The sequence below is a fragment of the Actinopolyspora mortivallis genome, from assembly GCF_003001495.1.
In the GTDB taxonomy this organism is placed as follows: domain Bacteria; phylum Actinomycetota; class Actinomycetes; order Mycobacteriales; family Pseudonocardiaceae; genus Actinopolyspora; species Actinopolyspora mortivallis_A.
The window spans coordinates 57,073-113,476 of sequence record NZ_PVSR01000007.1 but is presented as its reverse complement, the minus strand read 5'-3'; the positions used below and the strand labels follow the sequence as shown (position 1 = coordinate 113,476).

Here is a 56,404-nt window from a genome sequence, read left to right as displayed (position 1 = left end):
CGGCGTGGATGGTGAAGTGGAAGTTCTCCCTGCGCAGGTACTCGAAGGCCTCCAGCGACTGGGTCGGGGGGTGTCCGGCCTCCGGCCCGGCGATGTCGAAACCGACCACCCCCGAGTCGCGGTGGCGTACGGCCAGCCGGGCGATCTCGGAGGAGCGGGACTCCTGGCGCATCGCGCACAGCAACAGGCCGATCCGGATGCGACGTCCCGCTTCGGCGGCCCGCGCCGTTCCCTGTTTGAAACCCTCCAGCAGCGCCTCGACGACCTCGTCGAGTTCCATGCCGGCCTGGGTGCTCAGTTCGGGCGCGTAGCGTACCTCGGCGTAGACCACACCGTCGGCCGCCAGGTCCTCGGCGCACTCGGAGGCGGCCCGGATCAGGGCCTCCGGTGTCTGCAGCACGCCCACCGTGTGGGCGAAACGCTCCAGGTACTCCTCGAGGGAACCGGCGTTGGTGGCCGCGGCGAACCACTGCTCGATCCCGTCCACGTCCTTGGTCGGCAGGTGCCGGTACCCGGTGCGTTCGGCCAGTTCCACGACGGTGCGCGGGCGGAGTCCGCCGTCCAGGTGATCGTGCAGCAGGACCTTCGGGGCCTGCCGGATCTGTTCGATCGTGGGAGTCGTCATCACGAGCCGTGTCTCCTCGTCAAGCGCGTCGATCTCGATGGGGCGTGTCCCGTGGCCGAGTGAACCGGGGAACTCGGCCCGCAGCGGTCCGGAAAGTGAGTCTGTTGTCAGACAAGCTCGGTTTGGACCGAGTGTTTACCAACGCGGTCCCTCCCCGTCAAGCGTCGCGCGCGGGGAGTCCTTCGACCGCAGTGTACTCCGAATCTCCCCGAAGCGGGGAAACCGTCGACGGGGAGTGATTGACGCGGCCACCCGGATTGGCTAACTTGTCTGACATCGTTCGGGAGTGAGGTGACGGTGTCGGGGCATCGAGCGCGACGCAGGCCGGCGGTGGATCTCTACGAGCGGATCGTCGAGTCCATCCGATCCGGGCGGTACCCTCCCGGGGCCACCCTGCCCTCCGAACCCGCGCTCGCGGCGGAACTGGGGGTGAGCCGTCCCGCCCTGCGCGAGGCCCTGATCCTGCTGCAGGAGGACGGGGTGATCACGGTGCGCCGTGGGGTGGGGCGCACCGTGCGCAGTGGAACGCCCCGCAAGGGCTTCGAACGACTGAGCCCGGTGGAGCACCTGCTGCCGGGACAGACACGGGTGCGGGCGTTGACCCGTTCCTCCGAGGAACCCACGGATCTGGTGCTGCAACACCTGCCGGTCCCCGCCCATCGCGAGGTCCGGTTCTGGGAGAGCGTCGTCGACTCGGACGGACGTGCGGCGTGTCTGGTCCAGGAGTGGACGCTTCCCGACGACATGCTGCGGGACAGGGACACGGAGCTGCCCGACGAGCTGGAGGCCGCCGTGGACCGGAAGCGCACCGTGCTGGACGTGCTGGGTTCCCACGAGCCCGCCCTGTCCCTGCACGGATCGAGCGGCCTGAGCGCCACCCTGCTGGGCAGGCAGCGCGGGGAGGTCTTCGGCCGACCGCCGGAAACCCCGGTGGTACTGGTCACCCAGGTGGTCAGCGCCGACGGTGTTCCGGTGCTCGTCGCCAAGTACGTGCTTCCCAGCGGTGTTCCCGCGATGCCGCTGCTGCAGTCCCGCTGACCGCCCGGCACACCGTGGTCGTCTCCGCCCACCGGGCCGCGGAGGGCTTCGGCGGGCACACTCGGTACATGAGCGGTTCCACACGGGACAGCGGTGACGTGGTCGAGGTGTGTGACCTGTGCGGTCGTCCGGTCGACCGGGACAACGCCCGTTACGAGCGGGTCGGTGACGTCGTGCTCACCGCCTGCGACGAGGACCACATGCGCCAACTGCGGGAACGCCGGTGAGTCGCCGAACCCGCTCCGCTGGCGACGGGGCCGGTGCTGCCGCGCGGACCCCGTTCCTCGGCGGGCGAGCACCGCCGGTGGGTGTCACCGTGTCCTGGTAGGACATCCGTCAGCGACGGGTGTCGAGGACACGTCGACGAAGGGGAACACATGATCACCACTGACGCCGTTGTCGGGTCCCCGTGCTGGATCGATCTCGGCGCCCCGGACGTGCGGGCGGCCGTGGAGTTCTACGGAACGGTGTTCGGCTGGGAGTTCGAAGAGCTCGACGAGGACGGCGAGTACGGGGTCTTCCGCATCGACGGACGGAGGGTCGCCGGGATCGGCCCGCTCACCGAGGAGAACGCGCGTTCGGCCTGGATGATCTACTTCAGCACCACCGACGCCGACGCGGCAGCCCGGACGGTGCGGGAGCTGGGGGGGACGGTGCGTCGTGAGCCGTTCGACGTCGACGGGCGGGCGCGACTGGCCCAGTTCACCGACCCGTTGGGAGCCGAGTTCGCGGTCTGGCAGGCGGGAACGGACCGCGGACTGGAGGTCGTGGACGAGCCGGGCGCGTTGAACTGGATCGAGCTGTACACCAGCCACGTGGCCGCTGCCAAGGAGTTCTACTTCGAACTGTTCGGGTGGAGCATGGAGGACATGCCGCTTCCCGGCAGCGGAGGTGCCTACGCCCTGCTCACTCCCGCCAGGGGGAACCAGGAGCACACCCACGGCGGGATGATGCAGGTGTCCTCGGAGTATCTCGACCTCGCCGAGGGGCTGCCGTACTGGCATCCGGTGTTCGCGGTGCGCGAGTGCGACGCCACGGTTTCCCGGGTCACCTCACACGGGGGTGGTATCCAACTGGGACCGGAGAACGCGGAGAACGTGGGACGGATGGCGGTCTGCCTCGACCGTTCTGGGGCGGATTTCGTCGTCCTGGAATCCACGAACGAGTGAGAAGTCCGTCGGCCACTGATCCCCCGAATCGGTGTATCGAGTCCACTCTTTCGGGCAGGAGGGCTCCGGATTCCGGAGTCAGTTGAACCAAAGCGCGTTGACCTCGGATAACTTCACCTCTACCTTGCGTTTCCACAAGGTTTCGGACAATTTTCGATATTTCGGACAATTGTTTCCGGTGTCGGGGACCTTTCGGTCCCACCGCCGGAAAACGGGTGGAGGTGTTGCGTTCCATGCGTGCACGTTCCGGACGGGTCGCCGTGGCACTCGGGGCGGCCCTGACCGTACTGTTGTGGGCCGTCCCCGCTTCGGCGGCCGACTATCCGATGCCGGGAGCGGTGTCCGGGGACCTGGCCGCCCACGATCCCTCCATGCTGTCCCGGGACTCCGGTTACCTGCTGATGTCGACCGGCGGCGGCATCGAGACGCGCACCTCGACCGACCGCGTTCGTTTCGAACGCGACGGTTATGCCTTCGCCGAGGTTCCCGCCTGGGTGTACGACTACAACCCCTCCGGGGAGATCTGGGCCCCGGACATCTCCTTCCACGACGGAAGGTACTGGCTGTACTACGCCGCCTCCACCTTCGGCACGAACGACTCCGCGATCGGGCTGGCGACCAGCACCTCCGGAGATCCCGGAACCTGGCGGGACCAGGGCGTGGTGTACGCCACGGACAGCGGGGACGACCACAACGCCATCGACCCGAACCTGCTGGTCGACGCCTCCGGGCGCTGGTGGCTCTCCTTCGGGTCCTTCTGGAGCGGGATCCGCATGATCAGAATCGATCCGGACACCGGGCACAGACACGGAGGTGACCGTACGCTGTACCACCTGGCCAACGGTCCGGCCGGATCCGACGCCGTGGAGGCTCCCGCGATCGTCCGGCACGGCGACTACTACTACCTGTTCGTCTCGTTCGGACAGTGCTGTCAGGGTACCGACAGCACCTACCGTGTCATGGTGGGCCGCTCGACCAGCCCCACCGGTCCCTACACCGACCGCTCGGGAACGCCGATGCTGCGCAACGGGGGAACGGAGATTCTGGCCAGCCACGACAACGTCGTCGGCCCGGGTGGACAGAGCATCCTCCGCGACGGATCAGAGAGACTGCTGGTCTACCACTACTACGACGCCGACGCCAACGGCGCGCACACGTTGGGGATCAACCTGCTGGAATGGGACCGGCAGGGGTGGCCGCGAGTGGTGTGACCGGCTCGGCGGGGCCGTGTCCGGCGCGGACGCCTCGGACACGGCCCCGGTCCTCAGTGCTCGCGCCGTTCGTGCCGTCCCGATCCGGAGCCCTCCTCGCCTTCGGCGCGTTGCCGGACCGAGTGCCGGACCGTGGCCTCACGCAGGCCGGTCAACGGACTCGGCTCCTGCGGTCGGAGCATGGGGCGCTCGTTGCTGAGCCCCTTGCTCAGGCCCAGACACATGATCAGCAGCACGATGCAGAACGGCAATCCCGCGACGATGGAGGCGGTCTGCAGTGCGCTCAGCGCGTTCTCGCCGCTGACCGCCCCGGCCGCCAGCAGCACGGCGGCGATCACACCCTCCAACACGGCCCAGAACAGCCGCTGCTGCCACCGCGGATGGGGATCACCACCGTTGGTGAGGATGTCGACCACCAACGAGCCGGAGTCCGAGGAGGTGGCGAAGAACAACACCACCACCACGATCGCCACCACCGAGGCGATCACACTCACGAACTGAACCACCGGCAGCTGGTTGAACAGCACGAACATGGCCGTTTCGGAACTGGCGTCCCCGAGCGGGTTGTTCGGGTTGGTCCGCAGCCGCTGCAACGCGGCGTCGCCGAAGACCGTCAGCCACACCATCGAGGCCCCCACCGGGGCGAACAGCGCTCCGCCGATGAACTGCCGGATGGTTCTGCCGTAGGAGATGCGGGCCAGGAACATCCCGACGAACGGGGACCAGGAGATCCACCAGCCCCAGTAGAACAGCGTCCACTCCGCCTGCCACTGCTGGGCCTGCTGGTTGCCCGGATAGGTCTCGAAACTCGTCAACGGCAGGTTCTGCAGGTACGTTCCGATGTTGGTGGCCAGGGCGTTGACGATGTCCCGGGAGGAGGCGACCACGAACACGAAGACCATCAGGGCGAAGGCCAGCCAGAGGTTGATCAGGGAGAGGTTGCGGATGCCCCGGTCGATGCCGAGCATCACCGACACGACCGCGATGGCCGTGATGGCCAGGATCAGGATCACCTGCAGCCCGGCGGTGTTCTCGACGCCGAACAGGGTCTCCAACCCGGCTCCCACCTGCTGACCACCGATGCCCAGCGAGGTGCCGAGCCCGAACAGGGTGCCGAACACCGCCAGGATGTCGATCAGGTGCCCGAACCAGCCGTATATGTGATTGCCGATCAGCGGGTAGAAGGCGGCTGCGGGGCGCAGCGGCAGTCCCTTGCGGAAGGCGAAGTACCCCAGGGACAACCCGAGCACGATGTAGATCGCCCACGGATGCAGTCCCCAGTGGAAGAAGGTGAGGTTCATCGCCTCGGCGACGTCTCCCTCGGTGCCTCCCCTCCCGGTGGGGGGACTCAGGTAGTGCGAAACGGGTTCACTGACGGCGAAGTAGACCAGTCCGATTCCCATTCCCGCCGTGAACAGCATCGCGAACCAGGGCATGCGGCCGTACTCGGGGCGCGAGTCGGGAGGGCCCAGACGTATGTTCCCGAAACGGCTCAACATGATCACCACGACGAAGATGAGGAAGAACGTGGCGGCCAGGATGTAGAGCCAGCCGAAGTTCGTGGTGATGAAACCGTTGACCGTCCCGGCAACGGTCGCGACGTTGGACGGAGCCAGCACCCCCCAGAGGACGAAGGCCACCGCTATGACCCCCGAGATGATGAACACCGGGGGGTTCGTGTGGGTTCTGATGTATTCTCGAATCACTGTTGATCACCATCCCCGAGCGGCCGCGGGGCACCTGTGGCGCGGGACCGAGGGACTCGGTCCGGAACCATCGTCCTTCATTCGGCCGTGTCGTGCAGGACAGCGGAACCGGAGTGCTTCGCGGAGACCACCGTCGCTCGCGGCGGCCGTGGTGGGGCGAACGGTAGTCTGCCGGTGGTTCCCGAGCAGTTCGGAAGGAAGTGACATGGTGGAACCGACCGCGAGCGCCCGGGTGGAACTGCCGGTCCCGGCGGAACGGGCCTACCGGATGGTGACCGACCTCGACACGCTGGCCGCCGTGTCCGCCGAGGTGCACGCCTGCGAGTGGTTGGACGAGCCGCCGCCCCGCCCCGGGGTCAGGTTCCGTGGCTTCAACCGCAACGGTGACAGGTCGTGGTCGACGATGGCCACCGTGCGGGTGGCGGACCCGGAAAGGTGTTTCGCTTTCGACGTCGATGACGGGGACACGCCCGTCTCGCACTGGCGGTACGAGATACACCCCACCGACACGGGGTGCGTGGTGGTCGAGAGCACCTGGGACCGACGTCCCGAGTGGTACACCCCCGTGAGCGCGGAAACCACCGGGGAACCGGAGCGGGGGGCGGCGAACCAGCGCAACATCGAACGAACCCTGCGGGCGCTGCGTGCGCTCTCCGAACGGGAGTGAGCCGTCCGCCGACGCACGAGGCGCGAAAAGCCGAAGTGTTTTCCGTGGACACGGTTTTTCCGTCGGAAGCGGCTCGTTTTCGGGGGTGGACGGTCCGCGCAGCCCGGTGACAGCCGTGGTGGACGGCCACCGCGCCGAAGCGTGTGGGCGAGTGCGTACGATCTTGACTGCGGCGCTCCCACCGGACAGGAGTCGTGCCGGGCCGTTCTTCCCCGCCCGTGCGGGGGAACGGAGTCTGCTGTGGGCGCTGGCCCCAGCGGGATGTCGCCTTCGTGGCCGTCATCGCGCATGATGCCCGCACGTTCGTTCACGAGGAACGCATGACACAACAACACCCAATGTTTCCGAGCCCCCGGCGTGCCGCCAGGGGGGCGGTGGTTCGTTCGGCCGCAGGCGCAGGTCTGGCCGTGCTGGTGGTGACCGGGGCGGTCACCGTGCTGCGCCAGCGCAACCGCATCGCGGAACTGCTCAGACAGCTCGACAACCACGAAGCCGAACTCGAACACCTGCGGACCAAGCGGCTGCCCGCCCTGGCCGAGTCCCTGAACGGTGGAACACACACCCGTGTTCCCGGCCCGCTGGGCAGTGGTGACGAGAACGGTGCCGCGGAGTCGTTGGAGGCGCTCGTGGGCGGCATCGAGGAAGTGGTGCGGCTGACCCGGGAGCACGTCGAACAGGCTTCGCGAAGGACCCTCACCGGGGTGCTGGACACCGTGCGCGGGCTCGCCGCCGAGCAGCACATGGCGGTCTCGGAGATGCAGCACCGCCACGACGACGCGGACGTGCTCGCCGACCTGTACACCATCGACCACGCTGGATCCCAACTGAGCAGGAGATTACGCGGATTCGCCGTGCTGTTCGGTGCGTGGATCGGACAGCAGCGTTCGGCGACCCTGCTCCAGGAGGTACTGCGCGGGGCCCAGTCGCAGATCAGGGACTACCAACGCGTCACGGTCAGTCCGCACTGCCCACGGTCGCTGGGCTGTGGTCCCGAGGAACTCGGGGTGGTCACCCGCGCGGTGGAGCCGCTGGTGCTCGTGGTCGCCGAGCTGTTGGACAACGCCACGCGCTACTCTCCCCCCTACGCACAGGTGTGGGTGGGTGTGCAGCCCGCGCACAACGGGGTCGCCGTGACGGTCGAGGACGCCGGGGTGGGGATGCCGCTGGAGGAACAGCGTCGTGCGGCCCGCCTGCTGTCGAACGAACGGGTTCCGCTGGACGAGATCGGCGATCCGCCCCGGGTGGGCTTCGCCGTGATCGGGCTGCTGGCCGCCCGGTACGGCCTGCGGGTGTCCGTGGACTCCCCCTCCAGCTACGGCGGGGTGCGTGCGGTCGTCTTCGTCCCCAACGAGCTACTCACCCGCCTGGATCCCGAGGAGTCCGAGCCGGAGGAGACCCGGGAACCGGCGGGCACGGCGACGGCCTCCGGCGCGGGGACCAACGGGACGGAAACCACCTCCAGTGGTCTGCCGAAACGCGGTGGGCGGAACCGGAACGCCGCCGCGAGACCGGCACCGGCGGCTGTCCCGGACAGTTCCGACAGCGCCGTGGGGCTGGCCGCCTGGCAACAGGCCACCGAAGCGAACAACCCCGACCGGGGAAGCGACGACGGGGAGGACGGCGAAGCATGAACACGAACACGGTTCGGCGGCCTGAGCTGCGGTGGATGCTCGACGACGTGCTGCTGCCGGAGGTGCGCAGCGCCGTGGTGCTGGCCCGGGACGGGCTGGTCATCACGGCGACCGGTGAGATCGACGAGGCGGACGCGGACCGGTTCGCCGCCTGCCTGGCCTCGTTACGTGCCTCTTCGGCGGCCTCCGCGGAGTTCTGCGCGGACGGTTCCACCTCCGAGCCCGCGTGGAACCAGACCCTCGTGGAGTTGAGCACGGGATACGTCTTCCTGATCGCCGCGGGTCCGCACGCCTACCTGGGTGTCTCCACGACCAAGCAGGTGGACATGGGGCCGGCCACTCAGCGTTTCCACGCGGTGGTGCAGAAACTGGGCGCCGAACTCGGAACGATTCCCAGGTCCGGGGACAGTGAACGCTCATGAGCCCACCCCGGCGACGGGACCGGGAGGCGTTGGTACGCCCCTATCTGATCACCGGCGGCCGGGCTCACCCGACGGTGGGATCGCTCGGCATCACCACACTCGTGCGGGCGGCCCCGGAGGCCGAGTCGCTCGGACTGGGGCCGGAACACCGACGTGTGGTGCGGCTGTGTTCCGGCGGAGCGCTCTCGGTCGCCGAGATCGCCGCCCGTCTCGAACTGCCCGCCAGTGTGACCAGAGTGATCGTGGCGGATCTGCTCGACGAGAACCGGTTGCAGGTCCTGTCCAGTGGACGCGAACAGGCGCCGGACCGGGAACTGCTGCAGGAGGTGCTTGATGGGCTCAGAGCCCTCCGGTGAGGTGTACCTGGCCCCCACGGTCCGCACCGCCGTCAAGGTGCTGGTGCTGGGGCCCTTCGCGGTGGGCAAGAGCACCTTCGTCGGCACCCTGTCCGAGATCCCGCCGCTGTACACGGAGGAGACCATCACCCGGACGGGTGCCGTGGCCGATGATCCGCACGGGATCTCCGGGAAGACGACCACCACCGTGGCGCTGGACTTCGGGCGTCGCACCCTCAACGACCGGCTCGTGCTCTACATGTTCGGCACCCCGGGACAGCGTCGTTTCCTGTCCCTGTGGGAGGACCTCGCCTACGGCTCCCTCGGAGCGCTCGTGCTGGCCGACATCGCCAGGATCGAGGAGTCCTTCGAGATCATAGGCGTCCTCGAGGAACGGGGAATGCCCTACGCGGTGGCCATCAACGACTTCCGCAACGCGGAGATGCCTCCCGACGAGGAACTGCGTGAGGCTTTCGACCTCCTTCCGGAGGTTCCCCTCGTCACCTGCGACGCCCGGGAGAGGGACTCGGCGGCGCGGGCGATGATCTCACTGGTCGAACACGTGCTTTCCGTTTGTCCGCAACAGTCCCAGGAGTCCGCATGACCCGACCCGACGACTCCGCCGCACCGGTGTGCCCGATGCGGCGAACTCCGCTGCACGACCGTACTTTCGCCGACGACCCGGACGGGGTGTACGAGAGCCTGCGCGCCGAGGGGCCGTTGGCGGACGTGGAGCTGGCCCCCGGTGTTCCGGCGACGCTCGTGCTGGACTACGACACCGCGCTCTCCGTGCTGCGGGACCCGGCCCGTTTCCCCAAGGACTCCCGCGTGTGGCAACGGACCGTCCCCCAGGACAGCCCCGTGGTGGCGATGATGATGTACCGGGACAACGTGCTGTTCCAGGACGGTCCCGAGCACGACAGACTGCGGGAGGCGATCACCGACGCCCTGGGCAGGGTGGACTCCTTCACCCTGCGTCGGTACGTGCGTGAGAGCGCGGAGAGCCTCATCCGGGACTTCGCCCCGAAGGGTGAGGCCGACCTGCTCAACGACTACGCGCGGATACTCCCGTTGCTGGTGCTGACCAAGCTCTTCGGCAGCCCTCCCGAGATCACCTCGCGCATGGTCGACGCGATCACGGCGCTGTGGGACGGGGTGGACACCGAACGGGCCAACCTGGAGCTGGGCAGCTGCGTCGCCGAGGTGGTGGCGCTGCGCCGCGAACACCCCGCAGCGGACGTGACCACGTGGCTGTTGGAGCACGAGGCGGGACTGGACGACGAGGAGATGATCCAGCAGCTCGTGGTGCTCATGGGCGCCGGGGCCGAACCGATGCAGAACCTGGTGGCCAACGCGCTGCGGCTGTGGTTGTCCGACGAACGGTTCGCCGGCAACCTCTCGGGCGGCAGACTACCGGTGGAGGACGCCATCGACGAGGTGCTGTGGCAGCAGCCCCCGTTGGCCAACTACGCCATCACCTTCCCACCCCAGGAGGTGGAGCTGGCGGGACGGGTGTTGCCGGCGCACCAGCCCGTGGTGATCGGGATCGCCGCCGCGAACAACGATCCGGCGCTGTGCTCGGCGCGACGCGACGGCAACCGGGCCCATCTCGCGTGGAGCGCGGGGGCACACACCTGTCCGGCCCGGGGGACCGCCCGCATGATCGCCTCTGTCGCGATGGAGACGGTTTTGGATACCTTGCCCGATATGGACCTGGCCGTGCCCGTGGAGCGGTTGGAGTGGAGGACGGGCCCGTTCCATCGGGCTCTGACCGCGCTTCCGGTGCACTTTCCGCCGGTCCCGGTATCCGACCGTGACGAGGAAGCGACTGGAGGCAGTGACTCGTGGAGCACTCTTCCTGCCCGTACACAATGGACCCGACAGGGCGTGACGTCCACGCGGAGGCGGCGTTCCTCCGCGGACGTGGACCGGCTGCCCGGGTGGAACTCCCTGGTGGAGTGGTTGCGTGGGCGGTGACCGACCACCGCCGATTACGTGAGCTGCTCTCCGACAGCAGGGTCTCCAAGGACCCCACCCAGCACTGGCCGAGTTGGATCGACGGCTCGGTTCCCCAGGACTGGGCGTTGGCCGGCTGGGTGGGGGTGCGCAACATGTTCACCGCGCACGGCCAGCGGCACCGCCGACTCCGCTCACTGGTCTCCTCCGCCTTCACCCCGCGCCGAGTGACCGCGTTGTCCCCCGACGTCCGGGAGATCACCGAGGAGCTGCTCGACGAGCTCGCCGACACCCCGGCCGGTGTCCAGGTGGACCTGCGGGAGAGCTTCGCCTATCCGTTACCGATCTCGGTGATCTGCCGGCTGTTCGGGGTTCCCGACCGGATGCGTCCGGGGTTGCGGCGGGTCGTCGACGGCGTCTTCGACACCTCGGCCACCCCGGAACAGGTGCGGGCCACCCAGCACGAACTGTACGAACTGCTCGGTGAACTCGTGGCCGACAAACGTGCGGCACCCGCCGACGACCTGACCAGCGTCCTGCTGGCCGCCCGCGACGAACAGGACGGCAGGCTGGACGAGCGGGAGCTGGTCGACACGTTGATCCTGCTCATCGGCGCGGGGCACGAGACCACGGTCAACCTGCTCGATCAGGCCGTGGTCGCGCTGCTGAGCCATCCCGAGCAGCTGGAGCTCGTGCGAGCGGGAGACTACTCCTGGGACCGGGTGGTCACCGAGACCCTGCGCTGGCAGCCCCCGTTGGCCAACGTGCCGCTGCGTTACGCGGTCGAGGACATCGAGCTCGACGACGGGGTGGTCATCGGACGGGGGGAACCCATCCTCGCCGGTTACGCGGGCGCCTGCCGGGACCCACGGCGCTACGACCGTCCGGACTCCTTCGACATCACCCGAGACGACAACGGTGACCACTTGGCCTTCGGCCACGGGGCACACTACTGTCTCGGTGCCTCGTTGGCCCGTCTGGAAGCCGAGACCGCGCTGCCCGCCTTCTTCGCACGCTTCCCCGAGGTCCGGCTAGCGGTTCCCGCCGCGGAGATCCCTCCGGCGGGAGGGTTCATCGCGAACGGCCACCGGCGGCTTCCCGTCGTGTTACGGGAGGAGTGACCCCACGGGCAACGTCGCGGTCCGCTCGTCGGACTCACGGCGACGACGCGGTTCTCCGGTACGGAGTTCGGTGGAGATCCCTACGGTGCCCGGTCCGGCACGGACTACCATCCGGCGGGCCGTATCGACAGTGAGGGGAGCTTTCATGCCCGTATCCGCCGGCCGCGTGATCACCTCCGAGTCGGGCGGTTCCGGTCGGGAACGTCTCGCTCCGATGGAGGCGGTACGGATCGCGCGCAAGGTCACCGACAACCTCCGGGACGGGCTCACCGGACCGAGGGCCCAGTCGGCGGTGCGCGCGTTACGTCGTCTGCTCCGGGCCGACGCGGTGGCGCTGGCGGATCTGTCCGGGCGCATGGAACAGGCCGGTCGGATGAGCGGTGCCGACGAGGCTGTGGGCGCGGTGGGCGAGGTGTTGCGCACCGAGGGCAGGCGGGGGAGACCGCCGCTGGTGGCCCTTCCGCTCCGCAGGGAGGAGGAGCTGGCCGGGGTGTTGGTGGTCTGCGGCGAGGTGCGGATGTCCGAGGTCCGGCACGCCGCGGAATGGGTGGAGGACTCGCTGGAGCGGGTCAGGCTGGAGTCCTCGGCCGAGCAGGCGGCCCGTTCCGAACTGCGGGCGCTGCGCGCCGAGATCTCGCCGCACTTCGTGTACAACGCGTTGACCGTGATCGGCTCGCTGGTCCGTTCCGACCCGGATCGCTCCCACGAGCTCATGCTCGATTTCGCCGAGTTCATCCGCTACGGATTGGCCCGGGACAGGGAGTACACCACGGTCTCCGACGAGTTCCACGCGGTGGAGACCTATCTGGCGTTGCAGCGGGCCGTGCTCGGACAGCGGCTGCGGGTGCGCATCAGGGTCGCCCCCGACGTGCTCGCCGTGCCGCTACCGTACCTCGTGCTGCAACCGCTGGTCGAGAACGCGGTGCGACACGGTGTGGAGCCCGCCTTCGGGGCGGATCCACGGCGCACCGGCCTCGTACAGGTCTCCGGGGAGGCGGCGGAGGGCGACCTGGTGGCCGTGGTGGAGGACGACGGGGCGGGGATGGACCCGGCCCTGGCGGAGAGGATCCTGTCCGGGGACACCACGGACAACGGTCTCGGGCTGAGCAATGTGGACCGCCGGCTCCGTGCCGCCTACGGCTCGTGGTACGGGCTGGTCCTCGAGACGGCGGAAGGGGCCGGTACACGGGTGACCGTGCGGATCCCCCTGTCCCAACCGGGAGTGGTGCCGCGATGAGACGAGGTCTGCGCGTGCTGGCCGTGGACGACGTGCGACCGGCTCTCGACGAGCTGTGCCGACTGCTGCGAACCTCCTCCGGGGTGGCGGAGACCCTCGGCGCGGGGGAGGCGTTGGAGGCCCTGCGGCTGATCCAGAGCGACCGGTTCGACGCGGTGTTCCTGGACATCTCGATGCCGGGGCTGGACGGGATCGAACTGGGATCGTTGCTGGCCAGGCTCGACTCCCCACCGGCCATCGTTTTCGTGACCGCCTACGACGACTACGCCGTGACGGCCTACGACATCGGTGCCGTGGACTATCTGCTCAAACCGGTGCGCCAGGAACGCCTCTCGGTGGCCCTGGGGAAGGTGACCAGGATGGTCACCACGAACGGACGGGGTGGTGGGGGAGCGGACACCACCCCCGAGGCCATGGCGGCCCTGCCGGTGGAGAGCGCGGGCCGGACCAGGTACGTACGGCGCAGCGAGGTGTGCTTCGTCTCCGCCGACGGAGACTACGTACGACTGCACACCCTCTCGGGCGAGCACGTGGTGCGGATGCCCATATCGCGGCTCGAGGAGTATTGGCAGGACCACGGTTTCCACCGGGTGCATCGCAGCTACCTCCTCGCGTTGGCAGCGGTGCGGGAACTGCGCAGCGATTCGACGGGAGGGCTCGTCGCCCACACCGAGGCCGGTGACGTTCCGGTCAGCAGGAGGCACGCGCGGCAGCTACGGGAACTGCTGCTACGGCACGCCCAGCGCACCGAGAGCGGAGGTGACGGGCGGACCCGATGAGCGGTGGCAGAAGAACGGTGGTGATGAGCCCGCAGACCAGACTGGCCCGGTCCCGACCCGCGGCCGGCAGACGGTGGCGGAAGCCCCCGCTGGAGGTGCACGAGTCGGAACGGGCCGGAAGACTGTATCGGGCCCAGCGCCGTCACGCCGTGGGCACGGTGGGGCTGCTGGTGGTGCTGGTGTTCGGTCTCCCGCCGCTGCTGGGGCTGTTCGCCGCGGCGGGCCAGCTCCGGCTGTTCGGGGTTCCGCTCTCCTGGGCGGCACTGGTTCTGGTGCCCTTCCCCAGCATGGTGCTGTTGGCATGGCGTCAGTCACGTCGGGCGGAGTCGCTGGAGAGGCGTCGATGACGGCCCTGCTCGCGGTGTCTCCCGTGGTGCTGCTGACCCTGTTCGTCGGGCTCCGGGGGATCTCGGCGACGCGGACCACCTCGGAGTTCCTGGTCGCCTCGCGGGGAATCACTCCGCTGGTCAACGCGGCGGCCGTGTCGGGGGAGTACCTCTCGGCCGCCTCGTTCCTCGGTGTCGCGGGCATGATGGTCCGGGACGGGGTGGGAGCCCTGTGGTACCCGGTGGGATTCACCGCCGGCTATGTGGCGATGCTGAGCCTGGTCGCCGCGCCGATGCGCCGCTCCGGGGCCCTGACGGTGCCCGACTTCGCCGAGACGCGGTTGGGGTCTCCGGCACTGCGCAGGCTGAGCGCGATGGTGGTGCTGGTGATCGCGGTGCTCTACCTGGTCCCGCAGTTCCGCACGGCGGGGCTGGTGCTCAGCGTGGTCGGGGACGTCAGTTACTGGGTGGGCGTGGTGATCGCCGGAGGGGTGATCAGTACGACCCTGGCGCTGGGAGGGATGCGTGCGGCCACCTACGTGCAGGCCTTCCAGTTCTGCCTGAAACTGGTGCTGTTCGCCGTGCCCGCGGTCTGGTTGGTGGTGACGGTGGGCGCGCAGACCCGCCAGGAGGCGGTCGATCCCGTGGAGTTCACCCGGTTCGAGGAACGGACCAGAGTGGAGTTCCGGGTCGGGGCGACCCTGCGGGTGCGACGACCGACCGAGGTGCGCTCCCCCGACGGCAGCGCGCGGGTCCTCCGCACGGGGGAGCACCACGTCGAGGCGGGTCAGGTGCTGGTCTTCCCGGAGGGGGCGGAGGTCCCCACTGTGCCCGGAACGGCTCCTCCCGGCGGGGAGCACTGGGGAAGACCGCTGCTCAACGTCGCCGATGCCGGACATCCCCTGTTCGGAACGTGGGCGGTACTGGTGGCGACCGTGTGCGGCACCATGGGTCTGCCGCACGTGCTGGTTCGTTTCCACACCAGCCCGGACGGGAGGGCGGCCCGGCGTACCGCCGCGCTGACCGTGGTGCTGCTGAGCCTGTTCTACCTGTTTCCCGGCGTCTACGGAGCGCTGGGCAGAGTGCTGCTTCCCGAGCTCTACCTGTCCGGGGGGACCGACACCGTGGTGGTGGCCCTGCCGACACAGGTGGACACCGGATGGTCGGCAACCCTGTTCACCGTGTTGGTGACCGGCGGTGCCTTCGCCGCGTTCCTGGCGACCTCACTGGGCCTGCTGCTGGTGGTGTCGGGGGCGCTGTCGCACGATCTCCTGCCCGGCGGGGTGACCCGGTTGCGGGGAACCGCGCCGCTCGCCGCGGCCGTGGTGGTACTGCTGGCCCTGCCTGCGGTGTTTCTGGACACCAACATTCTGGTCACCTGGGCGTTCACGATCGCGGCCGCGACCTTCTGTCCGTTGCTGGTACTGGGTATCTGGTGGTCCGAACTCACCGTCGCGGGTGCGGTGAGTGGGATGTCGGTGGGGCTGTTCGGGTCCTCCGCGGGCATGGCGGTTACTCTGTTCGGACCACCGTTGGACGGCTGGAAAGCGGTGTTGACCGCGCAGCCGGCGCCGTGGGTGGTGCCGTTGTCGTTCGTCACGATGCTGCTCGTCTCGGTCCGTACCCGTGCCCCCGGCTGGGCGAGAACCGAGATGCTGCGGCTGCACTTGGACGAACCCGCCGCACCGGCGCGCTAGCCCGGTTCCCGCGGGCTCCGGTTGTTCCCCGAACGGGACGGTGGCACATCCGTCCTGTCCGGACGACCGTTCGTCCACCGCTCGTCGCGCTGGATCGTCCGTCGGGCCCACGGTTCTCCCCGGGACGGACGGTGCCTCCTTAACGTGTCGTGCATCACCCGTTCGTGTCAGGAGGCATCTTCGTGACAACCGATGAGTTCGAACAACGTGCTCCGGCACCGGAACAGTGGGCCCGGGCCCACTCCAGCGCGGAGTTCGTCGCGCTACGGCGTCGTCTGCGCGGATTCGTCTTTCCGGTGGCGGTGCTGTTCCTCGCCTGGTACCTGCTGTACGTACTGCTGGCCGACTACGCCCACGGATTCATGTCCATCCGACTGTTCGGCAACATCAACGTCGGACTCGTGCTCGGACTGTTGCAGTTCGTCTCCACCTTCGGCATCACCGCGCTCTACGTGCGTTTCGCCAACCGGCGACTCGATCCGCTGGCCGGCAAGGTCCGCACCGAGCTCGAAGGAGAGGAAGAATGATCCGGCTGGCACAGGACGCGGGGCTGGAAGGCAGCAACCCCGCCATCAACATCAGCATCTTCGCGGCCTTCGTGGTGGTGACGCTCGTGGTGGTGCTCCGGGCGAGCCGCACCACCAAGACCGCCTCGGACTACTACGCGGCGGGCAGGGCCTTCTCCGGGCCGCAGAACGGTATCGCCATCTCGGGTGACTACCTCTCGGCCGCCTCCTTCCTCGGCATCGTGGGGGCGATAGCGCTCTACGGCTACGACGGGTTCCTCTACTCGATCGGCTTTCTGGTGGCCTGGTTGGTCGCGTTGCTGCTCGTCGCCGAGCTGCTGCGCAACACCGGGAAATTCACCATGGGTGACGTGCTGGCCTTCCGGATGAGGCAGCGCCCGGTCCGCGCGGCCGCGGCCACCTCGACGCTGGCGGTCAGCTTCTTCTACCTGCTCGCGCAGATGGCCGGAGCCGGAGTGCTCGTATCCCTGCTGTTGGGGATCGGCAGCGCCGTGGGCCAGAGCGTGGTCATCGCGATCGTGGGGGTCATCATGATCGTCTACGTGCTGGTGGGCGGGATGAAGGGCACCACGTGGGTGCAGATCATCAAGGCCGCGTTGCTGATAGCGGGTGCCGCCGCGATGACCCTGTGGGTGCTGGGCCGGTACGGTTTCGACTTCTCCGCGCTGTTGCAGGGGGCCGTGGACAAGGCCGGCGCCGACGGTCAACGACTGCTCGAACCGGGAGCCAAGTACGGGACCTCGGAGATCAGCAAACTCGACTTCCTGTCCCTGGGAGTAGCCCTGGTGCTGGGCACGGCGGGACTGCCGCACGTGCTCATGCGCTTCTACACCGTGCCCACCTCGCGGGAGGCGCGCCGTTCCGTGGTGTGGGCGATCTTCCTGATCGGGTTGTTCTACCTGTTCTCCCTGGTCCTCGGCTACGGTGCGGCGGCGATCGTGGGGCCCGAGACCATCGGCGACGCTCCGGGGGCCTCCAACTCGGCCGCACCGCTGTTGGCCCAGGCGTTGGGCGGGCCGGTGCTGCTCGGCTTCATCTCGGCGGTGGCCTTCGCCACCATCCTCGCCGTGGTGGCCGGGTTGACCATCACGGCCTCCGCCTCCTTCGCCCACGACATCTACGCCAACGTGATCAAGAAGGGCGAGGCGGAGGACAAACAGGCCGAGGTGCGGGTCGCCCGGATCACGGCCGCGGTGATCGGGGCCCTGGCCATCATCGGCGGGATCCTCGCGCGCAACCAGAACGTGGCCTTCCTGGTCTCCCTGGCGTTCGCGGTGGCCGCCTCGGCGAACCTGCCCACGCTGCTGTACTCGCTGTTCTGGAGGCGGTTCAACACCACCGGTGCGCTGTGCAGTATCTACGGGGGACTGGCCGTGGCCGTGGTGCTCATCGTGTTCTCACCGGCGGTCTCCGGCAGTGAGACCGCGATGCTGAGCGGGGTGGACTTCCACTGGTTCCCCCTGGAGAACCCGGGACTGGTCTCCATCCCGGCCTCGTTCCTGCTCGGCTGGATCGGGACGCTGCTGTCCAGTGAGCACAACGAGGCCAAGTACATGGAGATGGAGGTGCGCTCGCTCACCGGGGCGGGGGCGGAGAAGGCCTCGACACACTGAGGACGCGACGCCGTGACGGGGTGGGGCGCTCGTCGAACTCGGCTCCACCCCGTTCGTCCCCCGAGGAGGTGTTCGCCTCCCGGGGGACGGAGTCGTTTCGGGGCCTGGATGGGGGGCCGGACCACGGACGTTTCCCGGTTTCAGCGGGTACGTTCCGGCATTCCCTCCGGTGGCGGGGTGGCGGTGGGGTCGATTCCCAGCACCACCCGCGCCCGTGTCGTCCCCGGGGGGAACGGGGGAGGAGCCGGTTCGAGGTCGAGCAGGGTCATCGGTCCCTCGTCACCACTGTTGTAGAGCAGGTCCTGCTCGTTGGTGGTTCTGGGGACGGTGTTGCCCGAGTACGGCCACAGGCGGGCGAGGTGGGAGTTGAAGGACTCGGGAAAGTAGAGCTGTCCCGTGTGCGAGGTGTGCCCGCCCTCCCACACGCCGTCCGAACGGTGTCCACCGGTGATCGTCTTGACGTGGATGTGGACGGTGCGTCCCCGGTACCAGCCGGGGACGATGCTGCGGAAACTCGCGACCCCCTCGGAGTCGGTGAGCCGGACACCGCGCAGCCAGGTCGTGTCGTCGGTCGGTGGGGCGTGACCGTCCTCGTCCAGCGGGGGCGGTTCGTCGTTTCCGTAGCCGGTGTAGGAGGAGTAGACGCCCAGCGCGTCGCAGTGCCAGACGTCCACGGCGATGCCCGGCAGCGGGGAGCAGTCGACCGCGTCCACCACGACGACGTCCAACAGCAGCCCCGCCCCGCGTCGGTCCTCGGTGATGTCCTCGCGCAGAATGCGGTAGTCCAGGTAGTACGGGCCCTCCATCTGTTCGGGAGCCAGGACGCAGGAGGGAACGCCTCCGGCGGGTCCCGCGGATTCGGCGTCCGCGGTGACCACGGAACCGGAGCCACCGAGCGCGGCCGCGGCCGTGCCGAGGCCGAGCCCGCCGAACGCGGCCAGGATCCCGCGTCGCGTGGTCGTCGCGCGGGTGGATTCCCGCGACTGTCGTGGGGGGCCGTTCTCGGAGTCCTGTTCGACCATGACCGGCACGGTAGGTGCTCCGCCGCGAGGGGCCCAGCGCGGTGGACCACAAGTTCGCGCAACCGCCCGGCCCGTGCGGAGGTGGCCGACCGGATCACCACGGCCGGGTCAACGGGGACGGAACCAGGTGAGCGGCCCGCGGGAACAGCTGCGGACGGCCTCGGCCAGCATCCCCAGCGGGCTGCCCTGCTCCCCGCCGTGTGGTGGGAGGAAGTACCGCTCCACCAGCCTGATCCACAGCTCCTTGGTGGGGGTGAAATGCAGGTGCCGACCGGGGTGCTGCTCCTGCCACCGGCGGATCGCCTCGATCTTGTGGGTTCCGTGACCGTGGCAGACGAGATGGACGTCGTACGGCCCGGAAACCTGACGTGCCAGGTCACGCAGGAAGGCGGCGAGCTCCCCGCCCCGCTCCGGAACGTCACGGCGGGACAGGCGTGTCGCCAGCTCGGAACGCAGGCCCCGCTCTCCGCAGTCCTCGACGGGAACGAACACTCTGCCCGCCCCGTTCTCGGGGTCGGACCGCTCGTCCACGGCCACCGCCATGACCGACTCCGGAGGCGCGACATACAGGGCGCTCCATCCAGTGGGAGTCCGCCGGTGTTCCTCCTCCGTACGCGGGGGAGTGACACCCGCCCGCCGCAGGATGCGCACCACGGAGGAGGGGGAGACTCCCGTCCTGGCGGCCAGGGAACGTTTGCTCCACCGCAGACCGTTCGGAGGGGGCTCGGTCAACGCCGCCTCCAGCACGCTCCGGACCTGTCCCGAGGACAGGGAACGCGGTGCTCCCGAACGCGGGCGGTCCCGGAGCGCGGCCACACCACCCTCCAGGAAACGCCGTCGCCATTTGCCCACCGACTGTGCGGAGACTCCCAGTTCCCGGGCGACGGCGGCGTCACTGGAGCCACGGGCGCAGGCGAGCACGATACGGCAGCGCAGCACCACCGCCTGCGGTGTGGAGGGAAGGCCGATCCAGCGCACCAGCTCGTTCCGCTCCCGCTGCGACACCGACAGTGGTTTTCGCGAGCCGAACGAGGTCGTGTTCATGAGACGTCGATACCAGGTGGTCGGTCGTGCGGAAAACCGGGCGGAGGGACCTTCGGAGCCCGCCCTTCGCCTCCCGGGACGGGTCAGGACCACAGGCGCTCGGTGGCCAGGTCGGCCCCCTGGCGCAGCGCCTCGAGTTTCGCCCAGGCGATCTGGGGGTGCAGCCGTCCTCCCAGCCCGCAGTCGGTGGAGGCCAACACGTTCTCCCGCCCGACGCACTCGGCGAATGTGACGATGCGGTCGGCCACGAGCTCCGGGTGTTCGACCACATTGGTGGCGTGGCTGACCACTCCGGGAAGCAGCAACTTCCCCTCCGGAAGCGTGACGTCCCGCCACACCTTCCACTCGTGCTCGTGACGGACGTTGCCCGCCTCGAAGGCGTAGGCCCGCACGTCGATCGCCAGCAGCACGTCGACCAGATCCCGCATGGGCAGATCCGTGACGTGGGGACCGTGCCAACTCCCCCAACACAGGTGGAAACGGATGCGGTCCTTCGGAAGGCCCCGGAGCGCGTGGTTCAGGGCCTCCACACGGCTCATGGTGAACCGTTTGTAGGCCTCGACCGAGGGTTCCGGGTTGATCTGGTCCCAGTTCTCCGCGATGGCCGGATCGTCCACCTGCAGGATCAGACCGGCGTCGATGATCGCCTTGTACTCCTCCCGCATGGCCTCGGCGCAGGCGTAGAGGAACTCCTCCTCGTCCTCGTAGTACTCGTTCCCGATCCGCGAGCAGCTTCCCGGCCCGATCGACGTCATGAAGCCCTCGTCCACCCCGGACTCGTCCAGGGCCCTCGTGAACCGGGCGATGTCGGTGTGGAGGGCCTCGTACCCCACGTAGGTCAGCGGGCCCCGGCACACCGGAGCCATCGCGGGTCCGCCGTTGGTGAACACACCGGAGGTGGGGTCGGCGTAGGCGTCGGCGAAAAGAGCACGGTCACGTCGGTCGCCGAAGCTGCCGAGGGTGATGTCTCCCTCCCTCGAGGTCCGGTGGGTGATGTCGAACAGGGACACGTCCTCCAGCTCCAGCCCGCCGAGACGCTGGAACGAGTAGGACCACCAGGCACCGTAGTCCACTTTCTGGGTCATGGCCTTGCCGAACTCCCCGTCGCCGACGACGTCCAGCCCGATGCGACGCTGTCGTTCGACGAGGTCCGTGGTCGCCCGTTCCAGACCGTTCCGATAACGCTGCTCGGTGATGGATCCCTCGGCACGGTGCCGGTTGAGTTCGAGAACATCGTCCGGGCGGGGGAGACTGCCCACCTGGGTGGTCAGGATTCGATCGCTGCTGGAGCGCACTGTCGCGTTCCTTTCTCCGGGTGCGGTGCGGCCAATCTCTCCGTTCCGGGCAGGAAAGGCAAACAACGACGAACACCGCAGCTCATCGCCGCGTGGACAGGGGAGGGCCACGGGTGTTTCCCGTTCCGGTGTCGACGAACTTGCGGTCCGGACCGCAAGTGAGGTGCACACGGACGGCGGAACCGTCCGGCCGGTGCGAGCATCGGGTCGTGGTCGACAGGGGTGTTTCGGGACGTCGCCGCTCGCGTCGTGCCGAGATCCGGGCGTGGCGCAGGATGCTGGCCGACGAGTTGGCGGAGTCCAGGGTCTACCGCGAACTCGCCGATCGCAGGCAGGGCGTGGAACGCGAGATCCTGCTCGAACTGGCCGAGGCGGAGCAGCGTCACGCCGGGCACTGGAGGAAGCTGCTGGGGCCGGAGGCGAAACCCCGCGGGGCCACCCTGCGCATGAGGACACTGGCCCTGCTGGCCCGGTGGTTCGGGTGGATTTTCGTCCTGGCCCTGGTCCAGCGCGCCGAGAACCGTTCCTCCTACGGCTCCGAGGAGAACGCCACCGCGGCGATGGAGGCCGACGAGCGCGTCCACGGTGAGGTGGTCCGGGCACTGGCAGCGCGCGGTCGTGCCCGCATGTCCGGGACCTTGCGTGCCGCCGTGTTCGGGGTCAACGACGGTCTGGTGAGTAACTTCGCGCTGGTGCTCGGGGTGATCGGCGGCGGAGCCACGACCACGGTGGTGCTGCTGACCGGGCTCTCCGGTTTGCTGGCCGGGGCGCTGTCCATGGCGGCGGGGGAGTACGTCTCGGTCAGTTCCCAGCGTGAACTGCTCGCGGCCGCGCGTCCGGACGAAAGAACCCACGGCTTCGTGGCGCACCTCGACGTGAACGCCAACGAACTGGCCCTGGTGTACCGTGCCCGCGGGCTGTCCGCCGAGGAGGCCGAGCGCAGCGCCGCCGCCGTGTTGCGGAACTCCGCCGGCGGGCTGCCCACCGCGGAGGGGGACGGGGCCGCCGGTGAGGCGGTGGGCAGCGCGGCGGGGGCCGCCTCGTCGAGCTTCGTCGCCTTCGCGGTGGGGGCGTTGTTGCCCGTGGTGCCCTTCCTCCTGGGACTGCACGGACTCGGTGCCGTGTTCGTGGCGGGCGCCTTGAGCGGAGCGGCGTTGTTGCTCACCGGTGCCGTCGTCGGAGTGCTGTCCGGTGGTGCTCCCTCCTCGCGTGCGCTGCGACAGCTGGCCATCGGTGTGGCGGCGGCGGGCTCCACCTATCTGCTCGGCACCGCTTTCGGGGTGCTCACCGGTGGGTGACTGCCTCCGGCGCGGGCCGGTCCTCGCCGTTCAGCTCGCCGAGAGTGACTCCATGAGGTCGCCCACCCGTGGTTCCGGAACGCTGCGAGCCAGGTCGGAGACGGCGATGATGCCGACCAGACGCTGCTGGTCGATGACGGGAAGCCTGCGGATCCGGTGCGCGCTCATCAGACGCAGCGCCTCCTCTGAGGAGTCGTCGGCGCCGATCGTCACGGCCTCCTGCTGGTTGAGGTCCCCGGCGGGGAAGGTTCCCGCATCCCTGCCCTGGGCGACGACCTTGATGACCAGGTCGCGGTCGGTGACCACGCCCTTGACCTTGTTGTCCTTGCCGCAGATGGGCAACGCTCCCACCCCGAGCCGGGCCATCTTCCGAGCCGCGTCCGCCGCGGTCTCCTCAGTGCGGACGCACTCGGGGTTCGGTTGCATCACCTCGCGCGCCGTGCTCATGTTGCACCTCCGTTGTCCGTGGCCGAGTGATCGACTTGCGGCCGGGTGTCGGTGGCGGGGTGAGGTGTCCGCAGCCAGATCGTCTCGAGGCCGGGACTCTGCCCGAGACCGTCGTCGGGAAGTTGGCGCGGGTCGGCCAGTTCGACGTCCTCCCGCAGGGGAGGTGCGGTTCTCGTGGTGCTCATCGGAGTCTCCGGGCCTCGGGTGGGTGCGTTCCCCGTCACCCTCGTGGATTTCCCAGACCGAGCGGCTCGAAACCCGCCGGTGTCTCCCCGCCGTCACCCGGGTTCCCCGCGTCGCTTGCGGTGCGCCACCCACGCCAGGTCGACCACCGCCACGACCCCCAGCACCACGAGCAGCCATCCGAACCACCGCAGCGGCGCGATGGTCACGAGCAGCGTCACTCCCGAACCGAGGCAGAAGACGGCCCCGAAAGCCGCCAGCCACAGTCGCAGCGTGAGGGCGCTCAACGCGGGAGGCGCTCCGGTCAGTCGTCCCAGCACGTCGTGGTATCCGGGAAGTCCCTTCTCGTAGTGCTCTCTTCCCCTGCCGGTGTCCTTCTCGTCGTCGCTCACACGGTCGGTGTTTCCATGGTGCGGCCGAGTGAAACGAACACCCACCGTGCGTGACCGTGGTCCCGGGCACTCGCTCGTTCAGGATCCGGAACGAAGTTCCGCGAGACGTCGGCGCGGGCGGGTGAGCGAGGTGGCCCGGTTCCCGATGCCGGACCACTCGTCGCCGTGGGTGGCCAGCCGTTCCGGAACGTCGCCGAGAGTGAACCCGCGGGGACCGACCTCGTCCAGTTCGCGCCAGGAGATCGGCGTGGCCACCGGGGCCGTGTCCCTGGCGCGTACCGAGTAGGGGGCGACGGTGGTCTGCGCGTAGGAGTTGCGCAGGTAGTCCACGAAGACCCGTCCCGCCCGGTCCTCCTTGCGCTGCTCGACGGTCAGCAGCTCGGGACTCCGCTCGGACAGCACCGTGGCGATCCCCCGGGCGAACTCGCGCACCCGGTGGAAGGTGTCCTCGCGTCGGAGGGGGACGAGTACGTGGAAGCCCCGGGAGCCGGTGGTCATGACGAAGGCGGGAAGCCCGACCTCCTCGAGGAGCCTCCGGGTGTGGTGGGCCGCGGAACGGAGTTCCTCGACCCCGTTGTCGGAGGGATCCAGGTCGAACACCATCCGGTCCGGACGTTCGAGGTCGTCGGTTCGGGACAGCCACACGTGCGGGGTCAGGACCCCCTGGTCGGCCAGGTGGACCAGTGTGTCGGGTTCCTCGCAGACCACCTGGATGTTGCGCCCACCCTCCCTTTTGGGCACCTCGACACGACGGACCCACCCCGGGGTCCGCGCGGACACGTTCTTCTGGAAGATCCGTTGTCCCTCGATGCCGTCCGGATACCGTTCCGAGGCCAGGGGGCGGTCCTTCGTGTACCGCACGAGGGTGGAACCTACCCGGTGGTAGTACTCCGCGATGTCGCCCTTGGTGAGCCCGTCCCGGGGGAACAGCACCTTGTCGGCCCTGGACACCTCGACCCGGTGCCCGCCGAGCTGGATGGTCCTGCCGCTCATCCCACCTCCCTGACCACATCGGCGGGGTCCTTGTCCTCGCGGAGCCCCTGGTAGCTCGGATGCCGCAGTTTTCCGTCCTCGGTCCACTCGGTGAAGGCGACGCTGACGACCAGTCTCGGCTCCACCCAGCGGACCTCGTTCGCCTCGGGTTCCTCGGCGAAGGGACCGTCCCGGCGTTCCAACCGGTCGAGCCGTTCCCGCAGACCCCGCAGGGAGTGCTGGTCGAATCCCGTTCCGACTTTCCCGGCGTAGACGAGCCGCCCCCGTTCGTGATAGCCGACGAGCAGTGCCCCGAGGGCGGGGCGACTCCCGGTCGGCTCGGTGAAACCCCCGATCACCAGCTCCTGAGTGGCCACACACGTGAACTTCAGCCAGTTGCGGGAGCGGTCGTGGAGGTAGGCGGCGGTGGCGCCCTCGGCCAGTGTGCCCTCCCAGCCCGCTTCGCAGGACCGCCGGTGGTACCGCGTTCCGCGGCCGTTCTCGTAAGGAGTCCAGCGCAACGGATCGGTGAACCGGGTGGTGCGGGCCAGCATCCTCTTGCGTTCGAGCAGGGCCATCGAGGTGAGGTCGTAGCCGGCCACGTACGGCACGTCGAACAGGTAGCAGTACACCGGGATCTCCGTTCTCCCCCTTGTTCCGGGGCATCCTGTGGGCTCCGTTGTCGCAGTCGGCCGAAACTCGTGGTCCTTCCCGCGAAGGCGACGATCTCGCCGTCCGGCACGACCAGCCGGCGGACGGCCTCGTGGATCTCCGGATACGTCTCGTCCAGCGTCGTGCCACCTCGGGAGCGGATCCGTACCCGGCAGCCCTCCTTGAGGATCAGACAGCGTTGTCCGTGCAGCTTCGGCTCGAAGGTCCGGTCGGGATGGTCGAAAGGGTGGTGCGTGAGCGTGGCCAGTGCCGGATCCTCCTGGCCGGAGGGAGCTCCTCGCCGCAGTGCCGCGCGGCCCTCCGCGCTGAGTTCCTCGAACAGCGTGTTCACCGTGCTGTCCCCTGCTCGACGCCCGTGTCCGGGTCAGCGTCCCCTTCCGCAGGACGGGCGACGCCGTTCCCCGTGCCCGGGCCGGACCCGTTCCGCGTACGGTCGGGTTACCCGTCGTGGTCGGTGGCGAAACGAGCGCGGTCTAGTTCAGTTCGCGGACGAACAGCCCCGGGGCCGTCTTGGGGTCGAAGCAGGTGGACTTCGGGGGCATCACCGCGCCCGTGTCGGAGACGGCCATGATCTGCTCGACGTCGGGAGGGCGGGGAACGAAACAGACCGCGTTCCTGGAGGCGCACCAGCACCGCGTTCCCGAGGGCTCCGCCGAAGCGGTGGAGCCCGCCGAGTCCACCAGACGTGCCACGTACGGGTACAGCTGCTCGTCCAGCACCACCGCGTCCAACGTCCCGCGGACCGAGCGGTCCGGTGAGCCCGAGGGATCCAGCCACAGGCGGAAACACCGGTCGTGCAGTCGCAGGAGCACCATACCGGGTGCCGGGTTGCTCGGGGCGTGGCGCGGACACTCCTCCACCCGGGCCACGGTGGGGTGCTCGGCCAGCACGTTCAGTACCTCCGACGTGGACAGACCGGGGGGCTCCGGCAGGCAGCGGTGGTATCCGAGCACCCGCATCTCGCTGCCCGGGAACAGGGCGGCCAGGGTGAACGAGCGGGTGTCGGTGTCACGGTGCTGCCGTGTTCGCGAGCGGCGCTCCGCCACGGCCATCCGGTGGTGACCGTCGGCGATGTACACCCTCGACAGGGTTCCCAGTTCGCGCTGCACCAATTCGGCCAGCTCGGCGTCCCGGCGTATCCAGACGCTGTGTTCCACCCCGCCGGAGGAGAGGGTGCCCACGTCCGGGGTGTGTCGGGTCGTATCCCGCAGGGAGGAAGCGAGTGCGGGCAGGTCCGGATGGGTGAGCATCACCGGCATCTGTTCGGCGCCGCTCGCTTCGGTGAGTTCGGCGATACGGCGTTCCCGGTCCGGCCGGGTGGCCTCGTGACGTCGGATACGCCCGTTGCGGTAGTCCTCGAGTGAGACCTCGACCACGACCCCCGTCTGTTCGTGGCGTCCGCTGCGCAGCCGGTACACCAGCACGGCGGGAAGCATCGGGCGGACGTAGCCCCCCGTCTCCAGCAGGGTGCGTACCCGGTTCGGGTCCAGACATCCGTCCAGTGACTCGACCACGTGCGGGGCGATCACCGAGGCCCGGGGCGGGCGTACGGTGATCCCCTCGATCCCGGCTTCCGTGACGGCACCGGGACTCTGTCGTTGCGGGGCGCTCATGATGCACCACCGGTGGGAGCGGTCGTCCGCGTCGACCGGCTGCTACGCAGACTGTCCTCGTTGACGCAGTGCAGCACCGTCCCGTTCCGGAAGGCTTCGACCATGCGGACGACCTCGGCCGCCACGGCCCGCTGGGCCTGCTCGGTCGAGGCCCCGATGTGGTGGGTTCCGTAGACATTGGGGTGGCTCGCCAGCCGTGACTCGACGGTGCCCGTGGCCGTTTCCGGTTCGTGCGTGAACACGTCGATACCCGCGCGAACCCCCTTGGTCTCCATGGCCTCGATGAGGGCGTCCTCGTCGACGAGTTCTCCGCGTGCGGTGTTGAGCAGGATCGTTCCCGGTCGTACCCGGGAGAGCAGCTCGTGGTCGACCAGCCTGCGGGTCTCCTCCGTGAGCGGCAGGTGCAGGGAGAGCACGTCGCAGGTGCTGACGAGTTCCTCGGTGTTGGGGAGGAAGGTGATGCCGAGGGAACGGGCCCGTTCGAGGGTTTCCGGGTCGCGGCCGGGTTTGTCCACCGCGTGGACGTGGGTCCCGAAGGCGGCGGCCCGGGCGGCGAACTCCAGTCCGATGTCCCCGAGCCCGAGCACGCCGACCCTGCGCCCGTGAATTCCGCGCGCCCGGGAGTAGCGTCGTTTGTCCCAGCGTCCCGCACGCAGGTCGGCGACGTTGTCGGCGATGTTGCGGTCCAGCGCGAGCAGCAGGGCGAACGCGAGTTCGGCCACGGCCGTGGAGTTCCTGCCGGGCACGTTGCACACGCGGACACCGTGTTCGCCCGCGGCGGCACGGTCGATGGTGTTGGTGCCGGAACCCGCTCTGATGACCAACCGCAGCGCGTCGGCCTCGGCGAACACCGGCGCGGGCACCCGCGTGCTGCGGACGACGAGAACCTCGCAGCCTCGCAGGGACTCCCCGAGTTGTTCGGGGGTGGTCTCCGGCAGGTAGCGGCACTCATCCCCCGACTCGGTGAGCGCGGTCAGGGAGTCTTCCGGGAAGGCGTCGGCGACAAGAATCCTCATCGGCTGCTCCCTCGTGAATCGGTCGGGCCTCCCGCGAGTGGTTTCGGTGGTCGCACCGCGCCTGGGCCGGTGACCCGAGAGCCGTGTCCGCGCGAGCCACGTGAGTAACGATGGCCAAAAATTGTTGCTTATCGCGCAAAGTATTGCTTATAACGCAATGTTGGCCGTGTTGAGGGAGGACGTCAACAGCTGCGCCCCACTTCGGGAGACGAACTCGCCCGACAGCATGAAGATCACGCGGTCTCCGGGTGAACGACCACGGAGGCGAGGGAGGGAGCCGCCGGCCCGGACGGAGCGCGGCGGTGAGAGCCGGAGGGGGACGTGCTCAGCGCGGGGCGGGTTCCCCCACGATCTCGGTGCAGCGAAGACCGTCGCCCACCGCCGGAGTCCCGTCCAGCGCGAGCGCACCGTACTGCTCCACCTCGGAACAGCGGACCGGAGCGCCGTCGACGAGCAGCGGGGTCATCCCCCGGTCCGCCGCGGTGTAGGCGAGCAGCCGTTCGGGTTCGGTACCGTCGTCCAAGCGGACGGGGTGTGATCGGTGCAGCCGGACCAGCCGGTAACGCCGTCCCCGGCCCTCGCAGCGGTCGAGCACCCGCCGTTGCTGAGCGGTCGCGTACCAGACCGCGTGCTGCTCGACCGTTCCCGGTGCCGAGGCGAGCACGGCGGGACGCTGCCCGTCCCGAGGACGCAGTCCGGCTGACCACACGGCGGCCATGTCGATGCAGCTCGCCCGGAGGACCACGGCCGGGCCGGCCAGTCCCAGCTCGGAACGCAACCAGCTGATCTTCTCCGGACAGACGTTCGAGCCGTAGGCGAGCACGGGGCGACGTCGGTGGAGGGGAGTGGCCCCTCGCGTCGCGAGCCAGTGGTTCAGACAGGGGCGCTCGGTGTCCGTCACCACCCGCCATCCGGAGGGGGCCGTCCCGTCGGGAAGGACCGGATAACCCGTCCCGTCGACGTGGACGAAGGAGCAGTCGGGGCGAGCTCCCGGGTAGGGATTCTCGGGGTACTCGGCGTCGCGGAACGGCTCGACCACCGTCGAGTCCGTTCGGAAGTGTGGGGCGACCATCGGTCGTCCACGTCTACCCGACGAAATCCGGTGGTGCCGCGATCCACGTCACAGAACAGGGCGAAAGGGGGCGTGAGCCCGTGTTTTTCCCGTGATGTGGGAAATACGCCCGGGTGTGTGACCGCACGAACACGCGTGGGTGAGCGTCTCGCGCCGGAGACGCTCACCCACGCGGTTACGAATTCGGGGAGAGGCCCTCAGAGAGCACGGACGGTGTCGGCCTGCGGTCCCTTCGACCCCTGGCTGACCGTGTACTCCACCTGCTGAGCCTCGTCCAGCGTACGGAAGCCGGGGGCGTCGATCGCGGAATAGTGCACGAACACGTCCGGGCCACCCTCGTCCGGGGCGATGAAACCGAAGCCCTTCTCCGAGCTGAACCACTTCACGGTGCCTTGGGGCATGGCTGTCTCCTTCCGGGAGCTGACTGCAGGTCACCGGTGACCGTCCCTCGCGCGGCCACCCTCGGTCGTGGATCTCAGACGGCGCCTACTCCAGCTACACCAAAGACAGCGGCTCGCCCGCACCAAACATCTGCGAACGTGCGTGTGACACGACTCAGAAAACGACCTGGCGTCATCCTACACACCGAAACCCGTTCCGACATCACGGAGGCGAGCGGGGTGTCGCCCGGCCGAACTCCTTCGTGTCGTGCACAGTGATGACCGACAGGTGCCGACGGCTCCTCGTGCGGGAGGTGTCACAAGCGTGGGTGATCCGGAAGGCGACACGCGGACCTCGGGCGGGACGCGGAGTGCCCCGAGGAGAAGGGTGGCGGGCGAGGTGCGGGACGCCGTCTCGTTCCGGACGTTCCTGCTGATTGTCGGGGTGCTGTTGTTGCAGATGGGATTCATTCTGTCCTATGTGGGAGCCTTCCACGATCCCTCACCGCACCGGTTGTCCGTGCGGGTGACGGGCCCCGAGGCAGCCGCGGACAGCATGGTCGACAGGATCAACGCCTTGCCGGACGAACCGTTGCGGGCGCGGACGGCTTCCGACCCGCGGGCCGGTCGGGAGGCGCTCACCTCCGGGGAGACGGCGGCCGTGTACGTGCTCCGTCCCTCCGAGCCCGCGGACCGGTTGTTGTTGGCCACCGCCGGGGGTTCGGCCAAGGCCGAGGCGGTGCGGAGCGTCCTCGGTGGGATGGCGGCCCGACAAGGGCGACAGCTGGAGGTCAGCGACGTGGTACCGGTCCAGAGCGGGGACTCCCGGGGGCTGACCGGTTTCTACCTGGTGGTGGGGTGGACGGTCGGCGGCTACCTCGTGGCCTCGTTGCTGGGGGTGGCGCGCGGTGCTCTGCCGGCCAACCCGAGCCGGGCGGCGATCCGGCTCGTCTCGGTGGCGGTCTACGCGGTGCTCTCCGGTCTGGGGGGTGCACTGGTCGTCGGTCCGCTGCTGGGAGCGCTCACCGGACACCCGATCCGACTGTGGTTGCTGGGAGCGTTGCTGGTGTTCGCGGCCGCCGCGGTGACCATGGCCTTGCAGGTGCTGTTCGGGGTGGTGGGGATCGGTCTTACGGTGTTGCTCTTCGTGGTGCTGGGCAACCCGAGTGCGGGCGGTGCCTACGCCCCCGAACTGCTGCCCGCCTTCTGGCGGGAGATCAGCACCGCCCTGCCGAACGGGGCTGGAACGGACGCGGTGCGCAACATCGTCTACTTCGGGTCCCACCATGTGACCGGCGACGTGCTGGTCATAGCCGCTTACGCGCTGGGGGGAACCGTGGTGGCGCTGCTCGGTGCCGTGTTGCGCGCACGTCGTGCCACCGTCCCGGCCTCGACGCGGGAGGACGGTGGCACGGCGCACGGAAAACATCACCGACAGGAGTAGCGCAACACTCCCTCTCTCCGTTCGCTGGCCAGGCGCCGCTGACTGACCAGCAGTTTCAGGTGCGCCGAGGTCTCCAGCACGGCCAGGATCCTGCTGAAGACGTCCAGCTCGTCCAGCGTGCGCTCGTGTCGGGTCCAGTTCAGGGCGCGGGCGGTCTCGTATGCGGTGCTCGTTCCCCGCTCCACGGTGGCGGCCATGGTGTCGAGCCGTCGCTGGTGGTGGGAGAGCAGTTCGTCCACCCGGGAGTGCAGGCTGTCGTGCACGGGACCGTGGGCGGGCAGTATCCGGTCGTCGGGCAGTTTCCGCACCAGGTGCAGCGAGTCGAGGTAGTCCCGCAGGGGGAGAGGGCCGGGAGCCTGTTCGAGACCCACCGACGGGGTGATGGCGGGCAGTACGTGGTCTCCCGTGAACACCAGACCGTTGTCCTCGTCGTGGAACACCACGTGTCCCCGAGTGTGTCCCGGAGTGCTCACCACGCGGAGCGTGCGTCCGGCGAGGACGAGTTCGGTGCCGTCGCTGAGCCATTCGTCCGGTTGCTGCCAGTGGGGTTCGTGCTCCGGAGCCGGGGTGTCGAACTCCGCGCCCAGTTCGTCGAGTACGCGCTCCGCCCCGCACTCGACCAGTTCCCGGCGTTGTCGTTCCAGGGGGACGTGGTCCCGGGCGCCGAGCCGTTCCAGGTTGACCCGCTCACCCTCCCCGAGCGCGACGTGGCAGCCGAGTTCCTCCCGCAGCGCGATCGCCTGGGTGTAGTGGTCCCGGTGCACGTGGGTGACCAGTACTCTGGTGATGTCCGCCGGACGCGCCCCCAGTGTCTCCAGCGCCTCTCCCAACAGCCTTCGGGACTCGGGCAGCGCCCAACCTCCGTCGATCAGGGCGAGCCCGTCGGTGTCCCACAGCGCGTACACGTTGACGGCGCGCAGTCCGTCGCTGGGCATCGGCAGCGGTATCCGGTACACCCCGGGGGAGACCTCGTGGGCACCCGGGTGGGTCCATGCTGTGTCGGACACGAGCACCTCCGTGGGACGGACTGATGGTCGGCAGGCATACCATACGGTCGGTAGGTGATCGAGGGAGTGCGACGCACGTCACCGGGCGCGTGGGCCTCCTCCGGGCGACGGTGGGGGCTCGCCCACGTCCGCGGCGAATATCCTGAGGGGACGACCGTGGATCGGCCACGGGTGGAGAGTCGAGACGGTTCGGCCGGTCGACATCCGGTGAGCAGGAAAGGGGCGCGACCGTGCCCGGACACATGCGGATCGGCGAGGTCGCCGAGCGCACCGGTCTGTCGTTGCGCACCATCCGCTACTACGAGGAAGTCGGGCTGGTGGTGCCGAGCGCGCGCAGCCAGGGCGGTTTCCGGCTCTACACCGAGCCGGACGTCGAACGGCTGAACATGATCAAACGGATGAAGCCGCTGGGCTTCCAGCTCGACCAGATGCGGGAACTGCTGGAGATCCTCGACGACCGTGAACGCGGTGAGCTCACGGAGCAGCGTCGCGACAGACTCGAGGAGTTCCACACCTCGGTGCGGGAGCGCTGTGCGAGTCTTCGTGCCGAGTTGCGCACGGCAGAGGACTTCGCGGACACACTGTGGCGACGTCTGCCGTGAACGTTCCGTCCCGGTCGGGGCGAACGCTGCGGCGCAGGCCCGGTGCGTGGTGAGCTCCGCCGGGTGTCCCACGGGACACCCGGCGGAGACGGAAAGGACTCCCACCCGGTGACGTGGCCGCCCCGGGGAGGCACCGGGACGGTGACGCTAGTGTCCGCCGCCCAGTTGGCCGGCCAGCGCTTGGTGGCGTCGTTTGCTGGGCTCGTTCATGCCGTTGATGGTGACCGTGGTCCCGCGTTGACGGTACTTGGTCTCGATGGCGTCCAGCGCGGCCACGGTGGAGGCGTCCCAGATGTGGGCTCCCGAGAGGTCGATGACCACGGTGCCGGGATCACCGGCGTAGTCGAACTGGAACACCAGGTCGTTGCTGGAGGCGAAGAACAGCTGACCGGTCACCCGGTAGATCTTGGTGGTGCCGTCCGGGTCGAGGACACTGTCGACGGTGACCAGGTGGGCCACCCGCTGGGCGAACATGACGATGGCCATGACCACCCCGACCACGACGCCGATGGCGAGGTTGTGCGTGGCCACGGTGACCCCCACGGTCACCAGCATGACGGCCGTTTCGCTCTTCGGCATCCTGCGCAGGGTTCGCGGTTGGATGCTGTGCCAGTCGAAGGTGCCGACCGAAACCATGATCATCACTCCGACCAGCGCCGCCATGGGAATGATCGCCACGACCGGTCCCAGCGCCAGCACGAGGACCAACAGGAACACCCCGGCCAGGAACGTGGACAGTCGGGTGCGGGCACCGCTGGACTTCACGTTGATCATGGTCTGGCCGATCATGGCGCATCCGCCCATGCCGCCGAAGAGGCCGGTGACGATGTTGGCCAGTCCCTGCCCCCAGGACTCGCGGGTCTTGTTGGAGTGCTCGTCGGTGATGTCGTCGACCAGTTTGGCCGTCATCAGCGACTCCATGAGTCCCACCAGGGCCATGCCCACCGCGTACGGGGCGATGACGCGCAGGGTCTCGAAGGTGAGCGGCACGGAGGGAAGACCGAGAACGGGCAGGGTGTGGGGGAGCTCCCCCTGGTCGCCGACGGTCGGCACGGTTATCCCCGCCATCACGGTGACGGCGGTCAGCGTCACGATCGCGACCAGGGGTGCGGGAACCGCGGTGGTCAGGCGGGGCAGTCCGACCATGATGACCAGCCCTGCCGCGACCAGCGCGTAGACGCTCCACGGGACACCGGTCAGGTACGGCAGCTGAGCGAGGAAGATCAGAATGGCCAGTGCGTTGACGAAGCCGACCATCACGCTGCGCGGCAGGAAGCGCATCAGCCGTGCGATCCCGAGCAGCGCCAGCAGCGCCTGGACGACTCCACCGAGCAGGACGGTGGCTATCAGGTAGTCCGTTCCGTACTCGTGGGCCACGGGCGCCAGCACCAGTGCTATCGCTCCGGTGGCCCCCGAGATCATGGCGCGGCGTCCCCCGGCGACCGAGATGGTCACGGCCATGACGAACGAGGCGAACAGGCCGACCCTGGGGTCGACTCCGGCGATGATGGAGAACGAGATCGCTTCGGGGATCAGGGCGAGTGCTACGACGAGACCGGCCAGGGCCTCGGTGCGCAGCACCCGGAAGGACAGCCAGTGGGGACGAGAGCGCGTCAGGTCAGGTCGCGACATCATCTTCTTTCGTGCGATGCGGAAAGCGGTCAGACGAAAAACGGGCGGAGCCACGCCGACGGGGCTCACGCGGACCTGTGAGACTCTACCCTCACGTAAGGGCAGGGATGGGGGAAATGTGACGCAACTCGGTCTGTGATCCACGTCGTCCCGCCGGCGGGCACGTTGGTGACACACGGGCGGAGCCCTCACGCGTTCCGCCGAGGTCAGTCCCTGTCGAGTACCTCGGCGAAGACACTTCGGGTCCGTTCGTCGAACAGCACGAAGCGGACGAGTTCCACGGCCGAGTCGGTGGCACGCACCTCTGCCACGGCGATCTCGGCGGCCGCCTCCACCGGATAACGGTAGACGCCGGTGGAAACGGCGGGGAAAGCCACGCTTCGTGCTCCCAGCGAGTCGGCCACCCGCAGGGACTCCCGGTAGCACGAGGCGAGGGAGGCGGAGCGGTCCTCGGAGCTCGAGTAGGTCGGTCCCACGGTGTGAATCACCCACTGGGCCGGCAGCTCGCCCGCCGTGGTCGCCACGGCGGACCCCACCGGAAGCCCGTCCGGGTAGTCCGTGGCACGCAGCCGCCGGCAGGCCTCCAGGATCTCTCCGCCTCCCCGGCGGTGGATGGCACCGTCCACGCCACCCCCACCCAACAGACTCGTGTTGGCCGCGTTGACCACCGCGTCCACGTGTTGTTCGGTGATGTCGCCCTGCACCGCTTCGATCCGCATGTCCCCATTCTGCGGCGGCTCGGGGATCGGGGAGGTTCCGCCTCAGCCCAGAGCCTTGAACAACAGTGAGAGCGCGCTGAACGCGGCGAGTCCGAGCAGTGCGGGCCTGGTACCTCCCCGGTCCAGTGGCCGGCGGAGCGGTCCGGAGAGCACGAACCCGAGCATGGCGAAGGGGAAGAGGACGGCGGCGGCCAGCAGTTGTTGGGGCTGTACCTGTCCGGAGAGCAGCAGCGCCCCCAGCGACAACAGTGAACCGAGGGCGAAGTAGGCGCTGAGCGTGCTGCGTACGGTGGGGCCGGTGTTGTGCTGGTACACCAGCGCCATCGGTGGTCCCCCCACCGCCGCCGCGGTACCGAAGACCCCGCTGAACACCCCGGCCGTGAACAGTGTCGACGGAACGGGACGGGGGTGCCAGGTCAGCAGCGACAGCCCGACGGAGACGAGCACCACCACCCCGATCAGCACAGCCAGCCACCTGCTCGGCAGCAGCGCCAACGCGGCCACGCCGAGAACGGTGCCGGGGAGTCTGCCCACCAGGGCCCAACGCACCCCGCGCCAGTCGGCCTGCCCCCGTTCGCGCACCAGGGGGAGTACGGCGAAGGCCGAGGCGGTGACCAGCAGGGGTACCGGCACGAGCACGGGATCGGCGATGGCCAGCAGCGGAGCGGCGACCAGATTCATGCCGAATCCGACGGAGCCCTGCACCACGGCCCCGCCGAGCACGATCGTGCCCGCCAGCAACAGCATCCAGATGTTCACGTGGTTCCTCGCTCGATCTCGGGTGTTGCGAACTCTCCGAGTCAACTCCCCGGAGGGAACTCGGGACCACCACGAGAGAGCGGATGTGTGGGGGAGCTCACCGGGGGCTCGGAAACGCCGAGAACGCGTGCCCGTCGTCTTCGCCAGAGGCCGAACGGGTGATTCTTCGGGGTCGTCAGTGACGAACGCTACACTCCTGACCCGTAACGCCGGGCGATGGTGACTCGTCCCGGCGCCGAGAGGTGCGACGGACCTTTCGTGCGAAACCGGCGGGCGACGAATTCCCAGTACAGCTGCTGTTCGTCGCGGCCCCGTCCCGCCGTGGGGGGAGAGGGAGGGGGGCGGCCGTGATGTTCCCGGCCTCCCGGATCGTGCGACGGATATCACCGGAATGACGCAACGGCTTTGTCAGCTCGTGCTGCCAATGCGGCGTGACCTGGGGTTTCTCTTGAAGACGTTGGAACCCTGACCTCGCTCACTACTCCATTCGGAGCAGTACCGTTGCTACCAACGGAGGTGTTTCCCCTTGGTTGGCGTCCGTACGTTGCTCGCTCGTGGCACGAATCGTGCTCGCGGTGGGGCGAGCTCGCCCCTGAGGGGTGGCGCGATCCGCCGTGACCGACGTCGACAGAAGGAAAACCTGAGGCCGACATGGAAACGATCGCACTCGAACTGGTACCGCCGGACCAGGACGGCGGTGTGGAGAGCGCAGTTGAGGAAGGCCGCAAGGTGGCCGAGAGCTGCCGCACGTCCGGGCTCGGGGACCGCATCCAGCACCTGATGATCCCCGGTCTGATCGCCGAGGACGACGATCGTCCGGTCGAGATCAAGCAGAAGATGGACACGCTCGACTTCTGGCACACCGTCCGGCCGGAGATCGGTGACGTGAAGGGACTGTGCACCCAGGTCACCGCCTTCCACAACAGGGAGGAGCTGGGTGAGCGGCTGAGTTCCCTGCGCAACGCGGGAATGGAAGGGATCGCCTTCGTGGGCGTCCCGCGCAACATGAACGACGGGGAAGGCCCGGGCATGGCTCCCACGGACGCCCTGGCCGAGTTCAAGGACCTGGTGCCCAACCGGGGCGTGATTCTGATCCCGACCCGCGAGGGGGAGCACGGCCGGTTCAACTTCAAGTGCGAGCGGGGCGCCACCTACGGCATGACCCAGCTGCTGTACTCGGACTCCATCGTGGGCTTCCTCAAGGAGTTCGCGCAGCAGACCCCGCATCGTCCCGAGATCCTGCTCTCGTTCGGGTTCGTCCCGGGGGCCGAGAGCAAGGCCAAACTCATCGACTGGCTCATCCAGGACCCGGGCAACCCCGTGGTCGAGCAGGAGCAGGAGTTCGTGGCCAGGCTCGCCGAGAAGTCCTTCGAGGAACGCAAGCGTCAGTTGGTCGATCTCTACAAGCGGGTCATCGACGGGGTGCACGACCTCGGCTTCCCGTTGAGCGTCCATCTGGAGGCGCCGTACGGCAACTCCAAGCCCGCCTTCGAGACCTTCGCGGAGATGCTGGACTACTGGTCGCCGAAGAACGCGTGACCAGCCGGTGGACGCGGCCGGTGAACGAGGGCGTCTCGTTCACCGGCCGCGCCGGCCCGTCCCTCGGCGACACCGCAGGACGGGGCGGAGTCAGATGTGCCGCCACTCCCGGATACGGGCGTAGCCGCGGATCAAACGCAGCGCGGTGGTGATTCCGACACCGCCGATGATGTTGCCGCCCAGGGCCCATCCGAGCCAGGTGATCCACTCCAGGTACCCGTAGTCGGCCCCCGCGTGGATCCCTCCGAAGATCAGCAGGGAGTCGAGGACCGAGTGGTGCATCCCGGTCCCCACGATCAGGAAGCCGGTCAGTGCACTGGCCGTGAGCTTGGCCATGTCGTTGTCCGTGCCGTTGTGCATCCTGGTCATGAGCGTGATGGAACTGCCGGCCAGGATGGCCAGGCACAGGTTCTGGGGGGAGGGTGGTGCGTGGGCGAACTTGCCCCCCATCTCCACGGCCGTCGTGCGTAGTTCGGGGAAGGCCGTGATGACCACGAACATCAACGCCCATCCGCCGAGCAGGTTCCCGGCCAGGGTTCCGCTCCAGAAACGGGCCAGTCGACGCCAGCTGGCCTGGCGGGCGGTGACCACCACGATGGGGACCAGGAAGCCCTCGGTGAACAGTTCCGCGTGCCCGAGCAGCAGCGCGATCAACGCTATCGAGAAGGCCAGGCCCGCCAGCAGTGAACTGCCGGTGCTCTGTTCCACGGTCAGCAGGGCGAGCACGCCCAGTGCCACTTCCACACCGGCGACCAGCGCGGTCGCCAACAACTGGGGCCATGTTCGATAGAGGCGCGGCCGCCCCTTCGCGATGATGCGATCAATGGCCTGGTCCACCTCGTTCTCGCGCGGTCGTTGTCGACCTTCGGGCGCGTGTGGGGTGACAACGTGTTTGGGGTGCTCAACCTGCTTGGTAACCACGACCTACCTGTGCTTGTATCGCTGGTGCAATGACTGGATTTCCCCGGGTGTTTCGGCCTCGGTCGCCGCGCGGCCGAGCTTCTCCGCAGCCGGTCCCGGGGGAAGAACTCTGGACCGGTGGAGGACGTTGCTCCAACCGCGATGCGCAAGTGTCGCAAAGCCGATATTCCGGGCAGAAGACCCGGTAGGCCAAACGAGTGAAAAGGCGGGTGTTAGGGGAGACGCCCGACAGGGCACATACCCGTGCTGCCGGGGCTGACTGCCCAGGATACGGGCGGTTTCGTGGGCTCGCACCGCCGGTGAGAACGAGGTCACCCACCAGGACGGATCCCCGTGGGTCGCCCTGCCCCCGAGGAGGGGGACCGGAGCGAACGGATCCTTCGGGAACCGTGCCCCGACGGCTACCGGAATTCCACGCGCGGTCGTTCTCCGCGCGGAGGGCGATTCCGCCGTCGCCGGTTCACTCCGCCCCTTCGGCCCTTCTCGGGGCGAACGGGGGTTTCCCCTCGGAGCGACGTAGCCACAGCACGCCCCCGAGTTGGACGAGTACGGCCGCCGCGAGCAGTCCCACGGCCACGGCCCCGTACACCGACCATCCGAGCAGGGTGAACACCACCAGTCCCGCCACGAGGAACACGGCACTGCGGGCGCACACGAACGCGAGTCGTCGGGAGTTCAACGCCGTTTCCTCACTCGGGGTCGGTGGCCTCGTCTCGGACGGCGAGCATACCTGCCCGTTTCCCTTCGACCCGGCGGGACGTCCGCGGGGTTTCTCAGCGGGTCTCGGCGGCCAGCACCCGCACCCGGTCCGCGGAGGCGGGGCCGCCCGTGAGGACACCGGGAAAGTCCGAGGGGTGGTGGACGGTCACCCTGTCGAACCCCGTCGCGCGCAGCGCCGCCCGCGCCCGGGCGGAGTCCGTGAAGTGGAAGTGCACTCCGCTGCGCACGAACATGCCGAGCAGCCGTGCCCCGAACGCCTCGGCCGGGCCACGTCTGTCCGTGGAGACGTGGAGATCGCTCAGGTAGAGACCCTCTCCGAAGGGGCGCAGGGCAGCGTGAATCCGGGACCACAACCCACCCACCTCCTCCGCGGACAGATAGTTGAGCAGCCCCTCGCTGACCACTGCCAGCCCCCTGCCTCGTGCGAAGTGGCGCAGCACGGTGGTGACGTCCTCCTGGTCGTGCCCGCCCAGGACGTCGAGGGACTCGACCCGGTGGTTCGGGCCGAGCGCCCCCGCACGCCGCAGGGCGGTGTACTTCCGGGCGGCCATACCGGGGAGGTCGGTTTCGACATAGGTGATCTCCGTTCCGTAGTGGTGGGCGAACTCCAGGCCACGGGGTGACAGCCCCGCGGCCAGTTCGAGCACTCCCCGGACACGTCCGGACTCGATCGCCGTGGACAGCAGACGATCGATCAGCCGGTGCCTCGCCAGCAGAACGTCCTCCAGCACCGGGCCACCGAGCATCCGGCCGAGCGCCGTGCCGGGGCGCATCGCGTGGTAGTAGGCCTTTCCACGGGTGGTGGCGAGGTATCCGGGGGCCAGGCCGTTGTGGACCCACACGTAGCCGGTGTAGTGCGCGGTGGGGCTGATCGACTCGGAGCCGTGGTGTGTTCTGCGAGTTCGCATGGTCTCATCGTGGCCCACCACGGTCTCTCCGGCGGTGCGGCGAGCCCCGTCCCGGGACGCTCGCGGTCGGTGAGGCCCGCGGCACGGGAAACGCGCCTGTACCGCCCCGAATCCTGGCGGGCCTTGACATCGAGGCTACTAAACCACATAGTTGGTTTTATTCTGTGGTGGAGAGTGCAATCGAACTCAGGGGAGGGGTGCGGTGGTCGCTTGTTCGGGGACGTGCGTCCCGATCCGGAGCGGGGCTCGACTTGCCGACGTGGGTTCTTCTTCGCCCGGGCTTGTCCACGACACTCGACAGCGGAAAGTACCGCCCGGTTGGATTGATATCTTCGACGTGGTTGTGCGGTGTGTCCGCCCGGATCTCCGGACGGAACAGCCTGGTTCGTAGTGGAGGAGAGTGTGGTTAAGCAGGAACGTGCGGTGCGAACGCGGGCCCTGGTGCTGCGGGCCGGAGCGGAAGTGATCGCCGCACGTGGATACGAGGGCGCGACGATCGCCGAGATCCTCGCCCACGCCGGGGTCACCAAGGGGGCGATGTACTTTCATTTTCCGTCCAAACAGGCCCTGGCCGAGGCCGTGATCGAGGAACAGACCAGTATATCGGCTGTCCCGAGGACGATGTCCCGACTGCAGGACGCGATCGATCTCTCCCAGCGCGTCGCGCGCTCTCTGCAGCACGACCCGCTGTTGCAGGCGGGAACCCGCATCGCGGTGGAAACCGGGTTCAGCGAGGAACCGCTCGTTCCCTACGGGCACTGGACGGAGATGTTCCGTTCTTTGTTCACCGCTGCCAAGGAGGCCAACGAGCTCCTGCCGACGGTGGACCCGAAGGAGACGGCCGAGATGTTCGTGGCCTCCTACCTCGGTGTGCAGCTGTTCTCCCAGGCGGCGACGAACCGTGCCGATCTTCCTCGCCGTGTCGAGGGATTGTGGCGCCACCTGCTGCCCGGAATCGCCGTCCCCGGGGTGTTGGGGTGGATCCGTCCCCAGGGCACGGAGGAGCGTGCTGAGGAGACGTTCGACGATATGCACGAGGACGTCGCCAGCCCCACCTGATCTTCGCAGCGGGAGTGGGGGTGAGCCTTTCGCACAGGAGAGCTGAGGTCGTTTCCGGGTCGCGCTTCACAGCTCGACCAGCACTGTGCCGAAATGACGGCCCTCCACCAACCCACGGAGCGTGTCCGGAGCCCGTTCGAGGCCGTAGGCTCGGGTGTGGGGGAAACCGAACTCCCCGGAGTTGAGTCCCGCGGTGAACTCGTTCCTCCACTCGGCCTCGGCGTCCGGGTGATCGCGCAACGAGAAGCCGTACATTTCGACGCGTCGTCGGATCAGCCGCGCTGAGTCCAGACGTGCCGGGGCCTCGAGGCCGTCTCCGCCCAGCTGCCCGGACAGTGCGCCGAGCAGCACCACCCGTGCTCCCGTGCGTGCCAGGGACAGGGCGGCCTCCAGCTGTTCGCCCCCCACGGTGTCGCAGACGACGTCCACTCCCTCGGGGACGGTGTCCCGTAACCGCTCGGCCACGGAGCCGGAGCCGCGCAGCACGACCGAGTCGTATCCGAGTTCCCGGCACAACCGGTCGGCTTTGGACGCGGAACCGGTACTGCCCACGACTCGTCCCGCTCCCAGCCTGCGGGCGATCTGGCCCGTCATGCTGCCGACACCTCCCGCCGCCCCGCTGACGAACACCGTGTCCGTCTCGCGGACTCGTGCGAGGCGGGTGAGCGCCGCCCAGGCGGGTGCGCCGTGGGCGAGCAGTACCGCCGGGTCGGAGACCTCCGGAAGCGGCGGGTGCTCACGGAGCAGTGTGTTCCCGAGCAGCGCGTACTCCCGCCATCCCTGTTCGTGCACCAGTCGTGTTCCCACCTCCACCCCGCTGTCCGGGGCGGCCGCCACGACTCTGCCGACCGCGGCGCCCCACAGGGGGCGTCCCGGTTCGTAGGAGGACATGGGCAGATCGGATGCCGTGGCCATGGTGTACATGGCCGCGGTGATCTTCATGATCTCGTTGCGTACCACCACCTGTCCCGGGCCGGGGGAGGGAAGTGGCGTCTCGACCAGTTCGAGTGCGTCCGTCACGGACGTGCCGTCGGGGTACTCCCTCAGACGTATCTCGCGGTGGTGTTCCGGCAGGGAGGAGTGCTGTTCGAGGTCCACGGTCCGCCAGCCAATCTCGTCGAACCCGGGGCGAACGGTTTTGGAGTGTTCGCCGGAAGTTTCCCCCGTAGACTAGCGGAACACTCTTGAAAAACCGACTGACCGGTCCTTACCCTCAGAGCAAGGATTTAAACCGCGCGGTAGGTATCTTTATCTGTGTTGGAGGACCCGTGACCGCAACCATCGCGTTCGACACCACCGCCGCGAACACCGGCCAGGACCCGCTCGTCTCGTTCGACCAGAGTCTTCCGCGCCACTGGGTGCACCGGGCGGCCAACACGGAAGTGCTGGTCACCAGTTACGGAGAACGAGGGGGGAACGCCTTCGTGCTGGGGGCGCAGTTACCCCGCGCGCACGCCCTGTACGGTCCCGTCGAGGGAATTCACGACCCCTTCCTGTTCGTCGAGGCGGTACGTCAGGCCGGTCTCGTGGTGGGACACATCGGATTCGGTGTTCCCTACGGGCACCAGTTCGCCATGGACACCCTGGACTACGAGGTGGACTGTTCCGAGCTGTCGCTCGCCGACGCCCCGGCCCACGTCGTGCTGGAGGTGAACTGCACCGACGTCAAACGGCGAGGGAAAACGTTCGCCGGGGCGGACATGCGGGTCACCGGTTATCGGAACGGAGCTCTCCTGGGACGGGCCGTGCTTCCCTACTACTGCATCTCTCCCGCCGCCTACGCCCGATTACGGGCCGGAGCGGGTGATTTCGCCGACGTCGAGAGCGTGGTGACTCCCGAAACGGATTCTCCGCAGCGATTCGGACGCAGTTGTTCCTCCGACGTGCTGTTGGCGCCCACGGAGGAGGAGAACACGTGGCTGTTACGGGACGGGCGCGACCATCCGGTGCTGTTCGACCACCCCGTGGACCACGTGCCGGGAATGACGGCCCTGGAAGCGGTGCGACAGGCCGCCTGCTCCGTGTACCACCCGCACAAGGTGGTTCCGGTGGGCATGGAGTCCCGTTTTCACCACTACGTCGAACTGGGACAGGCCTGTTTCGTCCGGGTGTGCGAGGTGGAGGAGACGGGACGGGTGCGCATCGTCCTCGAACAGGGGGGCAGGACCGCCGTCGAAGCGGTGGTGGAGGTGCGCGTCGCCGGCGGGATCCCCACGCAAGTGAGCGGATGACGGCACGTGTCCTCACCGACGGCGGGGAGGACGGGACTGAGGGGATGACTGGGCTTTCCCGCCGAGGGGCGGGGAGGAATCCGTTTCCGGCATGACCGGGGTGAGTTGTCCGGAGGCCGGAAACCGCGGTGCTCTCCGAGAACCGTGCGAGAGATTCCGTGGACGTCGATCTGGGGAGTGTTTCCGGTGGTACGTGGTTCCGGTTTTCCGGCCGTGCTCCCACGGATCCTTCGGGGAAGGCAACGTCGGGGTTTTTCGGCAGTCGGCAGGAGTTTCTGGCTCACCCAGGGGATTTCTTCACGTCGAAGGAACGGGCTCTTTCCCGAAGTGGTACGCCGTGGGCGAAAGAAACCGTGTCCGAGGACGTGCTTTTCTGCCGGAGACCTCCGGAGACACCGCGGGGAGATCCGTTCCCGGAACGAGGAGAACGGGTCTCCCTCCCGAAGAACCGTCAGGAGCGACGGGACTCGTGACGGTGTCGCATCTCGGTCTCGTCCAGGGCGAGTCGGTAACCGCGTTTGACCACGGTCTGTACGATCCGCTCGTCGTCCAGCGCCGTACGCAGCCGTCCGACGGCCATCTCCACGGCGTGGGCACGTCCCCCGTTCGGCAGCACCTCGGCGAGTTCCTCCCTGCTGAACACCCGTCCCGGGACTTCGGCCAGTTTGTGCAGCAGGGCCGTGGAACCAGGGGGGACGTGCCGTGGCTCTCCCCCCAACCACACCCTCCCGCCACGCAGTTCGAGGTGTCTGCCGTTGACACGCAGGCTGCGAGTCCGGCGGGGCAGGATCTCGTCGAGCGAGCGCACGAGTGCTCCCAGCCGGGGGCGTTCCGGAAGCACGACGGGAACACCGAGTTCCTCCAGTGGTGCCGCGCACACCGGCCCCACGCAGGCGGTGAGTACGTGGTGGCACAGTGCCTCGATCAGCGCCTTCCTCCGCCCGGTGCTCTCGGCCAGTTCGAGCGTGTTCACCACGGCGGGGGCACTGGTGAACACGACCGAGTCCAGTTGGCGTGTGACGGCGGACTCCACCAGCCGGGAGAGTGGCACCGGGTCGCGCGGGCCGCAACAGCGGTAGACCGGAAGCTCGATCACCTCGACTCCCGCCGCGCGCAGCCTCGTGGTGAACTCCGGCATGGGCCGGCCGTGCCGTTGAACGGCCACCCGCCGTCCCCGCGGGCTCTCCTCGAGCAGGTGGGCCAGTATCTCCGAGGTGCTCTCGGTGCCCGGGGACCAGGACTCGACGAGCCCCGCGGCGCGTACGGCCCCGGTGGCCTTCGGACCTCTGGTCAGGATCCGCGCCGAAGCCAGCCGGGCACTGAGCTCGGTGGTCGTTCCCCACCACTCCGCGGCCTCCAGCCAACCGCGGAAACCGATACCGGTGGTGACCACGACAGTGTCCGGGGGATCCTCCAACAGCGAGCGGGTCCGCTCGAACAGCTCCCCCGCCTCGGTCAACGGAAGAATGCTCGTGGCCGGGGCGTGCCGTATCTCCGCTCCGCGCCGGAGCAGCATGGCCTCCAACTCCTCGGCGCGGCGAGCCGTCGTGGTTCCCACGACGAATCCGGACAGGACTCGTTCACGGCGCGGTGTCGTCGTCATCTCCTCGTTTCCGCTCGAATCCGGCTCCGGTCCCCGACCTCTCCGGGGTAGGGGAGGTCGGTCCCGTTCGGCTGTTGCCCTCCGTGCCCGTCCACCACGCTGGTGCGGCGGGATGTCGTGGCCGGATCGCCCGCGTTTCCGTGTCGTTAACCGGTGATCCGGTCGTGTCACACGGCGGTCTGCCGTTCGAGGGTGTCCGGGGAAGGGCTCGCGGGGGAGGAACCGGGACGCACGTAGTACCGCCACGTGACGGTCGCGCAGCACCCGAAGAAGAGCAGGACGAAGACCAGGGCGGGGAGCAGACCGCCCGTGGCCTGCAGGGAGAACTTGAACACCAGGTTGATCAGCACTCCCCCGAGCGCTCCGACCGCGCCCACCACGCCGATCACGGCTCCGGACCGACGTTTCGCCCGGGCCAGGGCCGAGTCCGTGGGCTCTCCGGTGTGAGCGGCTCGGGCGAGGGCCTCCGCGGTGAACACGGGAGGGATCATGCGGTAGGTGGAGCCGTTCCCGATGCCGGTCAGCGCGAACACCAGCACGAAGGAACCGAAGAACAGGGCGAAGCTGTTCGTGCCGACTCCTCCCATGATTCCGAGGGTCCCCAGCGCCAGGGCACAGAAGTTCCAGAGAGTGATCCTGGCGCCGTCGAACCGGTCGGAAACCCAGCCGCCCAGCGGACGGGTCAGCGCTCCGATCAGTGCGCCCAGAAAGGTGATCCCCACCAGAGAGGAGAACTCGGGGAAGGCCAGTTCGGTCAGTGACGGAAAGGCGAAGGAGAATCCGATGAACGAGCCGAAGGTTCCCACGTAGAGCAGCGAGAGAGTCGGGGTGTGTCTGCTGGTGACCGCCTCCCGGTAGGAACCGTTGTCCGGTCTGGCCGTGGAAAGGCTGTTCATGAACGTCCACGAACAGGCGGCGACGACGATGATGAAGGGCATCCACATGAGTGCGGCGTAGGAGAGTTGGACGCCGGTTCCCAGGTGTATGACGAACGGGACCAGAAGCTGGCTCACCGCCACCCCGATGTTGCCGCCCGCGGCGTTGATTCCCAGGGCGAGTCCCTTCCTGCTCTCCGGGAAGAAGAAGGATATGTTGGTCATGGAGGAGGAGAAGTTTCCTCCACCGACACCCATGGTCGCGGCCGTGAGTACGAAGAACCAGTACGGGGTGTTCTCGTTGACGACGGCGAGGGCCAGCATCCCGCAGGGGATCAGCAGCAGGGTGACGCTGGTGGTGGTCCATCCCCTCCCGCCGAACCTGGGGACGGCGAAGGTGTAGGGAACGCGCAACAACGCCCCGACCAGGTTGGGCAGGATGAGCAGCCAGAACTTCTGTCCCACGGTGAAGGCGTATCCGGCCTCGTCGAGCCCGACCACCACCACGCTCATCAGGGTCCAGACGTTAAACCCCAGGTGCTCGGCCAGCACGGACAGCACCAGGTTCTTCCAGGCGGTTCGCTTGCCGGTTCTCCTCCAGAACGAGGGGTCTTCGGGATCCCAGTGACGGATCCATCCTCCCCCGGTTCGCGTGGGGACGTGTTCCCCTCGTGTCGTTGTCGTGAGCGCCACGGTCTCCTCCCCTTTTTTCGAAGCTCGCCGTGGTCACCCTAAGCGGTTTTGTTCCCGTCCGGGGAAAACGAGGTGAACGATCTGTCAATTTTCGTTCACCGCCCTTGTTCGGGCGGTGATGCGGTGTCATGACACTTCGTTTGTCCGCCCGAAGAATTATTCTGAGATTGTCCTGTTTCGTGTTCTCGTTGTTCCCTCTACGGATTCGGGGCCGTCGCGGGGTGGCGATGTTCCGGCGCACACCGTCGCACCCCGCCGGTTCTTTCTCGGGGGATTTTTCGTGGGAAGAGGTGTTTTCGGTTCCGCGTGCGGGATGGGTTATCCCGTGCTCCGGTCGCCCTCCCGCTCTCCGGGTTCACCGAGGCCGTCGCGCAGTGCCACCGCGGCGGCCGGGGTGAGCGGCAGCTCGGGGAACAGCGTCGCCTGGTAGGCGTGGTACACGTCCGGTTTGCCCGACCACACCGAGTGGGAGACCTGGCCGTCCGGGGAGAGCTCGTGGTGCCAGCTTCCCGCCGAGAGGTCGAGATGCCTGGCCCGGGCGAAGTCCCAGAAGGCGGTGTACCACTGTCGGTAGTAGGTTTCCCCGGTGCGCTGGTACAGCGCGTCGGCGCTCAGGATCGCCTCGGCGATCACCCAGTGCATGCGCTCCCGCACCTGGGGCCTGTCCTGCCAGTCGAGGGTGTAGACGAAGCCCGGGTGTCCGTCGGCGTGCCAGCCGTGCTGCAGTGCCGCCTCGAACAGGTTCCTGGCGTCGGAGATCAGCCAGTTCGGGGCCTCCTGGCCGAAGGAGGCCTCGATGTGCAACAACAGCCGCGCCCATTCCAGCCAGTGCCCCACCGTCGTGCCATGAGGGCGGAACGGATCGTGCGGACGCTCCCGGTTGTACTCGGGGTCGGGATCCCACTCGGAGGTGAAGTGTTCCGGAAGCCTCCATGCGTGGGTTCGGGCGACCTCGTCGATCAGCGTTCCGGCCGTGCGCAGGGCGCGTTCGTGCCAGACCCGTTCACCGATGACGTCGCCCGCGGCGAGCATGGCTTCCACCAGATGCATGTTGCTGTTGGCTCCCCGGTACTGCTCGGTGGAAAGCCATCGTCGGTCCCAGCTCTCCAGCGACAGTCCCGTCCGTTCCTCCCAGAACCCGGATTCGACCACGTGCAGGGCCTCCTCCAGCAGCGTTCCGGCGCGGGGGTGCCCCGCCGCCGTGGCGCTGGCCGCGGCCAGTACGACGAAGGCGTGTTCGTAGGCTCCTTTGGTGGGATCCGTCGTGCTGCTGAACCACCCGCCGTGGGAGTGGTCGTACAGCGGTCCGCGCAGCGCCGCCACCCCGTGGTCGACGAACTCGGCCGCGTCCGGGACGTCCATGAGCTGGGCGAGGGCGAACACGTGGGTCATCCGCGCGGTGATCCAGGTCTCCACCGGACGTTGTGGGTCCGGGTTTCCGGAGTCGTCCAACCAGGAGAACCCCCCTCGGGGGTCCCTGGCCGCGCTGGCGAAGTCGAGCAGTCTGCCCCGTTCCCTGGCCAGCCAACCACGGTCGCCGGAAGTGTGGGGGTCGCTCACTGTCACTCCTCGTCGGTGTCGGGGACGTCTCTGCGGTGGCGGAGCCCGGTTCGGGTCCGTCCCGTCGGGGTGCGGACTGAATCGGTACTTCCACCGACAATCACCGGACGCTATCGACAGCGGTCCTTCGCCGGTGTGACGGGGAGGTGGGCCGGGTCTCCAGCGAGGGAACAATTGTTTAGACCAATAACCCCGTCGGGGAGGGAATGCCGTCCCCGGGAGGCGAGCCCTTTTCGTCTCCGTTGCTCTTTCCGGCGTGAATGCTTACCTGTCCGAGTGAGATGAATGCGACTCTACTGATTCGATTCCGAGCGGTCTGATTCGATTCAAGGTGATTGGGTTCGGAATCCGCGGGCCGCATCTGTCACGCTTGACAGTGAATCCGGTCCGGGCGATCGCCGCCCGAGAAGGACGTACAGCCACACTCGAAGGAGAGAACGCACCGTGTTCAGCGACGACATGCGGTTGATCGCGCGAGAGATGGTTGCACCGGGCAAAGGTATTCTCGCCGCCGACGAGAGCACCGGTACGATGGAGAAGCGGCTGCACGCGGTCGGTCTCGACTCCACCGAGGAAGTACGACGTCAGTACCGCGAACTGATCGTCTCCACCCCCGGCCTGGGGGAGTCGATCAGTGGTGTGATCCTGTTCGACGAGACGGTGCGCCAGGAGTCCTCGGCGGGTGTGCCCCTGCGCAAGGTCGCCGAGGAGAACGGCATCCTGCCGGGAATCAAGGTGGACAAGGGTGCCAAGCCTCTCGCGGGCAGCGACGGGGAGAAGATCACCGAGGGACTGGACGGGCTGCGCGACCGGCTCACCGAGTACGCAGGCATGGGCATGAAGTTCACCAAGTGGCGTGCGGTGCTGGACATCGGCAACGGCCACCCCAGCGACTACGCCATCCACGTCAACGCCCATGCGCTCGCCCGCTACGCCGCGTTGTCCCAGGAAGCGGGACTGGTGCCGATGGTCGAGCCCGAGGTGCTGATGGACGGCGACCACTCCCTGGAGGACGCCGAGACGGCCACGACCCGGACGTTGCGCGAGGTTTTCGAACAGCTCGCCAAACAGGGCGTCGAGCTGGAGTCCATGGTGCTCAAACCGAACATGGTGGTGGCGGGCAAGGAGTGCCCCCGGCAGCCGGAGACGGAGCAGGTCGCCGAGGCGACCGTGCGCACGCTCCGGCGCACCGTGCCCTCGGCGGTACCGGGGATCGCCTTCCTGTCGGGTGGCCAGGGTGACGAGGAGGCCACCGTCAACCTCAACGCGATCAACCAGCTCGGACCGCTGCCGTGGCAGGTGACCTTCTCCTTCGGCCGGGGTCTGCTGGCCCCCACCCTGCAGGAGTGGGTGGGACGTGCCGAGAACGTCGACAGCGCCCAGCGTGTACTGGCGCACCGAGCCAGGCTCAACGGTGCCGCCCGTCAGGGGCGTTACGACGCGGAGCTGGAACACGTCTGAGTCGGAAGTCGGCCGCACGGCACCTCCCGTGCGGCCCCGTCCCCGGGAACAGTCCGAAAGCACCACGCGGCCCTGCCCGTCCGGGACGGTCGGTTCCCGTGCCCGGTTCGTCGCGCACGACGAACCGGGCGGTCGCCGTCCCTCTCAGCCCGTCTGCTCGAACAGGGACTGTTCGAGCACGTCGAGCCCCTCGTCGAACAGAGCGGGATCGATGACCAACGGCGGCAGCAACCGGAGCACGTTGCCGTGGGTGCCGCAGGTGAGCACCACGACCCCCCGGGCGTGGCAGGCCTTGGCCACGCGGGAGGTGAGTTCGGGATCGGGCTCGTGTCCGTCGGGGCCCACGAGTTCCAGGGCCAGCATCGCTCCTCTGCCCCGAGCCTCCAGAACCCGGTCACTGCGTTGTGCCAGCAAACGCAGTCTGCTCAGCCCACGGCGCTCGATCTCCCCGGCCGCCCCCGCGAGGTCCCGTTCGCGCATCGCGCGGATCGCGCCCAACGCCGCGGCGCAGGCGACCGGATTCCCCCCGTAGGTGCCGCCGAGACCACCGGGGGGAACAGAGTCCATCATCTCGGCGCGGCCGGTGACCGCGGCCAGGGGCATACCGCCGGCGATCCCCTTGGCCGTGGTGATCAGATCGGGAACCACCCCCTCGTGCTCACAGGCGAACCAGGTTCCGGTCCTGCAGAACCCGGTCTGGATCTCGTCGGCGACGAAGACCGCCCCGTTCTCCGCGCACCACCGGGACAGTTCGGGCAGGAACCCGGCGGCGGGTTCGACGAATCCCCCCTCCCCCTGGATCGGTTCGATCACCACCGCCGCGACCTGGTCCCCGCCGATCTGTTTCTCGATCCGGTCGAGGACCCGCCGCGCGGCCTCCGGTCCGCCGGTCGCGTCCCAGGCGGGGTAGGACATCGGCATCCGGTGGATCTCGCTGCTGAAGGGGCCGAAGCCGTGCTTGTAGGGCACCGACTTGGCGGTCATGCCCATGGTGAGGTTGGTGCGTCCGTGATAGGCGTGGTCGAAGACCACGACGGCCTGCCGTCCGGTGGCCACCCGGGCGATCTTGACGGCGTTCTCCACCGCCTCCGCGCCCGAGTTGAACAGTGCCGAGCGCTTCTCGTGCTCGCCGGGGGTGAGGGTGGCGAGTTCCTCGCAGACAGCCAGGTAGTTCTCGTAGGGAGTCACCATGAAGCAGGTGTGGGTGAACTCGGCCGCCTGGGCACGGAGGGGCTCCACCACCTCGGGGGCGGCGTTTCCCACACTGGTCACCGCGATTCCCGATCCCAGGTCGATCAGGGTGTTGCCGTCCACGTCGTGCAGCACTCCCTCGTCGGCACCCGTGACGTACACGGGCAGGGCGCTTCCCACTCCCGCGGCCACGGTGTCCGCGCGACGTCGTTGTAGTTCGCGCGACCTCGGTCCGGGAATCTCGGTCCGCAGTACCCGTTTCCGCGTGGTGTCGTCCGTTCCGGTCGCGAACGTGGTCATGGCCGTCTCCGATCGGTCGTGAGGTGTTCGGGGACAGCTTCAGGGGTATGGCCGTACCGTGCAGTGGACGAAACGGCCAGACGAGGGTTTTTCGATGGACTGTTTGGAGCTGGTGCCGAGTGCCCTTGACAGTGCGTGACCTGGTCGGTGACCCGGAGCTGGGACTCACCCCCTACGGGGTTCCGGAGGGGACGCAGGGTCCGATCTCGTGGGTGCACACCAGCGAGCTGGCCGATCCCACCCCTTTCCTGGAGGGCGGGGAGCTGCTGCTGACCACGGGGCTGACGCTGGGCGGCTCCGCCTGGGAGGAGTACGTGGAGCGGCTCGTCGGGGCAGGGGTGGCGGGACTCGGGTTCGGTGTGGACGTCAGCCACTCAGGGATGCCCCCGGAGCTGGTCGAGGCAGCTTCCCGTCAGGGGTTGCCGTTGCTCGCGGTGCCCCGTCGCACCCCGTTCATCGCGATCAGCAAGGCGGTGTCCCGGGCGCTGGCCGCCGACGAGTACGAGGACCTACGACGGACGAGCCGGGCGCAGCACGAACTGGCCGGTGCCGCGGTCGGCAGGAGAGGTCTCTCCGGTGTGGTGCACAAACTGGCCTCCCTGCTCGACGGGTGGGCACTGCTGCTGGACGAGGCGGACACCGTGCTGCACTCGGCCCCCGGCGGGGCGGGGATCTCCGTTCGTGAGCTGGAGCCCTGGCTGCGCAGACTGCGCCAGGGACGGGGCCGGGGAGCGCTCGTGCTCGAACTGGGCGAGCAGTGGATCGGCATCCAGGAACTGGGAACCCGCGGCGGCGCGACGCTGGTCGTGGGACGGGACAGTCCCTTCGGCACCCCGGATCACCATGTGATCAACTCCGCGGCCTCGTTGGTGACGCTCGCCCTGCGGCAGGCGGAGACGTTGTGGAGTGCGCGGGGGAGACTGCACACGGCCTTCCTGCGGACGCTGTTGTCCGGCGCGCCCGCCTGGGCGGCGTTGGACGATCTGGGGGCGGAGTTCCCGGCGTGGCCGGTACGGGTGCTGGTGCTGCACGGTTCCCATTCGGCGGAGGAGTCGCTGCGACTGATCGAGGCGGAGTCGGACGGGGAGGAGGTGTACGCCGCCGAGTACGAGGGAGACGTCGTGGCGCTGGCCCCGGCTTCCGCGAACCTTCCCGACCGTCTCGGGAAACGACGGGACGTGCGGCTCGGTGTCTCGGAGCCGTGCGGACAGGACGGGCTTCCCACTGCCCTGCGACAGGCGCGACAGGCGGTGGCCGCCGCCTCGGACGGCGGGGGAGCGGTGTGGTTCACCGAACTGGCCGGACGCGGGCTGTTGGAGCTGCTTCCCGCCGAACGCGCCGTGGGCTTCGCCGAGTCCCTGTTGTGGCCGCTGCGGGGACGGGACGAGTTGCTGGTCTCCCTGCGCGGCTGGCTGGCCCACAACGGGCAGTGGGATCCCGCAGCCAAGCGGCTGGGACTGCATCGACACACCCTCCGCAACCGGATCCGCAGGACCGAGTCACTGCTCGGACGGGATCTGGACCAGGCCGGGGTGCGCGCGGAACTGTGGCTGGCGTTGCAGCTGCTGGACGACGCGGGGTGAGGGAGCGGCGCCCCGGTACGTTTCGCTCGGGCGGCGAGCCCGTCGCGACGGGTGTGTCCGGCGTGTTTCGGAGAGCACGGTGTGCCGTTCTGGCGTGTTCCTTCTCCGTCCTTGGACGAATCGGTGATGTCCGCGGTGGGCGCGGCCGCCGTAGCGTCGGGACGACCGAGACGAGGAGGATCATGCACACCGGATACTGGGTGGCAGGCACGTACAGGACAGGCGAGAAGTCCTTCGCGGTGACCAGCCCGTGGGACGGCGCCACGGCGGGCACGGCGTACTGGGCCACCGAGGCCGACGTCGAACGGGCGGTGGCCGCCGCTCACACCTGTGCTCGGCGGACGGCGAGTCTGCCCGCGCACTCCAGGGCCGATGCGCTCGACCACGTGCGCTCCCGGCTGCGGCAACGTTGTGAGGAGTTCGCCGAGCTGATCACCGCGGAGAGCGGAAAACCGCTCTTCTGGTCCCGTGTCGAGGTGAACCGGGCGGTGTCGACCTTCGGACGGGCCGCGGAGGAGGCACGCCGTTGGTCCGGGCGGATGCAGCGCCTGGACACCGAACCGGGAACGGAGGGCAGGTTGGCCCTGGTGCGCAGGGTTCCCCGCGGGCCGGTGCTGGGCATCTCCCCGTTCAACTTCCCGCTGAACCTGGCGGTGCACAAGCTGGCTCCCGCCCTGGCCGTGGGAGCGCCCATCGTGCTCAAACCGGCTCCGAAGACGCCGTTGACCGTCCTGCGACTGGGAGAGCTGCTGGCCGAGACCGAACTCCCCCCGGGAGCGTGGTCGGTGGTGCCCGTGGCTGACACCAAGGCCGCCGAACTCGTGGCCGACCCGCGTCTTCCCGTGGTGTCCTTCACCGGTTCGGGTCCCGTGGGGTGGGGGATCAGGGACTCCGCGCCGCGGAAACACGTCACCCTCGAACTCGGGGGGAACGCGGCCGTGTACGTGCACCAGGACTGGACGGACACGGACTACGCGGCCGAGCGGATCGCCACGTTCGCGATGTACCAGGCGGGGCAGTCGTGCGTGTCGGTGCAGCGCGTGTTCGTCCACCGCGAGCTGTACGAGGACGTGGTGCCCAGGCTGGTCAAGGCCGTGGAGTCCCAGGGCTCCGGAGATCCCCGCGCGGAGGACACCAGGGTGGGACCGTTGATCGACCGCGAGGCCGCCGAGAGGGTCCAGCACTGGGTGGACGAGGCCGTTCGCGCGGGGGCGCGGGTGCTCACCGGCGGGTTGCGGCACGGCTCGACCTACGAACCCACGGTGCTCACCGGAGTCCCTCCGCAGGAGAAGGTCGTCTCCGAGGAGGTGTTCGGCCCGGTGATGGTGGTCGACCCCGTGGAGTCGGAGCAGGAGGCCTTCGAGCGGATCAACGACTCCCGCTACGGCCTGCAGGCCGGGATCTTCACCCGGGACGTGGAGCTGGCGTTCCGGGCGTCCTCCGAACTGGAGGTGGGAGGTGTGATCGTCGGTGACGTGCCGAGTTTCCGGGCCGACCAGATGCCCTACGGGGGAGTGAAGGACTCCGGGGTCGGTCGTGAGGGGGTCCGCGCGGCCATGACCGACCTGACCGAGGAGAGGGTGACCGTGCTCACCGGGGTCCTCCCCTGAGGACTCCGCCGCCGGACCTCGTTCGCCCGGAGGATCATTCGTGGGGCGCGGGGCCGGTTCCCTCGTCCCGCCCGGAGTCGCGGGGGAACAGCGAGTCGGTGGGCAGGAAGTCCTGGTGGTGGTCGACCTGCAACGTGGTGTGGCGGATGTCGTGGCGTTCGAGCAGCAGCCGTTCGACCTCGGTCCTGCGTTCGTGGCAGTCCCGTTCCTCCGCCACGAGGACGTGGGCCGACAGGGCGGGAAACCCCGAGGTCACTTCCCAGACGTGCAGCTCGTGCACGTCGACCACCCCGTCGACTTCCCGGATCTCCCCCTCCAGGGACTCGGGGTCGATCCCCTTCGGGGCGGCTTCCAGGAAGACCCGGGCCGAGTCCCGGACGAGACCGTAGCCGGCCCAGGCCATGAGCGCCGCTATGAGCAACGCGGCGAGCGCGTCCGCCCTGGTCCATCCGGTGAGCATGACGAGGAGGCCGGCCACGGCCGTGGCGACGAACGCGTAGAGGTCGTTGAGGATGTGCTGGAAGGCCCCCTCGACGTTGAGGCTGCGCCGGTTCCCCCTGCTGATCAGCCAGGTCGCCACCAGGTTGACCACGATCCCGGCCAGTGCCGTGACCAGAACCGGGGTCCCGGACACGTGGGGTGGTTCGAACAGCCGCCGGACGCCCTCGACGACGAAGTAGACGACCAGCACGAACAGTGTTATGCCGTTGATCTGCGCCGACAGTATCTCGGCTCGTTTGAGGCCGAAGGTGTAGGCCCCCTTCGCCGGTCTGCGGGCGAGTCCGGAGGCCAACAGAGCCAGAGCCAGGGCTCCGGCGTCGGTGAGCATGTGGGCCGCGTCGGAGAGCAGCGCGAGGGAGGAGGCGTAGATCCCGACGGCCACCTCGGCGAGCATGAACAGCCCTATCACGGCCAGCGCCGCCCCCAGGTGGCGTCGGTCGGTGTCCCGGTCGGCGGTGTGGGGGTGACCGTGTCCCTGTTCGGCCATGCGCGCACCTCGCCCCCGTCGTCCCGGCTCCTGTCCGCGCGAGGCGGAATTCTACCGTTCGTGGTCGCGCACCGCAGGGAGCGCGAGGTGACGTCGGGAAAACGGGCGGGAGGGGCGCACGACGGGAATAAAACGTTCCTCGCATTCGCTGGCGAAGATGGCACTCCTGTCATTTCTTGTTCCCGTCCGGAAGGTCGTGATGGAAAAACTCGCAGAGCACAGCACGTCCACCTCGACCAGTGCGCGCACCTCCGAGCCCACGGGCTGGGCCAGAGCCCGGATCATCCTCGTGCTGGGGGCGTTGGTGGCCCTGGTCCCGCTGACCATCGACATGTACCTGCCCGCCCTGCCGGCCATCGGGGACAGTCTGAACGCGGGTTCCTCGGCCACCCAACTGACCCTCACCGGGACGCTGTTGGGACTCGGCCTCGGCCAGCTCGCGATCGGCCCCTTCTCCGACGCGGCGGGGCGGCGACTCCCGCTGATCCTGGGAATCTCCCTGCACGTCGTCGCCTCACTGTTGTGCCTGGTGGCACCGAACATCGTGCTCCTCGGACTCCTGCGCGTACTCCAGGGAGTGGGCGGTGCCTCGGCCATGGTGGTGGCCCTGGCCTCGGTCAGCGACCTGTTCACCGGTCGCACCGCCGCGACCACCCTGTCCAGACTGATGCTGGTCAACGGTGCCGCGCCGATCCTCGCCCCGACCCTGGGCGGCATCATCCTGCTACGACTGTCCTGGCGCGGGGTGTTCGCCGTGCTGGCCGGCCTCGGGGCGGTGCTGCTGGTGCTGGCCGTGCTCGCGTTGCGGGAGAGCCTGCCGCCGGAACGGCGCCACCGGGGAGGGATGCGGCCCGTACTGGTTTCCTACCGCCGCCTGCTGACCGACGGTCAGTTCATGGTGATGATTCTGGTGGCCGCGCTGGGAATGTCCGCCCTGTTCTCCTACATCTCGGGTGCCTCCTTCGTGCTGCAGGAGCAGTTCGGGTTGAACCAGCAACAGTTCGGGCTGGTCTTCGGGCTCGGAGCGCTGACGATCATCGCGGCCACCCAGTTCAACGTGGTGCTGCTGCGCAGGCTCGCTCCGCGTCAGATCGTGTTCGGTGCCCTAGCGACGGCGACAGCGGCCGGAGCCGTGCTCACCACGGTCTCCGTGTTCGCTCTCGGAGGGCTGGTCGGTTTCTTCGTCCCGTTGCTGTTCATGCTCGGAGCCGTCGGTTTCGTGCTGCCGAACGCCCCGGCGCTGGCGTTGGAACGACACGGCGACTCCGGGGGCACCGCCGCCGCGCTGTTGGGGGCGGTCCAGTTCGGCCTCGGTGCCTTCATGGCACCGATCGTCGGGGTGCTCGGCAACGACGGTCCCGCCATGGCCGTGACCATGACCGGGGGAGTGCTGATCGCCCTGGTCGCGCTGAGCGTGATGACGGGAAGGAAACCCGCGCACGGTTGACCACGCTCGGCCCCTTCGGGGCAGCTCGTCGGGGAGTTCGGGTGGGGCGTCCCACCCGAACGGGCGATCACACCGCGTACACGCGC

55 protein-coding genes and 1 pseudogene (2 of these 56 running past the window's edge) are annotated in these 56,404 nt (G+C 68.5%); 27 read left to right on the top strand and 29 right to left on the bottom strand.

All coding sequences use genetic code 11. From position 1 onward, the window contains the following. Positions 1–625: the 5' portion of an adenosine deaminase gene (locus tag CEP50_RS07635; RefSeq protein WP_181188261.1), read on the bottom strand. It extends 518 nt beyond the left edge of the window; the window shows 625 of its 1,143 coding nt (coding positions 1–625); it begins with the start codon at positions 623–625; its stop codon lies beyond the left edge, outside the window. Positions 626–916: 291 nt separating this feature from the next. Between CEP50_RS07635 and CEP50_RS07630 the strand changes: the two genes are divergently transcribed. From CEP50_RS07630 to CEP50_RS07620, 4 genes are all read left to right on the top strand, one after another. Then, complete coding sequence (locus tag CEP50_RS07630) at positions 917–1,663, top strand: GntR family transcriptional regulator (protein ID WP_106113230.1); 747 nt, start codon at positions 917–919, stop codon at positions 1,661–1,663. 68 nt (positions 1,664–1,731) lie between these two features. After that, the gene (locus CEP50_RS20075; RefSeq protein WP_181188260.1) at positions 1,732–1,890 is read left to right on the top strand and encodes a hypothetical protein; all 159 of its coding nucleotides are present in this window, start codon (positions 1,732–1,734) and stop codon (positions 1,888–1,890) included. 150 nt (positions 1,891–2,040) lie between these two features. After that, the gene (locus tag CEP50_RS07625) at positions 2,041–2,832 is read left to right on the top strand and encodes a VOC family protein (protein ID WP_106113229.1); all 792 of its coding nucleotides are present in this window, start codon (positions 2,041–2,043) and stop codon (positions 2,830–2,832) included. Positions 2,833–3,065: 233 nt separating this feature from the next. After that, positions 3,066–4,043 carry an arabinan endo-1,5-alpha-L-arabinosidase gene (locus CEP50_RS07620; RefSeq protein WP_106113246.1) on the top strand — a complete coding sequence of 326 codons (978 nt, stop codon included), beginning with the start codon at positions 3,066–3,068 and terminating at the stop codon, positions 4,041–4,043. Positions 4,044–4,096: 53 nt separating this feature from the next. On the opposite strand, the gene CEP50_RS07615 is transcribed toward CEP50_RS07620, so the two are convergent. Continuing rightward, positions 4,097–5,710 carry a BCCT family transporter gene (locus tag CEP50_RS07615; RefSeq protein ID WP_106113228.1) on the bottom strand — a complete coding sequence of 538 codons (1,614 nt, stop codon included), beginning with the start codon at positions 5,708–5,710 and terminating at the stop codon, positions 4,097–4,099. Positions 5,711–5,954: 244 nt separating this feature from the next. Between CEP50_RS07615 and CEP50_RS07610 the strand changes: the two genes are divergently transcribed. From CEP50_RS07610 to CEP50_RS07550, 13 genes are all read left to right on the top strand, one after another. Further along, entirely contained in the window at positions 5,955–6,416 is a 462-nt protein-coding gene (locus CEP50_RS07610; RefSeq protein ID WP_106113227.1) for an SRPBCC family protein, read from the top strand. 320 nt (positions 6,417–6,736) lie between these two features. After that, entirely contained in the window at positions 6,737–8,047 is a 1,311-nt protein-coding gene (locus tag CEP50_RS07605; protein ID WP_258174996.1) for an ATP-binding protein, read from the top strand. After that, positions 8,044–8,469, top strand: coding sequence for a roadblock/LC7 domain-containing protein (locus CEP50_RS07600; RefSeq protein WP_106113225.1), 426 nt, complete (start codon positions 8,044–8,046; stop codon positions 8,467–8,469). Before CEP50_RS07605 ends, CEP50_RS07600 begins: the two co-directional genes overlap by 4 nt. Continuing rightward, positions 8,466–8,825 (top strand): DUF742 domain-containing protein, encoded by a 360-nt coding sequence (locus CEP50_RS07595; protein ID WP_106113224.1) that lies wholly within the window; start codon positions 8,466–8,468, stop codon positions 8,823–8,825. The genes CEP50_RS07600 and CEP50_RS07595 overlap by 4 nt, the downstream gene beginning before the upstream one ends. Continuing rightward, the gene (locus CEP50_RS07590) at positions 8,803–9,408 is read left to right on the top strand and encodes a GTP-binding protein (protein WP_106113223.1); all 606 of its coding nucleotides are present in this window, start codon (positions 8,803–8,805) and stop codon (positions 9,406–9,408) included. The genes CEP50_RS07595 and CEP50_RS07590 overlap by 23 nt, the downstream gene beginning before the upstream one ends. Further along, a complete protein-coding gene (locus CEP50_RS07585) occupies positions 9,405–10,781 on the top strand; it encodes a cytochrome P450 (protein ID WP_106113222.1) in 1,377 nt (458 codons plus the stop codon). The genes CEP50_RS07590 and CEP50_RS07585 overlap by 4 nt, the downstream gene beginning before the upstream one ends. After that, complete coding sequence (locus CEP50_RS07580) at positions 10,778–11,881, top strand: cytochrome P450 family protein (protein ID WP_106113221.1); 1,104 nt, start codon at positions 10,778–10,780, stop codon at positions 11,879–11,881. Before CEP50_RS07585 ends, CEP50_RS07580 begins: the two co-directional genes overlap by 4 nt. A gap of 145 nt (positions 11,882–12,026) precedes the next feature. Continuing rightward, the gene (locus CEP50_RS07575) at positions 12,027–13,118 is read left to right on the top strand and encodes a sensor histidine kinase (protein WP_181188259.1); all 1,092 of its coding nucleotides are present in this window, start codon (positions 12,027–12,029) and stop codon (positions 13,116–13,118) included. Then, positions 13,115–13,897, top strand: a complete 783-nt coding sequence (locus tag CEP50_RS20765; protein WP_106113220.1) for a LytR/AlgR family response regulator transcription factor — start codon at positions 13,115–13,117, stop codon at positions 13,895–13,897. Before CEP50_RS07575 ends, CEP50_RS20765 begins: the two co-directional genes overlap by 4 nt. Beyond that, entirely contained in the window at positions 13,894–14,244 is a 351-nt protein-coding gene (locus tag CEP50_RS07565) for a hypothetical protein (RefSeq protein ID WP_106113219.1), read from the top strand. Before CEP50_RS20765 ends, CEP50_RS07565 begins: the two co-directional genes overlap by 4 nt. Next, positions 14,241–15,920, top strand: coding sequence for a sodium/solute symporter (locus tag CEP50_RS07560; protein ID WP_106113218.1), 1,680 nt, complete (start codon positions 14,241–14,243; stop codon positions 15,918–15,920). The genes CEP50_RS07565 and CEP50_RS07560 overlap by 4 nt, the downstream gene beginning before the upstream one ends. Positions 15,921–16,102: 182 nt before the next feature. Next, positions 16,103–16,447: a DUF485 domain-containing protein gene (locus CEP50_RS07555; protein ID WP_106113217.1), complete on the top strand. Its 345-nt coding sequence runs from the start codon at positions 16,103–16,105 to the stop codon at positions 16,445–16,447. Then, complete coding sequence (locus tag CEP50_RS07550) at positions 16,444–18,060, top strand: solute symporter family protein (RefSeq protein WP_181188258.1); 1,617 nt, start codon at positions 16,444–16,446, stop codon at positions 18,058–18,060. Before CEP50_RS07555 ends, CEP50_RS07550 begins: the two co-directional genes overlap by 4 nt. Positions 18,061–18,200: 140 nt before the next feature. On the opposite strand, the gene CEP50_RS07545 is transcribed toward CEP50_RS07550, so the two are convergent. The 3 genes from CEP50_RS07545 to CEP50_RS07535 all read right to left on the bottom strand — a co-directional run bounded on the left by CEP50_RS07545 (position 18,201) and on the right by CEP50_RS07535 (position 21,421). Next, positions 18,201–19,082, bottom strand: coding sequence for an intradiol ring-cleavage dioxygenase (locus CEP50_RS07545; protein WP_258174994.1), 882 nt, complete (start codon positions 19,080–19,082; stop codon positions 18,201–18,203). A gap of 108 nt (positions 19,083–19,190) precedes the next feature. Further along, complete coding sequence (locus CEP50_RS07540) at positions 19,191–20,126, bottom strand: helix-turn-helix domain-containing protein (protein ID WP_106113215.1); 936 nt, start codon at positions 20,124–20,126, stop codon at positions 19,191–19,193. Positions 20,127–20,209: 83 nt separating this feature from the next. Next, positions 20,210–21,421, bottom strand: a complete 1,212-nt coding sequence (locus tag CEP50_RS07535; RefSeq protein WP_106113214.1) for a cobalamin-independent methionine synthase II family protein — start codon at positions 21,419–21,421, stop codon at positions 20,210–20,212. 275 nt (positions 21,422–21,696) lie between these two features. Here CEP50_RS07535 and CEP50_RS07530 point away from each other — a divergent pair, with 275 nt between their 5' ends. Continuing rightward, complete coding sequence (locus tag CEP50_RS07530) at positions 21,697–22,719, top strand: VIT1/CCC1 transporter family protein (RefSeq protein WP_181188266.1); 1,023 nt, start codon at positions 21,697–21,699, stop codon at positions 22,717–22,719. A gap of 30 nt (positions 22,720–22,749) precedes the next feature. Here the strand turns inward: CEP50_RS07530 and CEP50_RS07525 are convergent, their stop codons facing one another. The 10 genes and pseudogenes from CEP50_RS07525 to CEP50_RS07485 all read right to left on the bottom strand — a co-directional run bounded on the left by CEP50_RS07525 (position 22,750) and on the right by CEP50_RS07485 (position 29,487). After that, the gene (locus tag CEP50_RS07525) at positions 22,750–23,166 is read right to left on the bottom strand and encodes a CBS domain-containing protein (RefSeq protein WP_106113213.1); all 417 of its coding nucleotides are present in this window, start codon (positions 23,164–23,166) and stop codon (positions 22,750–22,752) included. Then, entirely contained in the window at positions 23,163–23,351 is a 189-nt protein-coding gene (locus tag CEP50_RS07520) for a hypothetical protein (RefSeq protein ID WP_106113212.1), read from the bottom strand. Before CEP50_RS07520 ends, CEP50_RS07525 begins: the two co-directional genes overlap by 4 nt. A 93-nt stretch (positions 23,352–23,444) precedes the next feature. After that, positions 23,445–23,741 (bottom strand): hypothetical protein, encoded by a 297-nt coding sequence (locus CEP50_RS07515; protein ID WP_106113211.1) that lies wholly within the window; start codon positions 23,739–23,741, stop codon positions 23,445–23,447. A 78-nt stretch (positions 23,742–23,819) separates the two neighbouring features. Next, positions 23,820–24,734, bottom strand: coding sequence for a non-homologous end-joining DNA ligase (ligD, locus tag CEP50_RS07510; protein ID WP_106113210.1), 915 nt, complete (start codon positions 24,732–24,734; stop codon positions 23,820–23,822). Further along, positions 24,731–25,345, bottom strand: a complete 615-nt coding sequence (locus CEP50_RS20515; protein WP_106113209.1) for an ATP dependent DNA ligase — start codon at positions 25,343–25,345, stop codon at positions 24,731–24,733. Before CEP50_RS20515 ends, ligD begins: the two co-directional genes overlap by 4 nt. Before the next feature lie 89 nt (positions 25,346–25,434). Next, positions 25,435–25,716: pseudogene (locus CEP50_RS20865) on the bottom strand (non-homologous end-joining DNA ligase); the annotation flags it as partial. Between the two features lie 142 nt (positions 25,717–25,858). Then, positions 25,859–26,998, bottom strand: a complete 1,140-nt coding sequence (locus CEP50_RS07500; protein WP_106113208.1) for a DUF1015 family protein — start codon at positions 26,996–26,998, stop codon at positions 25,859–25,861. Beyond that, on the bottom strand, positions 26,995–28,014 hold the full coding sequence (locus tag CEP50_RS07495) for an NAD(P)-dependent oxidoreductase (protein WP_106113207.1): 1,020 nt from the start codon (positions 28,012–28,014) through the stop codon (positions 26,995–26,997). Before CEP50_RS07495 ends, CEP50_RS07500 begins: the two co-directional genes overlap by 4 nt. Before the next feature lie 325 nt (positions 28,015–28,339). After that, positions 28,340–29,086 (bottom strand): hypothetical protein, encoded by a 747-nt coding sequence (locus CEP50_RS07490; RefSeq protein ID WP_106113206.1) that lies wholly within the window; start codon positions 29,084–29,086, stop codon positions 28,340–28,342. A gap of 197 nt (positions 29,087–29,283) precedes the next feature. Continuing rightward, positions 29,284–29,487, bottom strand: a complete 204-nt coding sequence (locus CEP50_RS07485; RefSeq protein ID WP_019854136.1) for a cold-shock protein — start codon at positions 29,485–29,487, stop codon at positions 29,284–29,286. A 367-nt stretch (positions 29,488–29,854) separates the two neighbouring features. On the opposite strand from CEP50_RS07485, the gene CEP50_RS07480 reads away from it, so the two are divergent. Beyond that, positions 29,855–30,910: a DUF3533 domain-containing protein gene (locus CEP50_RS07480; RefSeq protein ID WP_106113205.1), complete on the top strand. Its 1,056-nt coding sequence runs from the start codon at positions 29,855–29,857 to the stop codon at positions 30,908–30,910. Here the strand turns inward: CEP50_RS07480 and CEP50_RS07475 are convergent. Continuing rightward, positions 30,895–31,917 carry an MBL fold metallo-hydrolase gene (locus CEP50_RS07475; protein ID WP_106113204.1) on the bottom strand — a complete coding sequence of 341 codons (1,023 nt, stop codon included), beginning with the start codon at positions 31,915–31,917 and terminating at the stop codon, positions 30,895–30,897. The genes CEP50_RS07480 and CEP50_RS07475 overlap by 16 nt on opposite strands. Positions 31,918–32,147: 230 nt before the next feature. Between CEP50_RS07475 and CEP50_RS07470 the strand changes: the two genes are divergently transcribed. Further along, positions 32,148–32,519 carry a MerR family transcriptional regulator gene (locus tag CEP50_RS07470; RefSeq protein WP_106113203.1) on the top strand — a complete coding sequence of 124 codons (372 nt, stop codon included), beginning with the start codon at positions 32,148–32,150 and terminating at the stop codon, positions 32,517–32,519. A 147-nt stretch (positions 32,520–32,666) separates the two neighbouring features. Here CEP50_RS07470 and CEP50_RS07465 read toward each other — a convergent pair whose 3' ends face one another. The 3 genes from CEP50_RS07465 to CEP50_RS07455 form a co-directional block, all read right to left on the bottom strand. Next, positions 32,667–34,154, bottom strand: coding sequence for a SulP family inorganic anion transporter (locus tag CEP50_RS07465; protein ID WP_219905371.1), 1,488 nt, complete (start codon positions 34,152–34,154; stop codon positions 32,667–32,669). A gap of 203 nt (positions 34,155–34,357) precedes the next feature. Next, the gene (locus tag CEP50_RS07460; protein WP_106113202.1) at positions 34,358–34,870 is read right to left on the bottom strand and encodes an O-acetyl-ADP-ribose deacetylase; all 513 of its coding nucleotides are present in this window, start codon (positions 34,868–34,870) and stop codon (positions 34,358–34,360) included. A 42-nt stretch (positions 34,871–34,912) separates the two neighbouring features. After that, positions 34,913–35,629, bottom strand: a complete 717-nt coding sequence (locus CEP50_RS07455) for a sulfite exporter TauE/SafE family protein (protein WP_181188256.1) — start codon at positions 35,627–35,629, stop codon at positions 34,913–34,915. 651 nt (positions 35,630–36,280) lie between these two features. On the opposite strand from CEP50_RS07455, the gene CEP50_RS07450 reads away from it, so the two are divergent. After that, positions 36,281–37,168, top strand: a complete 888-nt coding sequence (locus CEP50_RS07450; protein ID WP_019854143.1) for a mycobacterial-type methylenetetrahydrofolate reductase — start codon at positions 36,281–36,283, stop codon at positions 37,166–37,168. A gap of 90 nt (positions 37,169–37,258) precedes the next feature. Here CEP50_RS07450 and CEP50_RS07445 read toward each other — a convergent pair whose 3' ends face one another. From CEP50_RS07445 to CEP50_RS07435, 3 genes are all read right to left on the bottom strand, one after another. Then, positions 37,259–38,005 (bottom strand): formate/nitrite transporter family protein, encoded by a 747-nt coding sequence (locus CEP50_RS07445; RefSeq protein WP_019854144.1) that lies wholly within the window; start codon positions 38,003–38,005, stop codon positions 37,259–37,261. A 544-nt stretch (positions 38,006–38,549) separates the two neighbouring features. Then, positions 38,550–38,768 carry a hypothetical protein gene (locus tag CEP50_RS07440; protein ID WP_106113201.1) on the bottom strand — a complete coding sequence of 73 codons (219 nt, stop codon included), beginning with the start codon at positions 38,766–38,768 and terminating at the stop codon, positions 38,550–38,552. Between the two features lie 94 nt (positions 38,769–38,862). Further along, positions 38,863–39,717, bottom strand: a complete 855-nt coding sequence (locus tag CEP50_RS07435; RefSeq protein WP_258174990.1) for a class I SAM-dependent methyltransferase — start codon at positions 39,715–39,717, stop codon at positions 38,863–38,865. Between the two features lie 402 nt (positions 39,718–40,119). On the opposite strand from CEP50_RS07435, the gene CEP50_RS07430 reads away from it, so the two are divergent. After that, on the top strand, positions 40,120–40,776 hold the full coding sequence (locus tag CEP50_RS07430) for a ScbR family autoregulator-binding transcription factor (protein ID WP_258174988.1): 657 nt from the start codon (positions 40,120–40,122) through the stop codon (positions 40,774–40,776). A gap of 66 nt (positions 40,777–40,842) precedes the next feature. Here the strand turns inward: CEP50_RS07430 and CEP50_RS07425 are convergent, their stop codons facing one another. Next, the gene (locus tag CEP50_RS07425; RefSeq protein ID WP_106113198.1) at positions 40,843–41,874 is read right to left on the bottom strand and encodes an MDR family NADP-dependent oxidoreductase; all 1,032 of its coding nucleotides are present in this window, start codon (positions 41,872–41,874) and stop codon (positions 40,843–40,845) included. 170 nt (positions 41,875–42,044) lie between these two features. Between CEP50_RS07425 and CEP50_RS07420 the strand changes: the two genes are divergently transcribed. Continuing rightward, complete coding sequence (locus CEP50_RS07420; RefSeq protein ID WP_106113197.1) at positions 42,045–43,007, top strand: ScbA/BarX family gamma-butyrolactone biosynthesis protein; 963 nt, start codon at positions 42,045–42,047, stop codon at positions 43,005–43,007. A 451-nt stretch (positions 43,008–43,458) separates the two neighbouring features. Here CEP50_RS07420 and CEP50_RS07415 read toward each other — a convergent pair whose 3' ends face one another. The 3 genes from CEP50_RS07415 to CEP50_RS07405 form a co-directional block, all read right to left on the bottom strand. Next, positions 43,459–44,610, bottom strand: coding sequence for a uroporphyrinogen-III synthase (locus CEP50_RS07415; RefSeq protein ID WP_106113196.1), 1,152 nt, complete (start codon positions 44,608–44,610; stop codon positions 43,459–43,461). Positions 44,611–44,777: 167 nt separating this feature from the next. Continuing rightward, on the bottom strand, positions 44,778–46,178 hold the full coding sequence (locus CEP50_RS07410) for an MFS transporter (protein ID WP_106113195.1): 1,401 nt from the start codon (positions 46,176–46,178) through the stop codon (positions 44,778–44,780). 318 nt (positions 46,179–46,496) lie between these two features. Then, positions 46,497–47,738 (bottom strand): AGE family epimerase/isomerase, encoded by a 1,242-nt coding sequence (locus CEP50_RS07405; protein WP_106113194.1) that lies wholly within the window; start codon positions 47,736–47,738, stop codon positions 46,497–46,499. Between the two features lie 444 nt (positions 47,739–48,182). Here CEP50_RS07405 and CEP50_RS07400 point away from each other — a divergent pair, with 444 nt between their 5' ends. Then, the gene (locus CEP50_RS07400; protein WP_106113193.1) at positions 48,183–49,199 is read left to right on the top strand and encodes a class I fructose-bisphosphate aldolase; all 1,017 of its coding nucleotides are present in this window, start codon (positions 48,183–48,185) and stop codon (positions 49,197–49,199) included. Between the two features lie 144 nt (positions 49,200–49,343). Here CEP50_RS07400 and gabT read toward each other — a convergent pair whose 3' ends face one another. Continuing rightward, complete coding sequence (gene gabT, locus CEP50_RS07395) at positions 49,344–50,690, bottom strand: 4-aminobutyrate--2-oxoglutarate transaminase (protein ID WP_106113192.1); 1,347 nt, start codon at positions 50,688–50,690, stop codon at positions 49,344–49,346. Positions 50,691–50,809: 119 nt separating this feature from the next. On the opposite strand from gabT, the gene CEP50_RS07390 reads away from it, so the two are divergent. After that, complete coding sequence (locus CEP50_RS07390) at positions 50,810–52,273, top strand: helix-turn-helix domain-containing protein (protein ID WP_258174984.1); 1,464 nt, start codon at positions 50,810–50,812, stop codon at positions 52,271–52,273. A 182-nt stretch (positions 52,274–52,455) separates the two neighbouring features. Beyond that, entirely contained in the window at positions 52,456–53,883 is a 1,428-nt protein-coding gene (locus tag CEP50_RS07385; RefSeq protein ID WP_106113190.1) for an aldehyde dehydrogenase family protein, read from the top strand. 34 nt (positions 53,884–53,917) lie between these two features. On the opposite strand, the gene CEP50_RS07380 is transcribed toward CEP50_RS07385, so the two are convergent. Continuing rightward, positions 53,918–54,871: a cation diffusion facilitator family transporter gene (locus tag CEP50_RS07380; RefSeq protein WP_106113189.1), complete on the bottom strand. Its 954-nt coding sequence runs from the start codon at positions 54,869–54,871 to the stop codon at positions 53,918–53,920. A 199-nt stretch (positions 54,872–55,070) separates the two neighbouring features. On the opposite strand from CEP50_RS07380, the gene CEP50_RS07375 reads away from it, so the two are divergent. Next, positions 55,071–56,318, top strand: a complete 1,248-nt coding sequence (locus CEP50_RS07375) for a multidrug effflux MFS transporter (protein WP_106113188.1) — start codon at positions 55,071–55,073, stop codon at positions 56,316–56,318. Between the two features lie 67 nt (positions 56,319–56,385). Here CEP50_RS07375 and CEP50_RS07370 read toward each other — a convergent pair whose 3' ends face one another. Next, positions 56,386–56,404 carry the end of a DUF3040 domain-containing protein gene (locus CEP50_RS07370; protein ID WP_106113187.1) on the bottom strand. The gene runs 248 nt beyond the window's last position, so the window shows 19 of its 267 coding nt (coding positions 249–267); its start codon lies beyond the right edge, outside the window; the stop codon is at positions 56,386–56,388.

Excerpts from the sequence above, each read along its gene's own strand:
- CEP50_RS07415 (WP_106113196.1), bottom strand. The coding sequence starts at position 44,610 with ATGACGACGACACCGCGCCGTGAACGAGTCCTGTCCGGATTCGTCGTG.
- CEP50_RS07520 (WP_106113212.1), bottom strand. The coding sequence starts at position 23,351 with ATGAGCACCACGAGAACCGCACCTCCCCTGCGGGAGGACGTCGAACTG.
- CEP50_RS07530 (WP_181188266.1), top strand. The coding sequence starts at position 21,697 with ATGCTGGCCGACGAGTTGGCGGAGTCCAGGGTCTACCGCGAACTCGCC.
- CEP50_RS07375 (WP_106113188.1), top strand. The coding sequence starts at position 55,071 with ATGGAAAAACTCGCAGAGCACAGCACGTCCACCTCGACCAGTGCGCGC.
- CEP50_RS07590 (WP_106113223.1), top strand. The coding sequence starts at position 8,803 with ATGGGCTCAGAGCCCTCCGGTGAGGTGTACCTGGCCCCCACGGTCCGC.
- CEP50_RS07465 (WP_219905371.1), bottom strand. The coding sequence starts at position 34,154 with ATGATGTCGCGACCTGACCTGACGCGCTCTCGTCCCCACTGGCTGTCC.
- gabT (WP_106113192.1), bottom strand. The coding sequence starts at position 50,690 with ATGACCACGTTCGCGACCGGAACGGACGACACCACGCGGAAACGGGTA.
- ligD (WP_106113210.1), bottom strand. The coding sequence starts at position 24,734 with ATGAGCGGCAGGACCATCCAGCTCGGCGGGCACCGGGTCGAGGTGTCC.
- CEP50_RS07610 (WP_106113227.1), top strand. The coding sequence starts at position 5,955 with ATGGTGGAACCGACCGCGAGCGCCCGGGTGGAACTGCCGGTCCCGGCG.
- CEP50_RS07460 (WP_106113202.1), bottom strand. The coding sequence starts at position 34,870 with ATGCGGATCGAAGCGGTGCAGGGCGACATCACCGAACAACACGTGGAC.
- CEP50_RS07595 (WP_106113224.1), top strand. The coding sequence starts at position 8,466 with ATGAGCCCACCCCGGCGACGGGACCGGGAGGCGTTGGTACGCCCCTAT.
- CEP50_RS07495 (WP_106113207.1), bottom strand. The coding sequence starts at position 28,014 with ATGAGGATTCTTGTCGCCGACGCCTTCCCGGAAGACTCCCTGACCGCG.
- CEP50_RS07380 (WP_106113189.1), bottom strand. The coding sequence starts at position 54,871 with ATGGCCGAACAGGGACACGGTCACCCCCACACCGCCGACCGGGACACC.
- CEP50_RS07485 (WP_019854136.1), bottom strand. The coding sequence starts at position 29,487 with ATGCCCCAAGGCACCGTGAAGTGGTTCAGCTCGGAGAAGGGCTTCGGT.
- CEP50_RS07575 (WP_181188259.1), top strand. The coding sequence starts at position 12,027 with ATGCCCGTATCCGCCGGCCGCGTGATCACCTCCGAGTCGGGCGGTTCC.
- CEP50_RS20075 (WP_181188260.1), top strand. The coding sequence starts at position 1,732 with ATGAGCGGTTCCACACGGGACAGCGGTGACGTGGTCGAGGTGTGTGAC.
- CEP50_RS07600 (WP_106113225.1), top strand. The coding sequence starts at position 8,044 with ATGAACACGAACACGGTTCGGCGGCCTGAGCTGCGGTGGATGCTCGAC.
- CEP50_RS07565 (WP_106113219.1), top strand. The coding sequence starts at position 13,894 with ATGAGCGGTGGCAGAAGAACGGTGGTGATGAGCCCGCAGACCAGACTG.
- CEP50_RS20765 (WP_106113220.1), top strand. The coding sequence starts at position 13,115 with ATGAGACGAGGTCTGCGCGTGCTGGCCGTGGACGACGTGCGACCGGCT.
- CEP50_RS07620 (WP_106113246.1), top strand. The coding sequence starts at position 3,066 with ATGCGTGCACGTTCCGGACGGGTCGCCGTGGCACTCGGGGCGGCCCTG.
- CEP50_RS07540 (WP_106113215.1), bottom strand. The coding sequence starts at position 20,126 with ATGAACACGACCTCGTTCGGCTCGCGAAAACCACTGTCGGTGTCGCAG.
- CEP50_RS07450 (WP_019854143.1), top strand. The coding sequence starts at position 36,281 with ATGGAAACGATCGCACTCGAACTGGTACCGCCGGACCAGGACGGCGGT.
- CEP50_RS07550 (WP_181188258.1), top strand. The coding sequence starts at position 16,444 with ATGATCCGGCTGGCACAGGACGCGGGGCTGGAAGGCAGCAACCCCGCC.
- CEP50_RS07525 (WP_106113213.1), bottom strand. The coding sequence starts at position 23,166 with ATGAGCACGGCGCGCGAGGTGATGCAACCGAACCCCGAGTGCGTCCGC.
- CEP50_RS07435 (WP_258174990.1), bottom strand. The coding sequence starts at position 39,717 with ATGCGAACTCGCAGAACACACCACGGCTCCGAGTCGATCAGCCCCACC.
- CEP50_RS07500 (WP_106113208.1), bottom strand. The coding sequence starts at position 26,998 with ATGAGCGCCCCGCAACGACAGAGTCCCGGTGCCGTCACGGAAGCCGGG.
- CEP50_RS07490 (WP_106113206.1), bottom strand. The coding sequence starts at position 29,086 with ATGGTCGCCCCACACTTCCGAACGGACTCGACGGTGGTCGAGCCGTTC.
- CEP50_RS07625 (WP_106113229.1), top strand. The coding sequence starts at position 2,041 with ATGATCACCACTGACGCCGTTGTCGGGTCCCCGTGCTGGATCGATCTC.
- CEP50_RS07605 (WP_258174996.1), top strand. The coding sequence starts at position 6,737 with ATGACACAACAACACCCAATGTTTCCGAGCCCCCGGCGTGCCGCCAGG.
- CEP50_RS07560 (WP_106113218.1), top strand. The coding sequence starts at position 14,241 with ATGACGGCCCTGCTCGCGGTGTCTCCCGTGGTGCTGCTGACCCTGTTC.
- CEP50_RS07585 (WP_106113222.1), top strand. The coding sequence starts at position 9,405 with ATGACCCGACCCGACGACTCCGCCGCACCGGTGTGCCCGATGCGGCGA.
- CEP50_RS07385 (WP_106113190.1), top strand. The coding sequence starts at position 52,456 with ATGCACACCGGATACTGGGTGGCAGGCACGTACAGGACAGGCGAGAAG.
- CEP50_RS07545 (WP_258174994.1), bottom strand. The coding sequence starts at position 19,082 with ATGGTCGAACAGGACTCCGAGAACGGCCCCCCACGACAGTCGCGGGAA.